Raw genomic sequence first — 53,819 nt, 5'->3', positions numbered from 1 at the left:
CGGGTGACCAGATAGAGCAGGGCGATGCCGCAGGGCATCAGGATCAGCACCACTGGCATGCCGAACTTCATCCAGTCGGTGAAGCTGATCCCCATCTGGGCGGCGGCGATGGCATTGGGCGGGCTGCCGACCAGGGTACCTATGCCGCCGATGCTGGCGCTGTAGGCGATGCCCAGCAGCACGAACACGAAGGTGCGGCGATCCCGCTGGCTGTCGAGCTGGGCCAGCAGACCTATGCCCAGGGGCAGCATCATGGCGGCGGTGGCCGTGTTGCTGATCCACATGGACATGGCCGCCGTGATGGTGAACAGCAAGATGGCGCCCCAGATCAGATGACCTCTGGCCAGCTGCATCACCTTGGCGGCCATCAGCCGATCCAGCCCCTGCTTGGAGAGGGCGGCGGCCAGGGCAAACCCGCCGAAGAAGAGGAAGAGGATGGGGTTGGCAAAATCGGTGAGGGACTTGGCCATGTCAAACACCCCGAGCAGGGTGGCGAGCAGGGGGATGAGCAGGGCCGTGACGGTGACATGGAGCGCCTCGGTCAGCCAGAGAATGGCGATGAAGACCAGGATGCCGAGCCCCTTGTTGACCATGGGATCGAACGGGAGCCAGGCGAGCATGGCTGCCAGCAGCACTATGTTGGCGATGACGATGCCGGATTTGATATCGAACCAGCGTGGCGAGGGGGAGTGCCCGGGGGTGATCTCGGGGACGACATTGGGTTGCATAGGGTAGTCTCGGTTAATTTATGGTTGTTGTTGTGTTGCCGAGGTTACGACTGTTATGGCGTTTCAAACAGGGGCAGATCCGCAAATTTTGGGGAGGCTCACAGAGCTGTTTGCCTCCCTCACCAAAATGAAACATTTATGAAACAAGCTGTTATCAACTCGGCGCGCCATGCTGGGCCAACCACTGCCTGAATACCATCTTGGGCAGGGACCCGGATTGGCGGGCGACAAGCTCACCACGGCGAAACAGCAGCAGGGTCGGGATGCTGCGGATGCCGTAACGGGCGGCGATCTCGGGGGCCTGCTCGGTATCGAGCTTGATGAAGCGCACACCAGGCTCGAGTTCCCGGGCCACCTCGGCAAAGATGGGGGCGAACTGCTGGCAGGGGCCGCACCAGCTGGCCCAGCAGTCGACCACCACCGGTAGATCGGACTGGATCAGGCGCTCGAACCGGGCCGCATCGCCCTCTACGGGGGTAATGGCGAACAGGGCCTGGCCACAACGGCCGCATTTGGCGTCGGCCTGCAATTTCTCACTGGGCAGCCGATTGCGGGTCAGGCACTGGCTACAATAGGTGGTGATAAGGGTCATTGGGCGCTCTTTCATCGGTTATGCGTTGATTTATCACATCCATTTCACTTTCAGGGCTCGCTGGCGCTAACATGGGCGCACCTTGATACCTTGGGTCTTGCGGGAGTACGTCATAGATGGGAGTGAAAACGGGATGAATAATAACACAGGGTCCAACCGCCTGATCTTGTGTCTGGTCATGGTCACTCTGCTGCTGTTCAGCGGCTATTGCTGGCGCCTGCTCAGCCAGCAGCAACGGGCCTTCGACCTGAGTGTGGCGGCGGAACTCATCCTCAATCGGGTCAATACCGACACCGTCTATCTGCTCGGGCGCGAGCAGGCCAATGACGAACAGGTGCAGCAGCGTCTGGAGCAGCTCTCCGCCAATCTGGACCGGTTCGTGCGCAAGGTGCGTCAGGATCCGGACTCCGCCGCCGACCCCCATGCCCAGACCCTGCTCCATGACATCGAACGCTATCTGCACGACCTGACCCGTCTCTCCTCCATGGAGATGGGGCTCGAATACATAGAAAAACCCTTCCAGCAGCAGCTGAAAACCGTGTTGACGGATCACCAGGCGGATGCCGAGCTGATGGGGCAGGTGCGTACCCTGGCCCAGCGGCTGCACTACCTCAAGCGCAACTGGGATGAGGCGGACGGTCAGGCCGTTGAGCAGCTGTTGCAGCAGTTGAACGGCTCGGTGGCGCGGGTGCCGGCGCTGCGCAGCCTCATTGCGCTCAGCCAGGACGTGAGCGAGCAGGTCGCCAGCTACCATGAGCTGCGCAATCAGGTGATCGACATGCACGAGCTCGACGCCCTGGTGGCCTGGAAACAGAGCAAGATCCAGCAGGCGTCCGAGCTCAAGAGCCGCTTCTTCTTGCTGGTACTGGCCGGCGCCCTGATCTGCTTCTCCCTGGTGGCCCTGACCCTGTGGCGCCGCAACCTGAAACTGAGCGAACTTTCCCGGGAGACCGGCCTGCTGGCCCAGGCCAAGAGCGACTTTCTGGCCAACATGAGCCACGAGATCCGCACCCCCATGAATGCCATCATCGGCTTCAGCACCCTGGCGTTGCAGACCCCCCTCAGCCAGCAGCAACGGGACTACCTCGGCAAGATCAAGTCCTCCTCGGACACCCTGCTGCTGCTCATCAATGACATCCTGGACTTGACCAAGGTCGAGTCCGGCAAGCTCAGCCTTGAGGAGATCGATTTTGACCTGGCCGAGCAGATAGACTCCCTGGCGGGCATGTTTGCCGATCTGGCCGAGCGCAAGCAGGTCGAGGTGATCATCAACAAGTCTCCCGCCGTGCCCGACTTTCTGCGCGGGGATCCCCTGCGCCTCGGTCAGGTGCTGGTCAATCTGGTCAACAATGCCATCAAGTTCACCGAGCGCGGCGAGGTGGAGGTGGCCATCACCCTGGCCAGCGCCGACCCCATGCGGGTGCGGTTCAGCGTGCGGGACACCGGGATCGGCATCGCCGAGGAGAAGCAGGCGCAGCTGTTCCAGCCCTTCACCCAGCTGGAGGCGGGCAACACCCGCAAATATGGCGGCTCCGGGCTTGGGCTTAACATCTCCCAGCGGCTGGTGGAGCTGATGGGGGGCAAGATCTCGGTGCAGAGCAAGCCAGGGGTAGGCTCCCTGTTCCAGTTCGAGATCCCCATGAACAAGGCGGTGTATGGCGTCTCGGGACGGCGGGTCTTCTTCGAGCAGCAACCCCTCATCCTGGTCATGGACGACAACGAGCTGGTGCTGGAGCTCATCGGCGACATGCTGAGTCGCTCCGGCGCCAGGGTGATAGGGGTCAACAGCGTCTCGCGTGCCCGCGAGGTGCTGCGGGAGGAGGGGATCAACCTCAAGCTGGCCATCTTCGACTGGCGCATGGGCCAGGAGGATGGCCTGGATCTGGCGCTGGAGATGAGCCAGCACAGCCAGTGGCGGCTCATCCCCCTTCTGATGACCAGTGCCTGGGCGAAGGAGGGATTGCAGGCGCGCATGGAGAGCATGGGCCTGCACCACTTCCTTGCCAAGCCCATGACGGAGAACGCCCTGCTGGCCAAGGTGGATGAGCTGCTCAATGGCAGCTCCTTCGATGCCCACCTGCGCCAGGCAGAGGCCCAGGGGGATCAGCAGAATTTCCACGAACTGCTGCGGGGCACCCGGGTGCTGCTGGCGGAAGACAACAGGGTCAACCAGCAGCTCATCATCGAATACCTCAAGCGGGTCGAGGTGCAGGTTACCGTGGTCACCAATGGCCGTGAGGCGGTGGAGCGGGTCGCCGAGCAGCCGTTCGACGTCATCCTGATGGACTTGCAGATGCCGGTGCTGGACGGGCTGGATGCCACCCGCCAGATCCGCAAGATGGTGGACAAGCACGACGTGCCCATCATCGCCCTCACCGCCAGCGCCATGCCGGGGGACAGGGAGCGTTGCCTGGGGGTCGGCATGAACGGCTATGTGACCAAGCCGGTCAGCAAGCTGGATCTCTACAACAACCTGCTCCAGTGGCTCAAGCAGGCACCGGGCGAGCAGATGGTGACGGTCAAGCCCCCCGAGGCCATGGATCTGCTGGATCTGGCCGATGCCCTGCACCGGCTCGATCAGGACAGGGAGGCGCTGCATATCCTGTTCAAGCTGTTCATGTCCGAACACAAGGATGACCTGTGGGAGATCCGCAGCGCCCTGCGCCGCCAGGAGCCACAGGCGGCAATACGGCTGCTGCACACCCTCAAGGGCGTCTCGGCCAACCTCTCGGCCCGCCGTCTCCACATGATGGCGGCCGAGCTCGAGTGGCGACTGCATCAGGCAGAGGCACTGAGCGAAGCGGATCTGACCCGGTTGCAGCACATCTTCAACCAGACCCGGGAGCGGGTGTCGCACTGCCTGCTGGTGGCAGATGGCAGGGAGAGGTCGGAAGCGGACGAGGGGCGATCGCCCCGGCCATAATGGCAGTCAATGCCAGGGAGGGGCCGACAGGCCCCTCCCTGTTTTCATCTGGAGACGGTTGCAGGGGGACATCAAATGGCAATTATTCTCATGGTCACCACTTCGCGCTATCATGCTGGCGCTGTGACCATGCCCGTTCGGGCACCTTTTCTGCCCGTCGAGCGGGCCCTTGCCTGTGGCACCGCCTTCATCATCAAGGATCTTGCGTGAGCGTATTTCTTCGTCTGGGTTGGTTTTTCAAGGAGCAGTGGCGGCGTTATCTCATCGCCATCTCCCTGCTGGCGCTGGTGGCCGTGCTGACGGCCATCCCCCCGAAAATCGTGGGCTGGGTGGTCGATGGCATCGGCAGCGGCCGGCTCGATCAGGCCAGCCTGACCACGTATCTGCTCGGCCTGCTCGCCCTTGGCATCACCATCTATCTGCTGCGCTACGTCTGGCGGGTCATGCTGTTTGGGGCCTCCTACCGGCTCGCCTATGTGTTGCGCAACCGCCTGTTCACCCACTTCACCCGCATGAGTCCGGATTTTTACCAGCGCCATCGCACCGGGGATCTGATGGCCCACGCCACCAACGACATCCAGGCGGTGGAGATGACGGCGGGGGAAGGGGTGCTGACCCTGGTGGACTCCATCATGGTGGGGGCCCTGGTGCTCACCATCATGTGCAGCCAGTACTCCTGGCAGCTGACCCTGCTCTCCCTGCTGCCCCTGCCGGTGATGGCCTACTTCATGAACCGCTTCGGCAAGCAGATCTACAAGGCGTTCAAGGCGGCCCAGGGGGCCTTCTCCCGCCTCAACAACAAGACCCAGGAGGCCCTCTCCGGGGTGCGGGTGCTCAAGTCCTATGCGGTGGAGTCCCTGGAAGATCAGGGTTTTGCCGCCCTGACCCGGGAGGCGGGGGAGCGCAACATGGCGGTGGCTCGCATCGATGCCAAGTTCGACCCCGTGATTTACCTGTGCATCGGCTGCTCCTACTTCCTGGCGGTGGCCGGCGGCAGCGCCCTGGTGCTCCAGGATGAGCTGACCCTGGGGCAGCTCACCAGCTTCACCATGTATCTGGGCCAGCTCATCTGGCCCATGTTCGCCATCGCCTGGCTGTTCAACATCATAGAGCGGGGCAGCGCCGCCTATTCGCGCATCGAGCACCTGCTCGGCGAACACGGCGAGATCCGTGAACCCGAGGCTCCCGCCCCCCTCGTCACCCCCTTGCCGCTGCGGGTGCAGGGGCTGGGCTATGGCCAGCAGGGGCGCACCCTGCTGGCGGAGATCGACTTCACCCTGGCCAAGGGGGCCATGCTCGGCATAGTGGGGCGCACCGGCGCCGGCAAGAGCAGCCTGCTCAAGCTGCTGATGCGCCTGGCCAATCCGGGGACAGGGGGTATCTGGATGGGGGAGCAGGCCATCGAGACCCTGGCCCTCGGAGATCTCAGGCGTCAGTTCGCCTACGTGCCCCAGGAGCCGTTTCTGTTTTCCACCTCCATCGCCGCCAACATCGCCCTGGGCAGTCCGCAGGCGAGCCAGCAGGAGATAGAGCGGGTGGCCCGCATCGCCTGCGTGCACGATGACATCGTTCGTTTCCCCAAGGGGTATGAGACCGAGGTGGGGGAGAAGGGAGTGACCCTCTCCGGCGGCCAGAAACAGCGGATCGCCATCGCCCGGGCCCTGCTGCTGGGGGCTCCCATACTGGTGCTTGACGATGCTCTCTCCGCCGTGGATGCCCATACCGAGCAGCAGATACTGCTGGCGCTCAAGGGGCACAGACGGACCCTGATCCTGGTGAGCCACCGCATGACGGCGGTAGAGCAGGCCGACGAGATCCTGGTGCTGGCCCAGGGGCGGATCGCCGAGCGGGGCAATCATCAGACCCTGATGGCTCACCAGGGCTGGTATGCGGACATGGTCCGTTACCAGCGCCTGGAACAAGACGTGGAGGAGAGCCTGTGAACCCGACGTTCAAACGGTTATGGGGTGGCCTGCTGTGCTCCTTGCCTCTGAGTGAAACAGGCAATGAGGTGACTCTGTGAACCCGACTATCAAACGGTTATGGGGTGGCCTGTTGTGCGCCTTGCCTCTGAGTGAAACGGGCAGTGAGGTGAGTCTGTGAACCCGACTATCAAACGACTGCTTGCCTATTGTGCCGACTACCCGGTCTGGCTGGTGCAGGCCGGGGTCTGCCTGCTGCTGGCCACAGGGGCCGAGGTGGCGGGTCCCCTGCTCATCAAGCTCTTCATCGATGACTATCTGGCGCCGCGCCACCTGGACTGGCCGGTGATCGCCGCCCTGGCCGCCGGTTATCTGGGGTTACAGGTGCTCTCTGCCACCGGTTTCTACCTGCAATCCCTGCGTTTCAACCGCATCGCCCAGGCGGTGGTGCAGCGCCTGCGCGAGCAGGTGTTCGCCACCGCCATCCGGCTGCCCGCCCGCTATTTCGACCAGCATCGCTCGGGTTCCCTCATCTCTCGCATCACCAACGACACAGAGGCGATCATGAACCTCTATGTCCAGGTGATAGGGCTCCTGGTGCAAAAGCTGGTGCTCTTGTGCGGCATCCTCGTCTCCATGGCGCTGCTGGATGTGCGGCTGATGCTGGTGTGCGCCGCCCTGATCCCGGCGGTGGGCGCCGTGATGTGGCTCTACCAGAAGCTGAGCGTGCCCGTGGTGCGGGAGACCCGCAGCCTGCTCTCGGACATCAACAGCCGGCTCAACGAATCCCTGCAGGGGATGCCGGTGATCCAGGCCATGGTGCAGGAGGTGCGCTTCGCCAATGCCTTTGCCGAGGTGAACCAGCAGCACTGGCGCGCCCGGCTCAAGAGCCTGAAGATCAACGGCATACTGCTGCGCCCCCTCATCGATCTCTTCTACATGATGGTGCTCATCGGCCTGCTCGCCCTGTTCGCCCACGAGGGGCTGAGCACGGGCGGCGCCATCCAGGTGGGGGTGCTCTACGCCTTCATCAGCTACCTGGGGCGCATGATAGAGCCCCTCATCGAGATGACCAACCAGCTCAACCAGTTGCAGCAGGCCATGGTGGCGGGGGAGCGGGTGTTCGCCCTGCAAGACGAGGCGCGCGAGAGCACCCGGGGCGCCAGTGCCGAGCTGGCCGGCCGGGTCAGCTTCCAGGGAGTGAACTTCTCCTACGACGGGGAGCAGCCGGTGCTGCAAGGGGTGAGCTTCGACGTGGCACCCGGCCAGATGCTGGCCCTGGTGGGCCATACCGGCAGCGGCAAATCCACCATCATCAGTCTGCTGATGGGGTTCTATCCCATCGATGGCGGCGAGATACGCTTCGATGAGCGCCCCCTCTCGACCCTCTCCTTGAGCGCGGTGCGCCGCAGCATAGGTCTGGTGCAGCAGGATCCCTTCATCTTCGTCGGGACCTTGGCGGAAAACCTGCGCCTGGGACGCGAGGGCATCATGGATGCCCAGCTCTGGCAGGCGCTCGACGAGGTGCAGCTGGCCCGGTTTGTACGCTCCCTGCCCGATGGCCTGGATACCCTGATGGAGGAGGGGGGCAAGAACCTCTCCGCCGGCCAGCGCCAGCTGCTTTCGTTTGCCCGCGCCCTGGTGGGGGATCCCCGCATCCTCATCCTGGACGAGGCGACCGCGAGCGTGGACTCCCAGACCGAGCTCGCCCTCTCCCAGGCGCTCTCGGCGGCGCGTCGCGGCCGCACCACCATCGCCATTGCCCACCGCCTCTCCACCATCGTCGATGCGGACGAGATCCTGCTGCTCTCCCGCGGCCAGGTGATCGAACGGGGCTCGCACCAGGGCCTGATGGCCGAGCAGGGGCATTACGCCCAGCTGTTCGAGATGCAGAGCCAGGGGGCCTGGCTGGAGGAGAAGCGGGCCTGAGCCTGAACCCATGACAACAGCCGGCAGATGCCGGCTGTTTTCTTATCGGGATGCGCCTCAGACCGCGGCCTTGCTGCGCGCCTCCAGCTTGGGTTGCTGGGGCGGGAAGTCGTCGTGGAAGAAGGTGTCCGCTTCTTCAATTGGTGCCTTGCGCTGCTTCTGGATGACGGCGCCGAACGCCTGCTTGATGACGGGGTCGTTGAGGGCCTCGTAGTCGAACACGTTGGCGGCGTACGGGGAGTTGAAGTCGATGTCGACGAATTCGGCACTGGCACAGGCGGAGCTGAACTTGCCGTGGTGGCGGTCGACGTCGATTCGCTACTTGGGGCGTGAGTCTGCCATCGGCCTGGGTGATCCCTCATGGCAGGCGGAAAAGAGAGCTTGTCTATTGGGTAGGGGGCTGGCAACATTTCGGCTACATTCACTCATCGGATCAGTTTGCAATGGACCTGCAACGCTTCAAAGCCAATCTGGCACTGCGCCTCTTTGCCTGGCGCCATATCCCCGTCATCGGTTTTTGCGCCCCCGTCATCGAGCAGATGAACGCCAGGGCGCTGCGCATCCGCATTCCGCTGGGCTGGCGCACCCGCAACCACCTGGGCAGCATGTACTTCGGGGCACTCGCCACCGGCGCCGATCTGGTGGGGGGCTTGCTGGTGATGGAGAAGGGGCGGGCGCGGCGCAAGAAGGTGCATTTTGCCTTCAAGGATGTGCAGGGGGAGTTTTTGAAACGCCCGGAGGGGGACGTGCAGTTTGATTGCGAAGCGGGAGAGCTTATCGACGCCATGATAGACGAGTCCCTGGCGACGGGGCAGCGTATCAACCGCCCCATCCAGGTGGTGGCCACCTGTCCGTCGCGCAACGGGGATGAAGCCATGGCCCGCTTCGTGCTGACCCTCTCCATCAAGGCGAGCTGAGAGAGGTGGCAATCAGAGATCCCGGGGATCTTTTTTGTCACGGCATGCCTGGCCCGGTATAGGCGGTATGTCGTGCGCTGGGGCAAACAGAGGGTTGGCCCGCACAGCTCGGTCAGAGGATCTCGGGGGTGGGGGGCCCTTCCTTACTACTCCCTTTATGCCGCTCAAGTTGACCGCCAACCCGGCGACTGTGCTGGGCAGCTTGCAGCTTGGGAGGAAGATCTCGGGCTTAGAGGATCTCGGGGCTGACGCCTTCCTTCACCACGACCTTCATGCCGTTGAAGTTGACCACCTGCTCGGCCACTATCTTGCAGCGCTTGCGGGTCTCGACCTGACCGTCCACTTCCACCAGGCCCTCGGCCACCAGCGCCTTGGCGGCGCCGCCACAATCGGCCCACCCCTGATGCTTGATCAGGTCACACAAGGCAACGAAGGGGTGACCTTCGAGCAAAAACGTCTCCATGGGAAATCCTCTAGCTGGATGAATGCCTACACGGCAGGGCGGTCATTTTAGGCAGTTAGCCAGGGCAGGGAAAGGGCCTGGGCCCAATTGCCCCGAAAAAGGGGCGAGGGGCGCGGGGAAAACATCAGCCCGGCGAGGGCCGGGCTGATTGTGATTGTGCGCCTCCTTGCCTCAGGGCAGCTTGACCACCGCCTCCCCCGTCACGGCGAGGGCGCCGCCCTGGGTGAAGATGCGGGTGGCCAGGGTGGCGATGGGCTTGTCATCTCGCAGGGCAATCACCTCCACCTCCGCCGTCACCTCGTCCCCGACAAAGACCGGCTGCTTGAAGCTGAGGCTCTGGCCCAGGTAGATGCTCCCTTTCCCGGGCAACTGTTGCCCCAGCAGCCCGGAGAAGAGGCTGGCCAACAGCATGCCGTGGACGATGGGGCGCTCGAACACCGTCGTGGCGGCGAAGGCCGGATCCAGGTGCAGGGGGTTGAAATCCTCCGACAGGTCGGCGAAGGCCGCCACCTCGGCCGGGCCGAAGCACTTGGTCAGGCTCGCCTTCTGGCCCACGGCAAGGGGTTGTACGCTCATGCAGGTTCCTCCTCTGTGGCGCGGGCAAACACTGGGTTGAGCCGCACCTTGACATAGTGGCCGGGGGCGGGGGCCAGCCCCTCCTCAGGTACTCGCGCGGGGACGGGGTCCACCCCTTCGTCACTGCTCTGGATAAAGCCCATCATCTCGGGCCACCAGGAGCCGCCCTGGTGGGTCGCCCCAGCCAGCCACTGCTCCGGGCTCTCGGCCCCGGCCTCGCTCTGCCAGAAGCCGTACTTGTTGGCGGCAGGCGGGTTGATGATGCCGGCGATGTGGCCCGATTCCGTCAGGATGAAGCGCCGCTCGCCGCCAAACAGCGTCATGCCCTGCCAGGTGCCCTGCCAGAGGGCGATGTGATCGTCCACGGCGGAGACCAGCAGCACAGGGGTCTTCACCTTGGCGAGATCGATGCGGGTGTTGCGGATCCTGAGCTCCCCCTTCACCAGCTGGTTCTCCAGGTAGAGACGGCGCAGCAGGCTGTTGTGGGTCTTGCCTGCCACATGGGTGCTGTCGCTGTTCCAGTGCAGCAGATCGAAGGCCACCGGGCTTTGGCCCTTGAGGTAGCTGTCGATGTAGTAGTTCCAGTAGAGGCTGTTTTCTCGCAGCAGGCTGAAGGAGACCGCCAGCTGGCGCCCGTCCATGATGCCCTTGGCCTCATTTTGCGCCTCGAGCGCCGCTATGATGGGCTCGTGGATGAAGATGCCAAGCTCTCCGGGCTGGGAGAAATCCAGCAGGGTGGTGAACAGGGTGGCGCTACGCACCCGCTGCTTCTGGCGCCGCGCCGCCAGCCAGCCCATGGCCAAGGAGAGGGCAGTGCCGCCGATGCAGTAGCCGATGCCGTGCACCTCCCGCTCGCCGGTGGCCGCCTCCACGGCGTCCAGGGCGGCGATGACGCCGTCCACCACGTAGTCGTCGAGGTCGATGTTGGCCTGCTCCACCCCCGGGTTGCGCCAGGAGATCATGAATACCGTCTGGCCCTGGGCGACCAGCCAGGCCACCAGGGAGTTCTGGGGCCGCATGTCCATGATGTAGTACTTGTTGATGAAGGGGGGCACGATCAGTACCGGCGTCCTGGCCACCGTCTCCGTGGTCGGGCTGTACTGGATCAGCTCATAGAGCTCGGTGCGCTGCACCACCCGCCCCGGGGTGGTCGCCAGATCCCGGCCGAGCTCGAAGGCGGATTCGTCGGTCAGGCGGATGTTGAGCTGATCGGCGCTGCGCTCCAGATCTTCGGCCAGCAGGGCCAGCCCGCGCACCAGGTTCTGGCCGTCGGACTCCAGGGTCAGCTTGAGCAGCTCAGGGTTGGTCGCCAGGAAGTTGCTGGGGGCCATGGCGTTGACATACTGGCGGGTGAAAAAACGCAGCCTCTCCCGGCTTTTTTCAGGGACGCCCTCCAGGCATCCACCGAGGCCAGCAGGTGCCTGGCGGTGAGCAGGTAGGACTGCTTGAGGTAATCGAAAAGGGGTTGCTCGCTCCAGGCCTCGGCCTTGAAGCGGCGATCGCTGCGCTCCGGGGTGATCACGGGCTCGCTCGGCTGGCCTGCGCTCTTGAGCAGGGTGTGCTGCATCAGCTTGAGCTGATCCTGCCACCAGTTCATCTGGGCCTGGATCAGTTGCCAGGGCTGCTGGCTGCCCTGCTCCAGCACCTGGCCCAGATCGTCCAGATTGGTCTGCAGCAGGGCCTGGGCAGTGCGCTCGGTCTGGGCCTTGGCCATGGCCAGCAGCTTGTCGTTGTAGTGGGCCAGGGCCTCGAACAGCGGGCCGTAAGATGGTTGGCTCATGTGCTCTCCTTCACCCACACCCGGGGCGGGCAGGGGCCCGCGCGCTCGTCGTGGGGAGATGTGGCTGCCCGGACGGGCAGCCAGGGGTTATCAGGCCTTGCCCGTGCTCTTCTTGATGCCGTCTGCGGTCAGGGCATCCAGCTCTTCCTTGAACTGCAGGCCGAGGGCGTTCAGCTGCTGGATGTCATCCAGCATCTGGCGGGAGAGCTGGCTGGCGGTCTCCAGTTGCACCGTGCCGAGGGCAGCCAGGCTCTGGGCATCCTGCACCTTGCTCACGGCCTGCAACTGGTTGAACCCCAGTTCGGCGTAGGCATTGGCAGAAGCCAGTTGCAACCGGGTCAGCTGTTCGATGTTGCTGGCCAGCAGCTGGTTGTAGCGGGTGAGGGGGGCGGCAAAGCCTTGCATCTGCTCGGTAAAGCTCTTGAGGATATCCATGTTCATATGCGTCTCCATGTTGGCGGAACTGTGTCGTTGCGAGCCTGGGCTCTTTGTCGGGTACCGCGAATCATCCCTGTTCACGCGTCATCGGCTCTGTTCAAACGCGTGTTTGAGCATTCTGCAACCAAGGGCGACCAGATGTAAATGACATAAATGTTAATTTCTGTTTGAATTTTTCCGCGCGACAGAGGCCTGCCAGCCGGGAGGGACGGGAGGTGACGCACGGGATCCTGGACGCCCTCGTCTCCCGATCCGTGCACTGGTAGGCTGATATCCTCTCTCAGACCGCCCAAGGAATCCCCCGATGAAACCTCTCGCCCTGCTGCTCGGTTGCTCCGCCCTGGCCCTCGCCGGCATCGCCCACGCCAGCACCCCGATCCAGATCTCCCTGCCCGGGGTCAATCTGCCCTCGTCCAATCAGGTGGAAGGGGCACGGGCCTCCTTCCTCTATGGCCGCACCGGCCAGGTCAAGGGCATCGATCTGCCGGTGTTCGCCCTCTCGGACGTCAACAGTTTCACCGGCCTGCAGCTGGGGATCTTCTTTGGCGCGGGCCGGGTGCGTGATCAGTTCCAGGGGGTTGCCATCAATGCCGTCAACTGGCACGACGGCCAGGACAGAGGGGTGAACCTGGGCTTCGTCAACCTGACCAACAATGTGCAGGGGCTCAACTGGGGGGCGGTCAACATCGCCCGTGGCAATGCCCTGGCCAACGTCGGCTTCGTCAACTATGCCGAGCGCACCAGCTTCCAGATTGGTTTCGTCAATGCCACCAAGCACCTGGATGGCCTGCAGATAGGTCTGGCCAACTACGCCGAGAACGGCATCTTCCCCATACTGCCCCTCATCAACTTCAAGAAATCCTTCTAGGGGTCACCTTGCCCTTGCTTTAGGAGGGGCAGCCAGTACCCTGTGCTCCATCAAGGCTGCACAGAGGTAACAGGAGCATGACAGGGGAACACATGGACGCCATCGGCATCGGCTGGGACGTGAGGGGTTGGCAGGGCAATGCCCAGGCGGTGGCCGTGGTGGGCTGGCAGGCCCGCACGCAACAGTTGCACTGGCTCGGGATCTCCCCCCTGTTTCGGCTGAGCTCCCGGGTGGCGCCGGATCTGGATGCCCTGCTGCGCCCGGCCCTGCAAGACGAGGTTGCGCTGATGCAGGTGCTGGCCTGCCCGCGACTGGCGCTTGGCATCGACGCGCCGCTGGCCTTTCCCCGCGCCCTCGCCGAGTTGCTGGCGGGGCGGGGGAGCGACTTTCCCGTGCCCCAGCGGGAGATAGACAATCCTTATGCCTACCGGGATTGCGAGCGCTGGCTCCATGAGCGTTATGGCAAGAAGCCGCTCTCGGCCACTTTCGATCGGCTCGGCAACAACGCCACCCTGGCCCTCTCCATGCTGCCGCGCCTCGGGGATCTGCAACTGGTGCCAAGGCAGGTGAGGGAGGCCAAACGCGCGGTGCTGGAGGTCTATCCCGCCCTGGCCAAGGTGGGGGGCAAGGCCTCTGCGGTGCGGCCCGCACTGCAGCCCCATCTGCCGGCGTCCCTCATCCCGGGTACGGACCCCTATGATGCCGCTCTGTGCGCCCTGATGGCGCTGCAATATGCGGCCGACGGGGCGGTGGGCGCGCTGCCGCCCCTGCTGGCCCCTCCGGCCGACTTCCCCCGGGACGAGGGGTGGGTCTACCACTTCGCTCCCTGACCGGCTAACCCAGCCGCAGCAGCAAGACGCCGCCAAGCAGGGCGAGGGCAGCCAGCCATTTGCCACGGCCGAGGCGCTCTTGAAAGCAGACCGCGCCAATCAGGAAAGAGATGAGTATGCCGCTCTCGCGCAGGGCGCTGACCTGGGCCAGGGGCGCCTGGGTCATGGCCCACACCACGATGGCGTAAGCCAGGGTCGAGCAGGCGCCCCCCAGCAGGGCGAGGCGCCAGCCCCGCCTCAGTACCGGCCAGAGCGCCACCCCGAGGGCGCGGCGCGCCAGCGCCAGCATCAGGCCTCCCTCCAGCACCACCAACCAGAGCACATAGGCCACCGGCTGATCGCCGCTGGCCCGAGCCCCCATGCCATCGACCAGGGTGTAGCAGGCGATGAGGCCGGCGCACAGCCAGGCGCTGGGATCCTGCCTGTCCATCCCCTTGAGTCCAAGCAGGATGAGTGCGGCGGCGATGAGGGCGATGCCCGCCAGGGCCGTACCCTGCGGCATGCCTTCGAGCAGCAGCGAGGGGATGAACAGCAGCAGGATGGCGCCGCCGCGCATCAGGGTATAGCGCTGGGCCAGGGATCCCGCCCCATAGGCGCGGGCCAGCAGCTGGTAATAACCGACGTGAAGCAGGGCCGAGACCAGCAGAAAGGGCCAGGCGGCCGGGGCGGGCGGGGGCTGCCAGGGCAGCAGGGGCAGGGCGATGAGGGCGCAGCCCTGGCTGACCAGCAGCGTCATGGCGCTTTTGTCGCGGGCGCCCTTGATCAGGGCATTCCAGCCCACGTGGAGCAGGGCCGAGCCGAGCACCAGACTGAAGACGAGGGGGGACATAGGACTCCAATGTACTCAGTGATACGGACAGGGCCAACTGGCCCTGTCTCTTGCTTGCCCTTGATTCAGCGCTGACGCCAGCGCTGGGTGCGCAGCCCAAGGAGGTGGGCCAGCAGGAAATAGACCCCCTTGGCCGCCATGGCGGTGAACAGCAAGAGCACGGCCATGGCGGCGGCGCTGCCGGTCTGGCCCGCATCGTCCAGGTTGAGGATGGCGATGGCGGCAGGCAGGGTATCGGGGGCGTAGAGGAAGACCAGGGCCGAGGTGGTGGTCAGGGCATTGACGAACAGATAGATGGCGACGTCGAGCAGGGCCGGACTGCACACCGGCAGCGTGATGCGCCAGAAGGTGAGGTAGCGGGGCAGCTTGAGGGAGCTGGCCACCGTCTCTATCTCGCTCGGCAGCTGCTTGAGGGCGGCCTGCATCGTCATCTGGCCGACCGTGTAGTAGTGGCACAGGGAGTTGATGACCAGCAGGGTCATGGTGCCGTAGAGCAGGGAGAGGGGATTGCCTGGCTGGTTGAAGAAGAAGATGTAGCCCAGCCCCAGCACCATGCCGGGCACCGCCATGGGCAGCAGCCCCAGCAGGCTGATGAGGCGGCGCAGCCAGCCAAAGCCGTCCACCTTCTCCACCAGGTAACTGCCCAGCATCACCAGGGCACTGCCAAACAGGGCGACCCCGGCCGCCAGGGTGAGGGAGTTGAACCAGGGTTGCCAGCCATAGGGGGTGGTGCTGGCAAAGTCATAATGACGCAGGCTGAGCCCCAGATCCCAGGGCCAGAAGCTGACCAGGGAGCCATAGATGGCGACCCCTATCAGGGTGACGATGAAGAGGGCGATGAGGGAGCAGAACACCAGGCAGCAGCCATCCCGCAGGGCATGGGGGACGGGGCGGTAAATGACGGCGTTGCTGGCCAGCTGCCCCCGCTGGCGACGGGCGAGCCAGCGATCCAGGCCGAAGGCGAGCAGGGCGGGCAGCAGCAGGAAGACGCTGGTGACCGCGCCCATGGTGAAGTTCTGCTGGCCGACCACCTGCTTGAAGATGTCGGTGGCGAGCAGGGAATATTGACCCCCGATCACCTTGGCAACGGCAAAGTCGCACACCGCCAGGGTGAACACCAGTACCAGGGCGCTGAGGATGCCGTAACGGGCATTGGCCAGGGTGATGAGCACGAAACGGCGCCAGCTCGGCAGCTTGAGCACCCGGGCGGCCTCGTAGAGGCGCGCATCCGCTGTGCCGAGGGTGGTGCAGAGCAGCATGAGGGCATGGGGAAAACACCAGAAACCCAGGCCGAGCAGTATGCCGATGGGGCCATAGATGGACTCCCCCATCAGCCAGGATTTAAGCATGCCCTGGTTGCCGAACAGATAGATGAGGCTGATGGCGGGCAGCAGGGAAGGGGCCAGGATCGGCAGGTTGGCCAAGAGGCGAAACCATCGCCGCCCCGGCATGCAGCTGCGGGTCAGGGCGAAGGCGTAGCCGAAGGCGAGCACCACCACCCCGACGCTCACCGCGAGCCCGATCAGCAGGGTGTGACCGGCGGAGGAGCGCAGCTGGGGGGCGGCGAGATAGTGCTGAAAGTTGGCCAGGCCGACGAACTGGCCGCCGGCATCCTGCACGCTCTTTTGCAGCATGGCCAGCAGGGGGGCGGCCAGCCCCAGCAGCAGGAAGAGGCTGACCGCGAGCAAGAGCACCAGGGCCAGCAGGCGATCCGCACGCCACTGGGCGCGCTCGGACAGGAAGAGGGTCGGCATGGGGACTCCGAACAGGCGCAAAGGCTCAGACTGGGGGCGAGGGGAATTCAGGCGTGGCATGTGGGCTCCGGGCGAAAATGGTGCAGCTGATCCCGGGGGATCTCCAGATGCAGGCGGCGACCTGGGGCGAGATCCAGCGCCGCCACCTCCCGCAGAGGCACATTGACCTGCAGCGGCTCGGCCAGGGCCGCGTGGTGGCAGGCGACCCGCACGTGATTGCCCTGGAAGGCGCAATCCGAGATCTCGACCGGCAGTTGTCCTCCTAAAGATGAGAGGCGCAGTGCCTCCGGGCGAATGCCGAGCTCGCCGCCTATCCCTTCCCCCGGGCAGGCGAGCTGGCCTGGCAGGAAGTTCATCTGACCGACGAAGTTGGCGACGAAGCGACTGGCCGGGGCCCGGTAGATCTCCTCCGGGGTGCCGAACTGTTCGATGCGCCCGGCGTTCATCACCAGGATGCGATCGGCCATGGTGAGCGCCTCCTCCTGATCATGGGTCACCATGATGGTGGTGATGCCAAGGCGCCGCTGCAGGCGCTTGATCTCGTCGCGCAGATGGACCCGCACCTTGGCATCCAGGGCCGAGAGGGGCTCGTCGAGCAGCAAGAGGCCGGGAGAGAGGATCAGTGCCCGGGCCAGGGCGACTCGCTGCTGCTGGCCGCCGGAGAGCTGGGCCGGGTACTTCGCCTTGGCCGCCTCCAGATGGACCAGGGCCAGCCACTCGTCGACCCGGGCGGTGATGGTCTGGCTCGGCAGCTTCTGCTGGCGCAGGCCGATGGCGATGTTCTCGGCCACTGTCAGGTTGGGGAACAGGGCATAGGACTGGAAGACAATGCCAAAGTCGCGAGCCTCTGGGGGGAGCAGGGTGACATCCTGGCCTCCCTGGCGGATGCTGCCGCTGCTCGGGGTCTCCAGCCCGGCGATCATCCGCAGCATGGTGGTCTTGCCGCAGCCGGAGGGGCCGAGGAAGCAGACGAACTCCCCCGCCTCGATGGAAAGAGAGAGGGGGTTGACGGCGGTGAAGCCATCGAAGTGTTTGGAGATATGTTCGAGTTGCAGATAGGCGCTCATCAGAGGACTCCTTCTTGGTGTAGACCAGATTGTCCCGTCGCCAGGTTGCAGCTTGATGACAATGAGGTGGCGGGGCGAAAAAGAGCCCGCCGAAATAAAGAGAGCGGCGCCCCTGGGCGCCGCTCTTGCTGTGTCCTGGCTGCGGGCGTTGTGCCGCCCGCAGTCCGGATCACTGGGCCTCGGACTTGCCGTCGAAGCGGCTGCTCCAGTCGGCGAGGATCTGAGTGCGCTCCCTGGCCATCTTGGCGAAATCGAGGGGGATCATCGCCTGCTTCACGTCCGGGTAGTTGGGCACAGGTTTGCTCAGGGCTGCTATGCCCACCACGGGGTAGTTCTGGCTGTAGAGGCGGTTGGCGCTCTCGCCGATGGACCAGTCCACCAGGGTCTTGGCGGCGGCGGATCCTTCGTTGACCAGGGCCACGGATTCGGTGTCCCAGCCGATGCCGCCCTTGGGCAGGATCACGCTGATAGGGGCCCCCTGGGTCTTGAGTTTGGCGCCCCGCAGGCTCATGGAGATGCCCGCCAGCACCTCGCCCTGGGCCGCCTGCACGCAGGGCTTGGAGCCAGAGTGGGTGTACTGGGCTATGTTGCCGTGCAGTTTTTCCATGTAGGCCCAGCCCTTGTCATCCCCCAGGCTCTGCAACCAGGCCGCGACCATCATGAAGCCGGTGCCGGAAGAGGCGGGGTTGGGCATGGCGATCCTCCCCTTGAATTCGGGCTTGAGCAGATCCTCCCAGCTGGTGGGAGCCGGGATGCCGAGGGACTTGCCCATGGCCTCGTTGAAGCAGACGGCGTTGAAGAAGGCGTCGTTGCCATACCAGGCCGGGTTCGCCTGCGGGTCGCGCAGACCCGGATCCAGGGCCTCGGCACCGGCGGGCAGGTAGGGCTTGATCACCCCTTCCTGCTTGAGCAGGGCGAGGGAGGATCCCGCCAGTCCCCATACCACATCGGCCTGGGGCCGCGCCTTCTCGGCCAGCAGCTTGGCGGTGATGACCCCGGTGGAGTCGCGCACCCACTTGATCTCGATGTCGGGGTGGGCCTGTTCGAAGGCCTGCTGATAGGGCCCCATGATGTCGGTCTCAAACGCCGTGTAGACGGTCAACACCTCCTTGGCGTGGGCGGTCGTGGCGAGGGTCATCATGCCCAGCAGGGCGGCGAGCTTGGTCATCTTCATCGAACTTTCCCTATTGCGGTGGAGTGGGGAGACAGGAGCGGGAGACCCGATCCGCCAATCTGGTTCATACCAGATGGTTGGATTGGCATGCTAGGAAGGGAAAATGACGGTTGGATGACGGCATCATGGCAATCCTGTGACCCTTGTCTGTCGCCGAAAAAGGATGGTGTGCGGGCTATGTGAAGCTTTGATGAAGATTGGCGGCGGGTGCTTTACCCCCGCAGATGGGCCCCATACCATGGCGCTAAATGGTATAGACCAGTGTCGATGACCACTCCCCTAGCTGCCGACGATGAGGCCATATGAACAAGGACAACCCCTATCTGCTGCTGACCCCGGGTCCGCTCTCTACCTCCCGCACCGTGCGTGAAGCCATGCTCAAGGATTGGTGTACCTGGGATGACGACTACAACCTGGGGGTGGTGCAGGCCATCCGTGCCCGGCTGGAGGCGCTGACCGGCTACCCGGATCTCTACAGCAGCGTCTTGATGCAGGGGTCGGGCACCGCCAGCGTCGAGGCGTGCCTGGGCAGCGTGATCGGCCAGAACCACAAGCTGCTGATCGTCGACAACGGCGCCTATGGTGCCCGCATGGTGGAGATAGCCCGCAGGCTCAACATACTCCATCGGGTCTACCAGCTGGACGAGTGCCAGCCGGCCGATCCCGAGGAGCTGGCCCGCCTGCTGGCCGAGGATGACACCATCAGCCATGTGGCCATGGTGCACTGCGAGACCACCACAGGCCTGCTCAACCCCCTGGAGGCCGTTGGCCGGGTGGTGCAGCAGGCGGGGCGCTGCTTCATCGTCGATGCCATGTCGAGCTTTGGCGGCATTCCCATCGATTTTCAGCGCGCCGGCATCGACTTTCTGATCAGCTCGGCCAACAAGTGCATCCAGGGTGTGCCCGGTTTTGGTCTGGTGCTGGCCAGGCGCAGCCGCCTGCTGGCCTGCGAGGGGCAGGCCCGCTCCCTCTCCCTGGATCTGTTCGATCAATGGCGGGTGATGGAGCAGGGGGGCGGCAAGTGGCGCTTCACCAGCCCGACCCATGTGGTGCGCGCCTTCCATCAGGCGCTGCTGGAGCTGGAGCAGGAGGGGGGCGTCGCCGCCCGTCATGCCCGCTATTGCGAGAACCAGCGCCGCCTGGTGGCAGGCATGGTGGCCCTGGGCTTTGAGCCCCTGCTCGATGAGGCGCTGATGTCCCCCATCATCACCTCCTTCCTGGCACCGACGGCGCCGGGTTACGACTTCAAGGGCTTCTACGAGCGGCTCAAGGGGGTGGGGTTTGTCATCTATCCGGGCAAGGTCTCCCGGGCCGACTGTTTTCGCATCGGCAACATAGGGGATGTCTATCCCGCTGACATGGACCGCCTGCTGGCTGCCGTGGCCGCCCACAGCGACTGGCAAGCCTGAGCGGGCCGGCGGTTACCATCCCTCGCGTGCCCGCAGCCCGGGCCATCCATCCATGACGACGGCAAGGTCACCCTTGCCAGGAGAGCACAATGAACAAGCAGTCAGTGAACAAGCAAGTGGAAGCCGTGATCCTCGACTGGGCCGGTACCGTGGTCGATTTCGGCTCCTTCGCTCCCACCAGCATCTTTGTCGAGGCATTCGCCCGCGCCTATGAATTCGAGGTGACCCTGGCCGAGGCCAGGGTGCCCATGGGCCTTGGCAAGTGGGACCATATCCAGGCCCTGGGTCGCCTGCCCGAGGTGGATGCGCGCTGGCGCGCCCGCTTCGGCCATTCCATGAGCGAGGCCGAGGTCGATACCCTCTATCACACCTTCATGCCCTTGCAGCGGGCCAAGGTGGCCGAGTTCGCCGAGCCCATCCCGGGGGCCCTGGCCACCATCGCCTGGCTGAGGGGGCGGGGCATCAAGATAGGCTCCTGCTCCGGCTACCCGAGAACCGTGATGGAGGCCCTGTTGCCCGCCGCCAGGGACGCGGGTTACCGCCCGGATCATGTGGTGGCCACCGACGATCTGCCCGCAGGGGGCAGGCCCGGCCCCTGGATGGCGCTGGCCAACGTCAATGCCCTTGGGGTGGGCTCGGTGCAGGCCTGCATCAAGGTGGACGATGCGGCCCCCGGCATAGAGGAGGGGATCAACGCCGGCATGTGGACGGTCGGCCTGACTCTTTCCGGCAACGAGGCGGGCCTCACCCTGGCCGAGTATCAGGCCGCCAGCCCGGCGACCCTGGCGGCTTGCCGCGCCAAGGCGGCTCCCAGGTTGCAACAGGCGGGGGCCCACTATCTGATCGACACCCTGGCCTCCCTGCCCGCCGTGGTGGCCGAGATCAATCGCCGCCTGGAGGCGGGGGAGAAACCCTGAGTCACAGCTCCGTCAGCACGTCACATACGACAAGAGGCCCGCGCAGCGGGCCTCACCGTCTGAGGGACAAACTGGCGGTCTGCGGATGCCGGGCATGCAAGCAGGTTGTGGCGCCCCATGGGTTGGCCCGGTGGGCGCCCGGCTGCGACTCACACTCCTTCATGGGCTTGATGCTCTGTATCCGCTCTATCCGATGTCAGGCGCCTTTCCGTGCTTCTCTTCCCTCGTTCATTCTCTCTTCGCACGCACCATGGGCCTTGGGCGCAGTGCCCTGGTCCCCTATCAGGGGCATCAGCGCCGGGATACGCGGTTGCTGGAGTGAAAAATCATCACATATGCCATCAAACCTAGATCGTCAGTCAAGAGCAGGCCGTCGACAGGGCGGGGCCAGGGCGAAAGGATCGCCGCGTTTATGGCGGGTCAGCGAGGCGCGAGTGGCGCAGAGCAAGAAGAGGGAGCCGCAGTGCTGAGTTGCAGAGGGAGACAAGCAGGTGAGCTGTAGTGACAGGGGTGAAAGGGCGAGCCGGAATGAAAGGGCAAACACTAATCCTGGCTGATGAAAACCAGCAATCCATGGACACCTGAGAGCCGCTTCTCGACCTCATCGTGCTGTTCCCTGCATCCGACATGGGCCCAGGCGCCACCCCGGCAAAGCGGGGGGGCGCCAAGGGGGGAGTGGCGCGAACTCAGCCCTTGTCCGCCTTGCCGGCGGCATCGGCGAGGCGGGCAAGGTGGCGAGCCCAGGAGGGCACGGGGCGCCCCTCGTCCTCGGCCTGTTCCTTGCGAAGGATGGCGCGGCGCACCAGGTTGGCGCCGAGCCAGCGTATTGGCTCCGGTGGGAACTGGCCCCGGGGGCCCCTTGCCAGGGAGCAGTGGCGCCACTCGTTGTCGAGATCCAGCGCCAGGGCGGCGAGGATCTCCCCGCCCATCCAGCTTTGCACCACGCCGTTGCCCGAATACCCGGCGCCATAGAGGACATTGGGGTGATCCTCGAGATGGCCGAAGAAGGGCAGACCGGTGGCGCTGCGATCAGAAGGGCCGGTCCAGCTGGCGGCGATGGGCAGATCCGCGAGGGAGGGAAAGAAGCCGTCGAGGCGGCGGCGCAGATCGGCGGCGAAGGCGCTGGGGCGATCGAACCAGGGATGGAGGCGGTTGGCAAACGCAAAGCGGTTGCCCCCCTTGCCCAGCATGAGGCGACCGGCCGGGGTACGGCGGTAATAGTGCACGAAGGTGCGGCCATCCACCACGCTGATCCCGTCCGTCAGTCCCAGTGCGTCGAGGCGCTCGGGGGCGGGATCCGTGATCACCATGTCGGAGGAGACCAGGATCAGGTTGCGGGAGAACTGGCGGCACTGGCGCGGCAGCCAGGCGTTGATGGCGAGGATCACCTTGTCGGCCCTGACGCTGCCAAGGGGGGTCTCGAGCAGGGGCCTGGCGCCGTACACCAGCCGGGTCATGGGGGTCTGTTCATGGATGACAATGCCGAGGGCCAGGGCGACCCGGCGCAACCCGCGCACCAGCAGGGCGGGTTGCACGCTGCCCGCCGCCGGGCTGAAGTGGCCCGCCAGGTGAGCCTTGGAGCCAGCGCGGGCCTGCACCTCTTCCGGGGGCAGGGATTGCCAGCGGCTGATCCCCGCCTGCTCGAGGGCGGCGAGGGCGGGGGTCATGCCCCCTTGCTGGGCCGGGCTGGTGGCGGTGTAGAGGGTGCCATCGAGGCGCAGCTGCGCCTCGATGCCGTGATGCTGGCAAAAATCGCGGATGGCAAAGACCGCCTGCTCGGACGCCTGCACCAGACGCGTCGCCTCCTGCTCGCCAAACAGGCGGCGCAGGGAGGGGTACTTGGTGGACCAGGTGAGCAGGCAGCCGCCATTGCGCCCGGAGGCGCCACTGCCGCACAGGGCCCGCTCTATGATAACCACTCGCAGGGCCGGATCCTGCTGCTTCAACTTGATGGCGCTCCACAGGCCTGTGTAGCCGCCACCGACGATGGCGATGTCGACCTCGATGTGTTGCCCGAGGGGGATGGGGTCGGCCGGTTGTTCCCGGGCCAGGGCCTCGGCCAGCCAGAAGGGAAGTGTCTCTTGGGTCATGGGTCGCCTGTTGGTCTATACCAAAAGGCGCCAGTATGGGGGCCGTCCATGACGTTGCCATGACGCCAGGGTGACAGCCTGATGGCAAGCGGGAGAGCGGTGGGCTAAGGGGCGGCCCGGCTCAGGGCTGCCGGGCTGGGGGGGCGCTGATGCGCTCCAGCTCGATGACCAGGGCGTCATGGCGCCAGTATTCGTGATCGAGTTCATAGAGGCGGCCAGCCTCATCGAAGTTGAGGCGGCGGATGAAGAGGGCGGAGGAGCCGGGGGTGAGGCCGAGCAGGCTGGCACGCTCCCCTTCCAGGATGACGGGATAGAACTGGATCTGGGTGCGCGCCAGGTGCAGCTGGTAGTGCTCCTCGAACAAGCGGGTCAGGGACTGGCTCAGATCGTGGCGGCCGAGATCCGGGCAGCAGCTGGCGCAGACATGGTTCTCCTCGAGCAGCACGACGCGCCCGTCCAGGCTGCGCAGGCGTTGCAGGTTCCAGCTCTTGGTGAAGGCGGGCAGCCCCATGGTCTGGGCCGCCTCTGGGCTCGGGTAGGCGAGCTGGCTGGCGAGCAGCCGGGTATGACCGAGGCGGCCCTGGGCCGTCACCAGCTCGTTGAAGCTGGCGCGCTCGGTCGGGTTGTAGCGCAACCTGGGGGGGGAGACATACCAGCCGCGGCGATTCTCCCGATAGATGAGCCCCTTGCCCTCGAGCAGTGCCAGCGCCTCGCGCAGGGTGACCCGGGTGGTGGCGAAGGTGTCGGCCAGCTGGCGTTCGGCGGGCAGCTTGCCCTGGGCCTGGATGCGGCCGGCCAGGATCTCCTGCTCGATGGATTGACTGATGATCTGATAATGAAGAGCCGGGCTGTGCATGGCTGATCCTGTGATGAAGGCAAGGGAGACGAAGGCGATGAGCCGAGGGGCTGGTCGGCCCCTGACGGCCCCATTGGATGACATTCAGATGTCAGCCTGATGACAAGGGACAATAAGGGGCCATTCCCGGGGCGTCAAGGCGCCTGGCCCTGGCTGGGACAGGGCACGGGCGGCGGCAGGGGAGTGCGTTCACGGGGAGCGGAAAGCAAAAAATCCCGCACGAGGCGGGATCCTGAATAAATGGTGCGTCCTAGTGGATTCGAACCACCGACCCCCACCATGTCAAGGTGGTGCTCTAACCAGCTGAGCTAAGGACGCATCTTCATCAAAATGTGGTGGGTTTAATTGGATTCGAACCAACGACCCCTACCATGTCAAGGTAGTGCTCTAACCAACTGAGCTATAAACCCACGGCTGCTATCGCAGTAATATGGTGCGTCCTAGTGGATTCGAACCACCGACCCCCACCATGTCAAGGTGGTGCTCTAACCAGCTGAGCTAAGGACGCGAAAACTGTGTGCTGAATGGTGCGTCCTAGTGGATTCGAACCACCGACCCCCACCATGTCAAGGTGGTGCTCTAACCAGCTGAGCTAAGGACGCATCGCATATCAGAAAGTGGTGGGTTTAATTGGATTCGAACCAACGACCCCTACCATGTCAAGGTAGTGCTCTAACCAACTGAGCTATAAACCCACTCGATGAATTGAATTCGAACCGACGACACAATCTTCACCGTGCCAAGGTCACGCTCTGACCAACCGAGCGACAAACCCACTTCACCACGCCAGCTGTGCTGACGTGGACGGCATACTACCCATGGCCCCCAAGGCTGTCAACAAGGGACATGCACAAAGGAGACTGTTTGCCCAGTTCTTGCGCAGCCTGTTGATTTTGCAGGCATGACGGTTCAAAAGCTGCGCTCTGGCCCCCGCCGGTCGGTGTGGCAGCCTCCTCGTCAGGGGGCCGGGTGGCGGGCGGCGCAGGCGGCCAGGATCCGCTGCCAGCCATGGGCGTGGCGCAGGCTGGCGGCGCGAAACGCCAGCCAGGCCTGGCTCTGCAGACCCAGACCATAGCGCTGGCGCCAGGGGGAGAGGGCGGGTTGGGGTGTCAATGGGGTCAGCAGGCGTTCAAGCAGGGGAGCGGTGGCGCGAAACTGGCGATCCAGCCCGGTGAGCCAGGGCTGGATCGCCCCGCCATAGTAGTGACCAAGGGCACCGCGCAGCCGCACCGCCCGGTTCGAGTCCGTGGCCGGGCAGGCGTCATCCAGGCTGGCTTGTTCTATCTGTTGTGCGCTCTGGTTGAGGCGGGCCGTGGCGAGTTCGAGGGAGTAGAGCAGGCGCGCCAGTCCCCGATCCCGGTAGAGACTCTCCAGGGCCGGGGTCAGGGGCGGCAGGGATGGCAGCGCCTTGCTCGACCGTAGCGTCTCGGCCGCCAGCACCCCATCTCGCCACTGCAGCAGGGTGAGCAGGGCCTGCCGGGTCTCGACCAGGCTGGCATCCGGCGCCAGGGGGGTTGGACGGGGGGAGAGGGCGCGGCGCAGCTCCTGGCTGCTCACCAGGGCATTCCAGAATCTGGCGTTGAGCACGGCGCGTTTTTGCCTGGCGAGATCCGCGAGCCAGAGCCGGGTCTGCGGGTCCTCGCTGTGACAGGCATCGAGTCGCTGGATCAGCTGCCACTCGTAATCGAGGCGGCTGAAGTGGTCGGCGCTGCGGCCCAGGGGGCTGTTGCGCTCGGCCACCAGGGCGCCGAGGCCGCATCGGTTGAGGGTCAGCATGTCGAGCAGACCGACCCGCAGGTCCGGGATGGTCAGCTGCAGGTCCCGCTGGGGCGGGAAGGGGATGGGGGTGACGGGCACGGTGGCGGGGGCGGGTCGCTCCAGCACGGAGGCGACCCGGGTCTGATAGGTATCAAACTGCGACTGGGGCCCGGGCTCGCAGCCGGCGAGCAGGGTGGTCGCCAGCACCATGGCCAGGGCAGGGCCTCTGACTGCCATCCGCGCTCTCCTTGCTGGCGCTGCCTGCGCCCGGGTCAATGGATTGCCCGCCCCCCTCAGCGGGTGGCGAAGCGGCCGTAGATCACCCTGAGTCTGGCACCCAGCATCAGGGCGGCGCCGGTCAGGCCGACGATGAAGCCGATCCAGAAGCCCTGGGGCCCCATGCGGGGCACAATCCAGTCGGTCAATCCCAGGATCATGCCGCTTGGCAGCCCCAGTCCCCAGTAGGCGACGATGGTGATGTAGAAGATGGCCTGGGTGTCCTTGTAGCCGCGCAGGGCGGCGGCGGCCACCACCTGCACCGAATCGGAGATCTGGTAGATGGCGGCGAAGAACAGCAAGATGGCCGCGAGGGTGATCACCTGGAGATCATCGGTGTAGATGGCGGCGATCTGCTCGCGCAGCAGCACGGTCAGGGCGGCGGTGCAGGCAGCGACCGCGATGCCCAGCATCAGGCCGGTGCGGGCCGCGACCCTGGCATGATCAGGCAAGCCTTCACCTATGCTGTGGCCGACCCGTATGGTCACGCCGACGCCAATGGACAGCGGCAGCATGAACACCAGGCTGGAGAAGTTGAGGGCTATCTGGTGGCTCGCCACCGTCTCCGCGCCAAACGGCGCCAGCATCAGGGCCACCACGGTGAACAGGGTCACCTCGCAGAAGATGGCCATGGCGATGGGGAACCCCAGGCGAAACAGGCGCCAGATCCGGCTGCCGTTGGGGCGGGCAAGCTGGCTGAACAGCCCGATCTCCTTGAAGTGGGTGGAGACCTTCACATAGAGGATCATCGCCAGCAGCATGGCCCAGAGCACGATGGCGGTGGCCACGCCGCAGCCGACGCCGCCGAGTTTGGGCATGCCGAAGTGGCCATGGATGAAGATGTAGTTCGCCGGGATATTGACCGCCAGCCCCACGAAGCCGATCACCATGGTGGGCATGGTGTGGGAGAGTCCCTCGCTGAAGTTGCGCAGCACCTGGAACAGTACGAAGGCGGGCAGTCCCCACAGGATGGCGTGCAGGTAGCCGGCGGTCTTGTCCGCCATCACGGGATCCACGTCCATGAATTGCAAGGCCAGCGGGCTGACATAGAGGGCCCCCATGGCGATGGGGGTCACCATGAGCGCCAGCCAGAAGCCCTGGTGCACCGCCGGGCGCACCTGGTCCCGTTTGCGGGCCCCGTTGAGCTGGGAGACGATGGGGGTGAGCGCCATGATGATCCCCTGTACCAGCAGGATCACCGGCAGCCAGAAGCTGGAGGCGACCGACACGGCGGCGAGATCGACCGCGCTGACCTGACCGGCCATCACGGTATCGACGAAGTTCATCGCGATCTGTGCGACTTGCGCCACCAGGATAGGGCTGGCAAGACGAATGAGTTGCCTCGCCTCGGACCAATAACGTTGCACTGACACCTCCGGTGGGAACAGCCAGGGTTGGCATGATGACATGGATAAAGAGAAGGTCGGTGCACCAGAACGGGGCACCGAGGGAGTCATTCTAGCCGTAATGGCCAGACAAACGAAATGATAGCGTGCGCCTTGCCCCCCAATGGGGTTGCTTACCCTTTGATCTCGCTGTCCTCGTGGTCGCTGATCAAGAGATTGGCGGCGGCGTAGGCGGCCTGCTCGCGCAGCTCGCTGGGTACCCGCTCGTCCCGGGCCACCGCATCGAGGGCCCGGATGCTGGCGGCGATGGCCTGAGGCACATAGCCCTGCTCCCCGGACCCTATCTGGTTGTAGGCGATGCGAATGGCTTCACAGCATTGATATACCAGCATTTTTATTTCCTCGTTAAGCCAGGTTGGAATGGCGTCACTATAGCGAGCCGGGGTCTCCTTGTCAGCCGCCGCCCTTGTCTTGCAAGGTGGCCGGGGGTAACCTGCCGACAATTTTCACAGCCTGGAGAGACCCATGTTCACCGGTATAGTACAGGGGACCGCCGAACTGGTGGCCATCGAAGATCTGCCCAACTTTCGCACCCATGTGATCCGCATGCCGAGCCCGGCCTGGGGCGAGGGGCTGGCGCTTGGCGCCTCCGTGGCCCACAACGGCTGCTGCCTGACCGTCACCCGGGTGGAGGGGGATAGGGTCAGCTTCGATCTGATGCAGGAGACCCTGCGCCTCACCAACCTCGGGCAACTGGTGGTGGGGGACAAGGTCAACGTGGAGCGGGCCGCCCGCTTTGGCGACGAGATTGGCGGACACGCCATGTCCGGCCACATCATGGGCACGGCCGAGGTGACCTCTGTCATCGACACCCCCAACAACCGCCAGGTGTGGTATCGCCTCGCCCCCGAGCTCATGAAGTACGTGCTGACCAAGGGCTACATCGGCATCGACGGCATCAGCCTCACCGTGGGCGAGGTGCGCGGCAACGAGTTTTGCGTCAACCTCATTCCCGAGACCCTGGCCCGCACCAACCTGGGCTGGGTCAAGGCGGGCTGGCACACCAACATCGAGATCGATCCCCAGACCCAGGCCATCGTCGACACCGTGGAGCGGGTGCTGGCGGCGCGCCAGTAACCACCTGGGCGCTGCCCCCAGGGTACGAAGAGGAGGGCGGCATCACGGGAAAGGCGCCCTCTTGTGGAAGAGGCACCGCCTTTGAGCCTTGGAGACTTCCCTATGTTTGTCGTGACATTGACCTATGTAAAACCACTGGATGAGATCGATGCCCTGATCCCGGCCCACATTGCGTGGCTGGAGCGGCAGTATGCCGCAGGCCATTTTCTGGCGTCCGGGCGTCAGGTACCCCGGGTCGGGGGCGTCATACTGGCGCAGGGAGTGAGCCGAGACACCCTGGAGGCGATACTGGCAGAGGATCCCTTCAAGCAGGCAGAGGCGGCCGACTATCAGGTGGTGGAGTTTGTTCCGACCATGACGTCGGCGAATGCGGCGTGTTTGAGGGAGGGGTGACCCAAGCTGACGATGGCACCATAACAAGCGGGACCCACAGGGTCCCGCTTGTTCTTGTCTGTGTCTGGGCAGGGCGATTCAGAACATCTGCTCGTCGTCGGCATCCACAAACAGCTGCAGACAGTCGCGCACCTCGTCCCGGTGCAATCTCAGATGGATGGGGTTGCAACAGGCCATGCAGTCCTCGTAAAACTCCTGATCCCCCTGGCTCGCATCCAGCTCGACCCGGGTGTGGTGGCCGCAGTGGGGGCAGACGATACGCTTGCTGATGTAGTCGATCATGGTGACCTCCCGAAGGCCAAGGGTACATGGCCATATCCCAGAGTCTAGCCAGTGTGGCGTCATCATACCGGGAGCCAGCGCACCTTTGCGCAGGGCCAGGCCGACAAGGGGCTGAGCTCGCGCCAGGGCGCTGATGGCCAGACGGGGATCGCCTGCCAGGGCGGATTGATGGAGCGAGCGGTGGTTGCTTGTCTATTTGAGCCAGCGGGCCAGCATGTCCGCATCCAGCTCGGCAAGAGAGCGCAGCTGGTGATCGGCGATGGCCAGACGTGGGTCGCCCACCAGCGCCGGGTCCGGCACGATCAGCGCCTGCATGGAGGCCGCCTTGGCCGCCAGCAGGCCGGTGAAGCTGTCCTCGATGGCGAGGCAATGCACAGGCTCGACGCCGAGCTTCTCGGCGGCGTGGATATAGACATCCGGGTGGGGTTTGCCAAAGCGCTCCACCTCGGCGGAGTGCACCGCCATGAAGCGATCCTGGATGCCGAGCTTGCCGAGCACGGCCTCCACCATGGCAAAGGGGGAGGAGGTGGCCAGGCCAATCTTGAGGCCACGGGCCTCGATGAGGTCGAGGGCTTCCAGCACCCCGGCCTTGGCCTGGCCCTCCTGCAGGATGAGCGCTATCACCTGATCCAGAATGCGCTGTACCACCTCTTCCTGGCTGGGGCTGCTCCAGGGGCGGATCCGGTACCAGTGGGCCACCAGCTGATCGATGCGCACCCCTATGGTGGAGTTGCAGTCTTCCTCGGTGTGAAAGTGGCCCAGTTCGGCGAAGACGGCCATCTGTGCCCGTTGCCAGAAGGGTTCCGAGTCGATCAGAACACCATCCATATCGAAGATCACGGCAGTTAACATCTTGTACTCCTGACATAGGTGAAGGGGGAATTATAAGCCCGGCGCTTCCATGGGAAAGGGGCAGTCACCTGCCCCTTGCGCCGGATCACGCGGATAAACGTTTGTTTTTGCGTGGTAAAGCGGATTGCCTAGAAGAGTACCTCGACCCGAGCTGCCACCGCCTTGGCCTGCTCCACGGCTTCCTGGCAATCCTGCCCACGGGCGAGCGCCACCCCGAGGCGACGACGACCGGCGATCTCCGGCTTGCCGAAGAGGCGCAGCTGGGCACCCGGCACCAGGGCCAGTGCCTCGCCAATCCCCTGATAGCGGATATCCTGGCTGTGGCCTTCTTGCAGCACCACGGCGGAGGCGCTCGGGCCGTACTGGGTGATGGTGCCGACGGGCAGCCCCAGGATGGCACGCACGTGCAGGGCGAACTCGGAGAGATCCTGGGAGATCAGGGTCACCATGCCGGTGTCGTGGGGGCGGGGGGAGACTTCGCTGAACCACACCTCGTCACCCCGGATGAAGAGCTCGACCCCGAACAGACCGTAGCCGCCAAGGGCTTCGACCACCTTGGCCGCCACCTCCTTGGCGCGGGCCAGGGCCAGCTCGCTCATGACCTGGGGCTGCCAGGATTCTCGGTAGTCGCCATCCTCCTGGCGATGGCCGATAGGCTCGCAGAAGTGGATGCCATCGACGGCACGCACCGTGAGCAGGGTGATCTCGTACTCGAAGGGCACGAACCCCTCGACAATCACCTTGCCACGGCCGGCACGGCCCCCCTCCTGGGCATAGGTCCAGCTCTCGTCCAGCCTGGCAAGATCGCGCAGCAGGCTCTGCCCCTTGCCCGACGAGCTCATCACCGGTTTTACCACGCAGGGCAGGCCGATGGCCTCGACGGCGGCCATAAACTCCTCCTTGCTCTGGGCGAAGCGGTAGGCAGAGGTGGGAAGGCCCAGGGTTTCGGCGGCGAGGCGGCGGATCCCCTCCCGGTTCATGGTGAGCTGGGTGGCGCGGGCATTGGGCACCACCTTGACACCCTCCTGCTCGAGGGCGGCCAGGGTGTCGGTGGCGATGGCTTCAATCTCGGGGATGATGAGGTCGGGCTTGATCTCGGTCACCAGGGCGCGCAGGGCAGCGCCATCGAGCATGTCCAGCACGCGGGCCTGGTGGGCCACCTGCATGGCGGGAGCATGGGGGTAGCGGTCGGCGGCGATCACCTCGATACCGAGCCGCTGCAGCTCGATGGCGACCTCCTTGCCGAGTTCGCCTGAGCCCAGCAGCAGGGCACGGGTCGCAGTGGGGCGGGTGGCGGTTCCAAACATCTGATCTCTCCTGAGGTCGGTGGTCAGCAGGGCTGATCCGGGTGAACAAAAAAAGAGGCACGCATGGCGTACCTCAGGAAACGGGTTTGTGGGCGCGCTGCTCCAGATGGGTGAGCAGGGTGATGGCGCCTATGATGATGGCGGCCCCCAGCCACAATCGGCCGGGGGGCGCCCAGCCAAATACCAGCCAGCCGGCCAGCACGTTCATGGGCAGCTTGGCAAAATCGAAGGGTTGCACGAAGGAGGCTTCCGCCACGCTGTAGGCGCGGGCGATGGACATCTGGGCCAGGGCCGACAGCACGCCGGAGGCGGCCACCAGCAGCCACTGGGTTTCGCTCGGCCACTGCCATTCGGGGATCGCCAGCATGGCGTTGAACGGGGTGCTGAAGATGAGCAGGTAGACGACGATGGTGTGGGACGACTCGCTCGCCGCCTGATAGCGCACCAGCAGGGAGTAGCCTGCCCAGAACAGGGCGGCCGCCACCGGCAGCAATGAGGCCCAGCTGAAGTCATCGGTCCAGGGGGCCAGGATCAGCATGGCGCCGACAAAGCCCGCCAGGGTGGCGAGGATGCGGGCCCGGCTCACCTGCTCTTTGAGAAAGAGGGCAGAGCCCAGGGTGGCAAACAGGGGGGAGGTCATCAAGAGCGCTATCCCCTGCCAGATGGGGACGGGGACCGCCAGCGCCCAGAGCCAGAACTGGATGCCGATGACCGCCAGGGCGACCCGCAGCAGGTGCAGGCGCAACTGGTTGGTCATCAGGGACTGGCGCAGACCGTGGCGAACGAGCCAGGGCAGCAGGCAGACCAGGGCGATCAGATACTGGTGAAAGGCGACCTGGGTCGAGGGGAGGCCAAGCGTGAAGCTGACATACTGGCTCAGGCTGTTGACGGCGGCGAAGCAGAGGCCTGCCACCATCATCCAGACGGCGCCGGCAAAGGGGGAGTGCCTGCGGGAAGAGGACATGGGATCCGGGTCACGTACAAAAAGTGCGGCGGATCATAACGGCAATCGTTTGTCATGCCAAGGGCGTGGAGTTTGATGAGACCCTTTGTGCCGAGGAAATGCACACACATCAAAATTTTTGAATGACTTGAGCATCTATTTTCGCTATCAGGCCCCAAACGCAGTGTTTATAGTGACCTCCATCGACAGCCTGGCTGTTCAACTAACAAGCAAATGGAGTGTACCATGGCCAATATCCTCGTTCTCAAGTCCAGCATCCTGGGCCAGTATTCCCAATCCAACGCCCTGATCGACGGCTACCTGGCCGAGCGCCAGGGTGACAGCGTCACGGTACGTGACCTGGCGACCCTGAACCTGCCGGTGCTGGACGGCGAGCTGGCCATGGGCCTGCGCGGCGGCGAGAACCTGAACGAGCGTCAGCTGGCCGTGCTGGCCCAGTCCGACGAGCTGATCGCCGAGCTCAAGGGGAGCGACCTGGTGATCATCGCGGCCCCCATGTACAACTTCAACATTCCGACCCAGCTGAAGAACTGGATTGACCTGATTGCCCGTGCCGGTGTCACCTTCCGCTACACCGAGACCGGTCCGGTCGGCCTGGTGGAGAACACCCGCGCCCTGGTGGTCAGCCCCCGTGGCGGCATGCACGTGGGCAATGCCACCGACCTGGTGACCCCCTACATGCGTACCGTGCTCGGCTTCATCGGCATCAAGGAAGTGGACTTCATCTATGCCGAAGGCATGGGCATGGGTCCGGAAGCCCAGGCCAAGGGGATCGAAGAGGCCAGGTCCCAGCTCGAGGCCCTGGCCAGCTGATCAGCCAGCGCCCCGCTCCCATGATGAAAACGCAGCCTTCTGGCTGCGTTTTTTTGTCTGCATGGTGTGGATGTCTGAGCGGGCGGGCTGGCGCGGGCTACTCCAGGATGAAGCGGCGGCACCCTCCCACCACCAGCAGGAGCACCACGGCCAGGGAGCCGATGAGCAGCAGGCTGAGCCACTGCTCCGTGCTGTCGGGGAGAATGGGGGTAAACAGGCTGATCATCAGCAGGGCACAGAGGGTGATCAGGCTCGCCTGTCGGGTCGGGATCATGGGGTACCTCCTTGTGGGACAGGGATGAGGTTAATCGCCGCAGATGACAGTTTGATGCTTCCGTGCATCGAGCCGCATGGCGCCGGTTCGGGCATGGCCTCCAGAAGGCCTGCCCACGAGAGCCTCATCCTAGCAGTTTTTTCGCGCCAGGATCTGCGCTCGTTCAGGGCTGTGATCCCGATCGCCCTGCGGAGCTGGTTTGCCCGCGCGAGCAAGGAGCCTTATCAGCGGAACTGCCTCTGCTGGGGCTGATAGTGAAAATCGCCGCTGGCCAGACGGGCTTCAAGGGCGCCTCTGTCGATATCCTGGGCCCGGCAGAGATCGTCCAGATCATGGTAGTGATCCCGCAGCTGCATGTTGACCAGGCTCAGCAGCATGTTGACGTCCATGGTCTCGAAGCGTTGCAGGTTCATGGCTGTTGCTCCTGATCGAGCTTGTGCAGCTGCTCCATGGCCTCGCTCACGCTCTGCAGATGCTGGCGTATGCTTTGGCGCGCCTCGCTAGGCAGATAGTCGGTCAGGGTATGCTGCCAGCTGCTCGCCTCGCTCTTGAGCTGGGCGAACAGGGCCTCGCCCTGCTCGGTGAGGGAAACCAGGCTGACCCGCTTGTCCTGTTCGCTGCTCTGGGCCTGGAGTATGCCTTTCTCGCTGAGGCGATGGATCTCCCGGGAGATGCGCACCTTGTCCATGCCGCTCGCCTCCACCAGCTCTTTCTGGCTGATGGGGTAGTTGGGCCCCAGCACCATCATCAGGCGCCATTGAGGCACGGTCAGCTGATAGCGGGCCTGATAGAACTGCTCGAAGGTCTCCCGCACCATCTCGGCGGCGTGCACCAGCTGATAGGGGGGGTAGTGTGCAAGCAGACCGATGAGTTTTTGCATATGAACTCCTGCTGTTGTCCTGCATCGGATGCAGTTTCTCTTGATACTTTAACCTGATGATACGTAACTCAAGGAGCTTTGTCTGAACAAGGGCCCGAAAAATGTGCACTGGCGCACGACCGGACAGGCCCGCCTCCCGAGTTAGCGTCTCAAACGGGAATCTTCTCCTGCAAGGTTAGTCCCATCTGCCGACCATGGCGGATCCCGCCATGTCCCCCTTGCGCCACCTGGATCTTCAACGCTTGCGCAGCCAGAGCAGGGCTCCCTCGGCGAGCCAGGCGGCGCGCCCCTGCAGGGCATAGCTGGCAGCCTCGTCCCGGCTGCCGCTCTGCCAGTAGCCGGGGGCCTGCCTTGGCAATTTGCGCTGACCAAGCAGGTAGGACGGGACATGGGCATTGCAGGCCAGGGCCGCCGCGAGGGCCGGCCCGGCCTCTTCAGCCCCCTGGCGGACAAACAGCAGCAGGGCACGGCTGTAGAGCAGGGCGCAGGAGGCTTCGTCGAAGCGGGAGAGGAGCGCCGCGAGGGCATCCCACTCCCGGCAGATGGCGTAAAGACTGGCCAGGGGGTAGCGGCAACCCGGCTCATCCTGGCGGCACAGGGTCAGCAGGGCCTCGTACTCGCGGCGGGCCTGGGGCAGTTGCCCCAGCTCGAACAGGGCATCGGCGCGTCCCGCTCTGGCTGCGAGCAGGGGACGGGCCTCGCTGGCGCTCCAGCCGTGGCCATCCAGTGCTTGCCAGAAGGGGGCATCGAACAGCGGCTCGGCATCCTGGATGATGCGTTCGAACCAGACCAACCGCTCCCCCGGGCTGCGACTGGCGTTGGCCTGTTCGAACCAGCCCCGCCAGCGGGCGGCCTGTTCGCTCTCCTGCTCTCGTGGCGCCTCCCCGGGTGGCGTCCAGCCCTCGATCCGCAGCAGATCATTGAGCGCTCCCTTCATCTGCTGGCGCTGGCGCTTGCAAAAATCGAAGAAGGGCAGCTCGCTCGCCGACGCCTGATGCAGCATGCGCGCCAGGGGCAAGTCCCGAAACAGGCAGAGCTCGGCGGCCAGGCGCAGGCGGCGCTGGGTGAGGGGATCGTTCAAATCCTTCGGCTTGGGCCAGCAGGCCAGCCCCAGGCTGAAACCGTGGCTCCACTGGCCCAGGGGGTGGTGAATGTCGAACACCTGCTCGGGTTGCTCGTTCGGGAGACGGCACTGGCTCGGCAGGGCCAGCCGGGCCTCGTCGGCCTGGGCTTCCAGTTCGGCGATCAGGTGGTGCAGCGCCTGTGCGCTGCGCGGGTCAAGCGCGGGATCCCGGGACAGCAGGCCGGCCAGGGGAGCTTGCCGCCAGTCGGGGTCATCCGGCCCCACCAGTCGGGCGCAGAGGAAGCCGTGCAGGGCCGGGTAGCTGAGCGCCTCGCCACTGTGTTGCTGCAACCAGAGATTGAGTTGGCGGGTGCGGTTGGCTGGGTTCATCACGGCTCCTCTGACGATGGCGAAAGGGCCCGCTGGGCTGCGCGCTTGGGGCCGGTTGCGAGTGAAAATAGCGGCGCAGTCTAACCAAAAAGAGGGGGAAATGCAGCAAGTGCTAGGCTAACGGTCGCCATGTTCGGCAATCTGGCGGCGATACTCATGACGATCCCGGGGGCGCTGAGGGTGTCGCCGGCGAGGCAAGAAAGGCGTCCTGGCGCCGCAAGAGACTAGGCCGGGGGGGCCCCTTTGCGGTAAGATGCGCCCCCAGCCGGACGCGGTCCGGGGACAGACTGTCCGTGAACACGAGAGACAAGAGAGCACCATGATACAGATTGGCAAGATGAACACCCTCACCGTGATCGAACTCGAAGAGAGGGGCGCCTGGCTCGCCGCCGGGGACGAGTATGGCGAGTTGCTGCTGCCCAAGCGTCAACTGCCGGAAGGGGTGGCCGAGGGAGATGAGGTGGCCGTCTTCCTCTATCTGGATGCCGATTGCGAGCCGGTGATCACCACCGACAAGCCGTTTGCCATGGTGGGCCAGCTGGCCGGTCTCAAGGTGGTCAATGCCAACAAGATCGGCGCCTTCCTCGACTGGGGCATGAAGAAAGATCTGTTCGTGCCGACCCGGGAGCAGAACAAGCCGATGCAGGTGGGCCATGTCTACCTGGTCTATCTGATGCTCGACAACGAGGGGCGCATGGTGGGAACCAGCCGCATCGAACGCTTCCTCTCCCAGGAGCGGCCCCCTTTCCAGGTCGGTGATCAGGTGACGGCTCTGCCCGGCGAACACACCCCCCTTGGCATCAAGGTGGTGGTCAACGATCGCTACCCCGGCATGCTGTTCAAGAACGAGGTGTTCGGCCGGGTGATGACGGGCCGTCCCCAGACCGCCTGGGTCAAGCAGGTACGCGACGACGGCAAGCTGGATCTGACCCTGCAAAAGCCGGGGATCACCGAGCGGATGGACGATGCCGGCACCGCCATACTGGCGCGACTGCGCAAGCAGGGCGGCGAGCTGGCCCTGGGGGACAAGAGCGAACCCGAGCTCATCTACAAGCTGCTGGCCATGAGCAAGGGCACCTTCAAGAAGGCGATCGGTGGCCTCTACAAGCAGGGACTGATCGAGATAGAACCCAACTGTATCCGGCTGGTCGGCGGGGCCCAGAGCGGTGAGCCCGCCCCCCAAGGCGAGCAGGACTGAGATGGCCAGCCCCTGCGTGGGACGCTGCAAGCTGGAGGGGGACAGCTGCCTCGGCTGTGGCCGCACCCTCGCTGAGATAGCGAGCTGGTCCACCCTGACCCAGGCGCAGCAGCTGGCCATCATGGCCACCCTGGCGACCCGGCCGACAGGCCAGGCCCTGGGGGTGGTGAGGGTGGTGCCAGAGGCGCAGGGAACAGGCGCGCAAGCGGCATCCAGGGAGGCGGACCTGCCCGCGAGCACCCATCTGTGTCCAGGGTGCGGGGACGCTGCCTATTGCGCCCTGTCGGCGGGTCAGGGGATCGGGGATTGCTGGTGCAGCCAGTTGCCCGCGATCGCCATGAGCGAGGCCCCGGCCTGCTGGTGCCGGGCCTGCCTGGTCCGGGCCATCGAGGCCAGGGACGCTCGCTGAGCGGCGGCTTGCTGTTCCCAGAGCCAAAAAGGGCGCCTTGCGGCGCCCTTTTTCGATCCCGAGGGGAGGAGATCAGGCCTGCTCGTGACGAAACCAGCGCACATGCACCTCATGCTCGTCCTGTTGACGGGGCAGCAGATAGCTGGCGTAGATCACCTCGAACTCCTCCTGGTGATCGAGCAGCCCTATCCACACCTCGGCCCAACGTTCCAGATCCACCGGCACCCCCAGCTCGCGGGACCAGTCGGCATTGGGCAGTGTGGCCTCGACGGCGCCGCGCTTTTCGAACTCCAGGGTAATGTCGACGATCTGTTCGGGGGCCAGCATGTCGGCCGCCTGTTCGAGAAACTGATCATAGGCCCATTCGACCAGCTGATCCGGGGTACGTTGTTCCATGAGATCACTCCAGATGCTTGAGACCCGCTACTGTAACAAGGAATGGCGCTGGCGGCGAGTGCGCCGGGGCTGTGATGGGCGACCCGCCGGGTTGGCGTGAACATCGGCAAGGGGGCCATGATGACGCGGCGAGATGGCGGCGGCCAGCGGTATGCTGGTTGCCGCGTCGCCCTGGCGCTATGGTAATAGCCGGAGAATGTGTCCCTCGGGAGCGACATGATGAAGAGACGAAGTCAGCGGTTGCGTGTCCGACGGCGGCGAGAGACCTGGTGGTGGCACTATCTGCCCCTGCATCGGGATACGGTGGGTGGCCATCTGGGCCCGGCTAGCCCGGCGCAGCCGACCCCGGGGGAAGTCAGTTCGCCTCGTGTACCCGATTCAGGGTGACCTGACCCAGCTGACTCATCTGGCGACGGATCCAGGTTGCCCGCTTGGCCACATAGGGGGAGGGGGGCGAGACCCGATAACGCCAGGGGTTGGGCAGCGCCGCCGCCAGCAGGGAGGCCTCATAGCGGGTGAGGCGTATGGCAGGCTTGCCAAAGTAGTGTCTGGCGGCGGCCTCGGCGCCATAGATGCCGGGGCCGAACTCGACGATGTTGAGATAGACCTCCAGAATGCGGGCCTTGTCCCAACCCAGCTCCATCAACAGGGTGAACCAGGCCTCCAGCCCCTTGCGCACGAAACTGCGATCGTCCCACATGAAGAGGTTCTTGGCGGTCTGCTGGCTGAGGGTGCTGGCGCCGCGCACCCGCCCCCCCTGCTCGTTGTGCTGCCAGGCCGCGCTGATGGCGGCCATGTCAAAGCCGTTGTGATCGGGAAAATGCTGATCTTCGGCCGCCACCACCGCCAGCTGCAGCTGGGGGGAGATGGCGTCCAGGCTGACCCATTGGTGCATCACCTGTTTGATGGGGGCCGGCGGCGAGATGGCGCGCTGGATGCGCCAGCTCCAGGTGGGGGGATCGACCCACCCCAGCAGGGCCACCAGGGCCACCGACAGCAGCAGGGCGCCAAGCAGGATGCGCCACAACCAGCTCAGCATGGCAGGCTCGCGTCAGGGGAGAGAGGGGGCTTCATCCAGGGCTCAGTCAGGCAGCCATTCGATGTGGCAGAACTTCTCATCCACGGCGCGGGCGATCAGCATGCGGGCGAACAGGTGCTCGACCTCCTGCTCGCTGTTCTCCAGACCCACCCAGATCTCGGCGTAGTCGGCGTCCGTCACCTCGAAGCCCACATCCCCGTCCCAGTCGTCGCCGGGCTCGGTCTCGGCCAGCAGGCCGCGCTCGTTGAACGCCTGATTGAACAGGGCTATCTCGTGCTCGGGCAGGTTGTCGGAGGCGAGCTCCATGAAGAGTTCGAGGGCGGTATTGAGCAGGGTTTCGACACTGTGTTGCTGTGTGGACATAAGCGTTCCGATTGATGACGGTAAGGGGGCGCCCGGGGCGCGCGGCGCCATTAAACCACAGAGTCGGGCCCTCATAAATAGTCGCCAGAGACAAGAGCACCTCCTGGCGGGCACGCAGACCCTGGCCGCAGGCACCCTGCATCCGTTATATTGCGCCCTCTTCTTCTCTCTCTTCGAGTCTTGCCATGAAGCGAATTCTCTCTATCCAGTCCCACGTGGTATTTGGCTGTGCCGGCAACAGCGCCGCCGTCTTTCCCATGCGCCGTCTCGGCATGGAGGTCTGGCCCGTCAACACGGTGCAGTTTTCCAATCACACCCAGTACGCGGCGGGCTGGCAGGGGATGGCGATGCCCGCCGGCCATATCAGCGCCCTTTGCCAGGGGCTGATGGATATCGAGGTGCTGGGGCACTGCGATGCGGTACTGAGCGGCTACCTGGGATCGGCGGAGCAGGGGAGCGAGATCCTGGCGGTGGTCGCGGCGGTCAAGGCGGCCAATCCGGCGGCCATCTATTTTTGCGATCCCGTGATGGGCCACCCGGAGAAGGGATGCATCGTCGCCCCCGGCGTGACCCGTTTTCTCACCGAGCAGGCGCTGCCGGTGGCGGACATCCTGGCCCCCAACCTGCTGGAGCTGGAAACCCTGTGCGATTGCCGCCTGACGACCCTGGCCCAGACCCGGGCCGCCGCCCACCAGTTGCTGGACAAGGGGGTGAAGATGGTGCTGGTCAAGCACCTGGGGCGCGCCGCCAGCGATCCAGGCCGTTTCGAGATGCTGCTGGCCACCCCCGAGGGGGATTATCTCATCGCCCGGCCGCTCTACGAGTTTGCCCGCCAGCCGGTGGGGGTGGGGGATCTCATCAGCGCCCTGATGCTGGCCAACCTGCAGGCGGGGTTTGATGGGGTGGCGGCGTTTGAGCGCACCAATGCCGCGGTGGACGCCGTGCTGCGTCACACCTGGCAGGCGGATGCCTACGAGTTGCAGCTGATCGCGGCCCAGGAGGCTTTCACCGACCCCCGGATAGTCCACAGGGCCGAGCGCCTGGCAGGCGAGCTGGCCTGATGCCGCAACCGTGATCTACCAAGCTCATCCTTGGCTGATCAAGGTTCTACCGCCTGAAAATGCTCCACGGTGGGGAAGGGATCGTAGAAGTGATGGAGCAGCGCCTTCCACTCCTGGTACTGGGGGGAGCCGCGAAAGCCCTGGGTATGATCCTCGAGCCGTTGCCAGTTGACCAGCAACAGGTAGCGGTGTGAGTCGGTCAGTGAGCGTTGCAGCTGGTGGCCGGCGTAACCGGGCAGGGTGCTGATGATGCGCTGGGCCTGCGCGAATGCCTGCTCGAAGGCGGCAGCCTGGCCCGGGATGATCTGCAGCGGGGCGACTTCCAATATCATGAGGGCTCCTTGTCGTCTTCGGATGAAGGGGCCATTTGAGCAGTGAGTGCGCCAATAAACAAGGCCAGCCTCGGGGCTGGCCTTGTTGCGTCGGGCCTTTGGGCTTCTCGCCCCTCAGAGCGGCTTGTAGAAGAACTGGGTCGCCGCCAGGCTGCCATCGTCATTGATTGCAAAATCCGGGATCTGTCCCGCCGCCAGGTAGCCCAGCTTGCGGTAGAGGGTGGAGGCGATGTCGCCGACCCGGGTGTCCAGCACCAGCAGGGTGCGCCCGGCCTCCCGGGCCCCTTGTTCCATGGCGGCCATCAGGGCGCGGCCTGTCCCCAGCCCCCGGGCCGTGGGGGAGACCATGAGCTTCTCCACCTCGGCCCTGTGGCGGCCGTTGGCCTTGGTGCACAGGGAGAGCTGCACCGTGCCGAGCACGGCGCCTCCCTGCTCGGCTGCTGCCAGGGCCAGCCAGAGCCGACGCCCCCCTTGCAGATCCTGCTCGACCCCTTGCCAATAGCGCCTGGCTGCTTGCTCGGACAGGGGCGGCAGAAAGCCGATGGAGGCGCCATCGGCGACCACCTCCTGCAGCAGCCGGATCAGGGCGGGCTCGTATTCGGTCAGGGTGGTCAGGGGCACGCAGCGGCAGGGGGCGGCCGGGTGGCTATGCTGGGCAGGTATCGTCCTGGTTGAGGAGGGGTCGGGCATCCATGCTCTCCTTGGCTGTGGTGGCTGGGGGCGCACAATGGCGCGCCGCGTCGCGTCGGGAAACGCCAGTTATAACAAGCCACTCTTCCCCTTGTCGAGGGAGGCGCGCCCTTGCCCAGGATGGGCGGTCAAGGTCAGTCGATCAGATCCTGCTGCCGCAACCAGGCCATCACCAGGGCGGCGGAGGGGGAGAGGCGATGGCTATCCTGGCTCGTGAGCCAGGCCAGCTCGGCAATCTCGGCGGCCGGGGTGGGCGTGCCCTCTCCCTCGCCAAAGAAGCAGCGCAGCCGCACCCTGACGCCCGCCTGCTTGCCATCGGCCTGGGCTTCGAAATCCCCCGCCAGGCGCAGGGAGGCGGGGGAGAGGCGCACGGTCAGCTCCTCGGTGATTTCCCGCAGCAGCGCCGCCTGATCGCTCTCGCCGGGGTCGCGCTTGCCGCCCGGGATATAAAAGAGCGTCTTGCCGTGGGAGCGCACGCACAGCAAGCGGCGATCCCGGATTGCCAACCAGGCGAGCTTGTCTATCTGGGTCATGGCCTTTTCCTCTTGAGTCATGATGCCCATGGGGGCAGGGGATGAGGGGCAGCCTAACAAAGTTGGCGCACCGGCCCAAGGGGAAGACGGGGGCCGGCTGGAAACAGTGTGTTTCCGGGCAGGGGGCGCCGCCGGAGAGTGCTCAAAGTTCGCCCTGGCGCACAGGATGGGGTCCCCGCACTGGGCGGGGCCCGGCTGCTGTGGTTTAATTCCTGCCACTTTAGCGGTAGTTGCCCGGCGTCATGGTCGTGAATTTCCCGGGTGCGACAAGAGAGGATGTAGAGAGATGCGAGTCACAGCACAGAGCAAGTTCATCGGACTCGGGGTGGCGGGCAACTTCGCCGGCCATCTGGAGCAGGCCGGCGAGGCGGCGGACTTCGTCGCCGTCAAGGTTGACGACAAGGTCGCCCCCAAGGCGCTGTTCCCCTTCTATGTGCCGAACCATCCGGGCCAGCTCGGGGTCTTTCCCTTGAGCGGCGAGGCCATCTTGCTGCCGGAGGCGGCGGTGAGCGGGGACGAGAAGGTGCAGATTGAACCCGAGGTGGCACTCTGGTGCGAGCTGGAGTACGCGGGGGAGCAGGTGGTGGCCATCCATCCCAGGGCGTTTGGCGCCTACAATGACTGCTCCATCCGTCGCCCCAATGCCAAAAAGATCAGCGAGAAGAAGAACTGGGGGGAGCAGAGCAAGGGGCTGGCCGCGAACCTGCTGCCCCTGACCCACTTTGCCCCGGGTTGCGAGCTTGATGACTACCGCATCGCCTGCTATCTGGAGCGGGACGGGGAGCTGCACCCCTATGGCGTCGACAGCGCGGCGGTGGACTACAGCTACTTCCACGGTCAGTTGCTGGCGTGGGCCATCGACAAGTTCAACCATCAGCAGGACGAAGGCCCGGCCGAGCATATCCAGGGGCTGCTGGCCCAGGCGGGGCGCCCGGCCCACGCCCTCATAAGCATAGGCGCCACCCGTTATACCCCCTTTGGCGAGACTCACTTCCTCATGCCCGGCGACACCGCCTGCGTGCTGGTCTACCCCGCCAGCCGTTACGACGAAGCGGATATTCGCGAGGCCATTGGCAGCCGAACCTTTGGCCCGGATGTCTCTGCCCTGCTGCAGGCGGTCAGGGTCCGTTGACGCCTCCCTTCCCCCGCGCCCGTGGGGGAAGGCTCTCCTTCCTCCTGGCCTGCGCCGTCGCAGTGCTGACATACCCCAATGGGTTGTTTTAACATTCAGCCCTTGTCGCCCCCTTGTTAGAGACCCATGATGCTGGAGTTCAAAACGATCGGCTTGTTTCTGATCACAGCAGTGGCCGAGATCGTCGGCTGCTATCTGCCCTATCTGTGGCTGACCCAGGGGCGCAGCGTCTGGCTGCTGCTGCCGGCGGGATTGAGCCTGGCCCTCTTTTCCTGGCTGCTCTCCCTGCATCCCACCGCCGCCGGCCGTGTCTATGCCGCCTATGGCGGCGTCTATGTCTTCGTCGCCATCCTCTGGCTCTGGGCGGTGGATGGCATCAGACCCACCCTCTGGGACTGGGTCGGTTCCGGGGTGGCCTTGCTCGGCATGGCCATCATCATGTTTGCCCCCAGATCCGCATAGGGCGAGGGGCCAGAAGATCAGGAGGATTGCCATGGTGGTGATCAGAGAGTGCAGGGAGCAGGATCTGGCGGGCTTGCTCACCCTTTACGCCGAGCTCAGGCCCCGGGATCCCGTGTTGACGGCATCGGTGGCGAGGACGGCGCTCAGTCAGCTGCTGGCCGCGCCCGGGGTGCGGATCCTGGTGGCCGAGGTGGCGGGCCAGCTCGCCGCCACCTGCCAGCTCGGGGTGATCCCGACCCTGACCAACGGCGGCAGGCCCTTTGCCATCATAGAGCATGTGGTGACGGCCTCTGCGTTTCGGCGCCAGGGGTTGAGCCAGAAGGTGCTTGAACAGGCGCTCTCCCTGGCCTGGGAGCTGGATTGTTACAAGGTGATGCTGCTGTCGGGGGAGGGGCGAGACGAGGCCCACCGCCTCTATGAAAAGCTGGGCTTCAAGGCGGGCATCGAGAAGGGTTTTGTCATCAAGCAGGCCGACGCCATGGCGGCTGGACAGGCTCGGCACCATGGAGCTATAGAGTGAACAGACGATGAGACTGGAACAGGCAGGGCGCGGGGATTATCCGACCCTGATCGCGCTTTGGGAGGCGTCGGTGCGCGGCACTCACCATTTCTTGCCAGAGGAGGAGATAGCGAGCCTGCGCGAGCTCATCCTGGCCCACTACTTCGATGCGGTGACCCTCACCTGCGCCCGTGACAGGGAGGGGATAACCGGTTTTTGCGGGGTACACGAGGGCAATATCGAGATGCTCTTTGTCGACCCCGAGGCGCACGGGCGCGGGATTGGTCGCCTGCTGGTGGCCGATGCCGTCCACCGTCTGGGGGCGAGCCGGGTGGACGTCAACGAGCAAAATGAGCCGGCCCTCGGCTTTTATCGCCGCCTGGGCTTCGAGGTGGTGGGCCGCTCGGCGCAAGACGGGCAGGGCAAGCCTTATCCGTTGCTGCATATGGCACTGACAGGCCAGTGACACAGGCCCAGTAAAAAACCGCCCTCGGGCGGTTTTTTGTTGTTCAGGACGCAGGGCTCGCGCAGTCTCACTCCTCGTTGGAGTTGTCCTGAAAGTCGCCACGCTGGGCCTTGGGCAGGCGGCGCATGGGGGTGAAGCCGATGTCTTCGCCCACCACTTCCCGCTTGCGGGCTGGGGCTGGCTTCTTGCTGCCTTCGCTCTTGCCCTTGCCGGCGGCGGGTTTGCCCTTGCCCCCTTTGGCGTTGGCATGGCCGCGAGCGCGGGGCGGGTTTTGCACCGGCTTGCTGCCGGGCAGGGTCTGACGGCTCGGCTTGCCGCTCGGCTCGTACCCGTCCAGGATCTCCACCTGCAGGGATTGGCCGATCAGCGCCTCGATATCCTTGAGCTGGCCCAGCTCGTCCTGGCTCACCAGGGAGATGGCCTCGCCACCACGGCCGGCACGGCCGGTGCGGCCGATGCGGTGGATGTAATCCTCCGCCATCTGGGGCAGCTCGAAGTTGATCACATGGGGCAGTTGATCGATGTCCAGGCCGCGAGCGGCGATGTCGGTGGCGACCAGCACCCGCACCTTGCCCTCACGAAAATCCGCCAGCGCCCGGTTGCGGGCACCCTGGCTCTTGTCACCGTGAATGGCCACCGTATTGAGACCATCCTTCTGCATCTGCTGGGCGAGGCGGTCGGCAATCTGCTTGGTGCGCACGAACACCAGCACCCGCTGCCAGTTGCCGCGGCCAATCATGTGGGAGAGCAGCTCGCGGCGACGTTCCCGATCGACCTGGATGATGCGCTGGGTCACCTGATCGGCGGCCGTGTTGCTGGGATCCACCTCGATGAGGGTGGGCTCCCTGAGCAGATCGTCCGCCAGCGCCTTGATGTCGCTTGAGAAGGTGGCGGAGAAGAGCAGGGTCTGGCGGGTGTCCGGCAGCGCCTTCATGATGCGGCGAATGTCGGTGATAAAGCCCATGTCGAGCATGCGATCCGCTTCGTCCAGCACCAGCACTTCCAGCTGGGTCAGGGTCAGGGCCCCCTGGGTCAGCAGATCCAGCAAACGGCCCGGGGTGGCGACCAGGATGTCGACGCCGAGCTTGATGGCGTCCAGGTTCGGCTTGATGCTGACACCGCCGTAGGCGATCAGGGTGCGAAACGGCAGGTGGTGGGCATATTTGATGATGCTCTCGCCCACCTGGGCGGCCAGCTCCCGGGTCGGGGTCAGCACCAGGGCGCGCACCTGGCGGCGACCGCCGCGGCCGTGGTTGGCCAGCAGCCGATGGAGCATGGGCAGGGTGAAACCGGCCGTCTTGCCTGTGCCTGTCTGGGCGCCGCCCAGCACATCCTGACCGGCCAGGATGGCCGGGATGGCTTGCTGCTGGATGGGGGTGGGCTGTTCGTAACCCAGCTCCTTGACGGCCCGCAGTATGTGCGGTGACAGACCCAGTTCATTGAATGACATGTTCGAGAGAAACTCCTGGCATTGAGCCTTGGCTCAAGGGGTGCGATCGGCGCGGCGCGCCATCCACCCCGAAGAAACGGCAATGACGGTGACGCCGTGAGATGAGCCACCGAGAAACACAAAGGGCCGGAGCCTGGGGGCTCGGGCCTGTGTGGGCGCACAATATAGCAGAAATCACGGCCAAGGGCAGCCGCCATCACGGCGCCCGGCCGACAAGGTGTCGTCAGGGGCCGGGGCAAGGGGAGGCGCTGGGCTCAGAGCAGGGCCTGGATGTCGGCTGCCAGGGCCTGGGGCCGGGTCTGGGGGGCGTAGCGGGCCACCACCTGCCCCTGACGGTTGATGAGAAACTTGGTGAAGTTCCACTTGATGGCCTCGGAGCCGAGCAAGCCTGGCTGCTCGGCCTTGAGCCAGCGGTAGAGGGGGTGGGCCTGGGGACCGTTGACCTCGCACTTGGCCATGATGGGGAAGCTGACCGGGTAGTCCAGGGAGCAGAAGCGGGCTATCTCCTGGGCGTCCCCGGGCTCCTGGGCGCCAAACTGGTTGCAGGGGAAGCCGAGGATGGTGAGTCCCCTGGGGCCAAATTCGCGATGGAGCGCCTCAAGGCCGGTGTATTGGGGCGTAAAGCCGCAGCGACTGGCGACGTTGACCACCAGAATGACCCTGTCTTGCAGCAGGTCATGGGGGTACTCGGTGCCGTCGAGGCGGGTGAGGCGCAGTGTGGTCAGGGTCATGGGGCTCGCTCTTGGTGGGGCATGGATGATGAGTGACAAGTGACAGGCGATGCACGGCAGGGCCTTGAGGCAACGCTAGCCGAGTCGGCAGGGCAGGGCAAGGGGAGGGGGTGGCAATATCGATGCTGGGGCTCGTATCGAGTTGCAATCCGGTTTGTGGGCCCTCTTGAAAGCAGATAAAAAGCGCCACCACCCTTTTTCGAGCCACTTCCTTGGATCACAACGCCGTCATGGATGCCATCTACGCCCGGGGTTGGGCGATAGTGGATGATTTTCTCTCCCCCGCTGAGGTGGCGGCCCTGCGGGCCTGCCTGCCGGAGGCATGGCAACCGGCCGGGATCGGTCGTGAGGGGCTGCATCAGGGCAATGCCGACATTCGCCGGGATCAGATCCATTGGCTCGATGCCGAGCTGGGGGCGCCGGTGGCGGATTATCTGGCGCGCATGGAGTCCCTGCGTATCGCCGCCAATCGCCTGTTGATGCTGGGGCTGTTCGACTATGAGGCCCATTTTGCCCGCTACCGGCCCGGGGATTTCTACGCCACCCACAGGGATGCCTTCGCCGGGCGATCCAACCGTCGCCTCACCTCAGTCTTCTACCTCAACCAGGATTGGCAGCCCGCCGATGGCGGCCTGCTGCGGGTCTATGACGACGGTGAGCAGCACCTGATGGATGTCTCGCCGATGGGGGGGCGCCTGGTGCTGTTTCTGTCTGAGGAGTTCCCCCACGAGGTGCTCCCCGCCCGGGAGGAGCGCTACAGCATCGCCGGCTGGTTTCGGGTCAATGGCACCGGCCTGGGTCGGGTCGATCCCCCTCGCTGAGGTCTTTGTTCAAAGATCTGTCACAGGGGACCCTTTTTTCGGGTCCCAGTGGGGGGAGGGGCCTGCCATCAGCTGACAAGGCGGGATCCCCCTTGCTACACTGGCCGCACTTGGCTTACGTCCGGTGGCTGGTTTCCTGTTCGCCACCGAGGATGACGGGGCCGCTTCTCCCAAGGGATCCCAATCAATGAAGAAGATGCATGTCTTGCTGCTGTGCGGCGGCGGTGGCGCCGAGCACGAAGTCTCTCTGCGCAGTGCCAATTTCCTCGAACAACAGCTTGGTCTCTTGCCTGGGGTCGAGGTGACCCGGGTCGAGATGTTTGCCGACCGCTGGCTCAGTGCCGACGGCCGCGAGTGCAAGCTGGGGCTGGACAAGCTGCTCTCGTTCGACAGCGTGGCGCGGCCGGTGGATTACGTGGTGCCCTGCATCCACGGTTACCCGGGCGAGACCGGCGATCTGCAATCCTTCCTCGAGCTGGCGGGGCTGCCTTATCTTGGCTGCGACGCCGAGGCGAGCAAGATCTGCTTCAACAAGATCAGCACCAAGCTGTGGCTCTCCGCCATCGGCATCCCCAATACCCCCTATCTGTTCCTGACCGAGCAGGGCGAGGCAGCCATGAGCGAGGCGAGAGCCGCGCTGGCCAAGTGGGGCAAGGTCTTCATCAAGGCGGCCTGCCAGGGCTCGTCGGTGGGTTGCTATGCCGCCAGCAACGACGCCGAGCTGGAGCAGGGGATCAAGGATGCCTTCGGTTACTCCGAGCAGGTATTGATCGAAAAGGCGGTCAGGCCCCGCGAGCTGGAAGTGGCGGTCTACCAGTATGGCGACGAGCTGGTGGCCACCTATCCCGGGGAGATCTGCGTGCCCCAGGACAAGTTCTACACCTATGAGGAGAAATACAGCGCCGCCAGCCATACCGAGACTGCGCTGCGTGCCGAGGGGCTGACCCAGGCCCAGGCCGATGCCATCCAGGCATACTCCCTCAAGGCGTTCCGCCAGCTGAAACTGACCCATCTGTCGCGCATCGACTTCTTCCTGACCGAAGAGGGCGAGATATTGCTCAACGAGATCAACACCTTCCCGGGCATGACCTCCATCTCCATGTTCCCGAAACTGCTGGCCCATCACGGTCACAGCTTCGCGACCTTCCTCGAGCAGAATCTGCGCCCCGTCTGAGGAGTGCCAACCCGGCACATCGACAAGCGAGGGGCCCTGTGGGCCCCTCTGTCGTTTTCAGGCTTGCTGGCACTTCCCGGAAAAGGGAGTGAACAGCCAGAGGTGGGCTCCCTGCGGGTCGGCGATGAGTGCCATGCGCCCGACGGTGGGGATGTCCATGGCGGGCACCACTATGCTGCCGCCGTGCTCCGTCACCCTGGCGAGCCTGGCATCCACGTCATCCACGGCGACATAGATGGCCCAGTGGGGCGGCACGCCAGCCATCTGGAGGTTGTCCCGGGTGGCTTGCACCCCGGCGATGGGGCGGCCATTGGCCACCAGCATGGGGTAGCTGTCCCCTTCCATCTCCAGGTGCTGGCTCTCCCAGTCGAGCACCTGGGCGTAAAAGCGCACGGCGGCCTCGCCGTCGGCCACATAGAGCTCGTGCCAGGTGAAGGTGGATCCTTCGGCCAGGGCGTGGGCCCTGGCCTCCTCATTGCGTTGTTCGGTCATCTCCTGCTCCTGTCCAGGGGCCGCCGGGGGGCGGCCGCGTCCCTGAGTATAGAGAGGCTTTCGGGGCGCCCGGGAGCCCTTGCCGCCTTGCGGCCCCCTCGCTACAATCTCGGCCCCCAATGCGCCTAACCGTCCCGAGTCCCCATGAAGCCAATCCCCGATCACGCCGTCAATCGCCTGCGGGTGTGGCGCAAGAGCGTCTCCACTCGCCCCTTCCTCGCCCGCGGCGGCAGCGTGCCCCGCTGCGAGGCCTGCCAGCTGCGCCGGGACTGGTGCGCCTGTGACTGGCGCCCCGAGCTCAAGGCCGAGGCGGGGTTCTGCCTGCTGATGTATGACAGCGAGCCCATGAAGCCCTCCAACACAGGGCGCCTCATCGCCGACGTGCTGCCCCGCAACACCTGGGCCTATCTCTGGTCCCGCACCGAACCCCATGCCGAGTTGCTGGGGCTCCTGGCCGATCCCGCCTGGCAGCCCTATGTGGTCTTCCCCGCCTGCGAGAAGGCGCCGGCGCGCCTGACCGAGCAGCTCCTGCCCGCGCCGGGCAAGCGCCCCCTCTTCATCCTGCTGGACGGTACCTGGCCCGAGGCGCGCAAGATGTTCAACAAGAGCCCTTATCTCGATGGCCTGCCCGTGCTGGCGGTGCGCCCCGAAAGCCTCTCCACCTACGGCATGCGGGTGGCCCCCAGGGAGCATCAGCTCTGCACCGCCGAGGTGGCGGCCTGCGTACTGGAGGTGGCGGGAGAGGCCCGGGCTGGCCTGGGGCTGCAGCTCTGGTTCAACCTGTTCAGCAGCCGTTACATGGCCGGGCGAGTCAATCGCTGGCCGGGGGAGGAGGATGCCGCCCTGCAAGGGGCGCTGCTGCCCTTCCTCTGTCGTGGTACGGAAAATGATGAAAAGGAGGAATCAACCCAGGCGGAGCCGTCGGCGCAGACAGGCTGATGGCTGCCGGGGTGGCCCATGGCGAAGCTGGCTATGGCAGAAACGGGAATGATGAAAATCGGGAATTGATTGACTGCCATTGTTTCGTTATGCGAATGAGTGACGCCCCCTTAGGATAGCTGCATCCGGCTCCTGCCTTCCCTTCGCGGGGGGCAGGGGCACAGCACTTTTCTGTCTGCCCGAGGTACAAATGGAGTTTGAGCTCACCACCCTGATCCTGCTGTTTGGCGTCGCCCTGATCGCCGGTTTCATCGATGCCATCGCCGGTGGCGGCGGCCTGCTGACGGTACCGGCCCTGCTGGCCACCGGCATGCCCCCCGCCCTGGTGCTCGGCACCAACAAGTTGCAGAGCAGTTTCGGCTCCTTCTCCGCCACCTGGTTCTACGCCCGTCGCGGGCTCATCGAGTGGCCCATCATCTGGCCCGCGGTGATCTGTACCTTCATCGGGGCGGCGATCGGCTCCCTGGCGGTGCAGACCATAGACGCCGCCATCCTGGAGCGGCTGCTCCCCTTCCTGCTGATGGCCTTTGCCTGCTACTTCTATTTCTCCCCCAGGGTGAGCGATGCCGAGAGCCAGCGCAGACTATCTGCTCTGCCATTTGCCCTGCTGGTGGGGGGCGGGGTCGGCTTCTATGACGGCTTCTTCGGCCCGGGTACCGGCTCGTTTTTCGCCATCGGCTTCGTCGCCCTGGCCGGGTTTGGCATGGCGCGGGCCACGGCCCACACCAAGCTGCTCAACTTCACCTCCAACATCGCCTCCCTGCTGTTCTTCGCCCTCGGCGGCAAGGTGGTGTGGAGCGTCGGCCTGTCCATGGCCCTGGGCCAGTTCATCGGCGCCCGGGTCGGCTCCCGGCTGGTGCTGGCCAAGGGGGTCAAGCTGATCAAGCCCCTGCTGGTCACCGTCTCCCTGCTGATGTCCGCCAAGCTGGTGTGGAGCCAGTACCCCGCGCTGTTTGCCTGGCTGCCCTGAGGGTGTTCCTGCCCTTAGGCCCGTCTCCTGTGCTGGGTGGTCAGAAGCCGGCTCATGGGCTGGGCGGGGCCAGGGCGGCGAAGTGATGGAGCAGGGCCTGCACCAGCCGGGTGGCCCGCTCCCGTTTCAGACTGCTGGGGCGATAGATAAGGTGAAGGGGGCGGCTCATGGGCTGGGCGGGGCCATGGCGGCGAAGTGATGGAGCAGGGCCTGCACCAGCCGAGTGGCCCGCTCCCGTTTCAGACTGCTGGGGCGATAGATAAGGTGAAGGGGGCGGCTCATGGGCTGGGCGGGGCCAGGGCGGCGAAGTGATGGAGCAGGGCCTGCACCAGCCGGGTGGCCCGCTCCCGTTTCAGGCTGCTGGGGCGATAGATAAGGTGAAGGGGGCGGCTGATGCCGGGTAGTGGCTTGGCCCGCCGGCCCTGCTCGCCGACCAGGGCCAGCAGCCCCTGGGGCAGCATCACAGGCCCCATGCCCGCCCTGGCCAGCTCGATCAGGGCCAGGTAGGAGTCGAGCTGCATGCGGGGCGTCAGGCCGAGTTCGGCCAGAGGCGCCACCAGGTAGCGGTTGACCGGGTTCTCCAGATCCATGGTGAGCAGGCTGGCCCCGGGCCCGGCCGGCGCCTCATCCCCCACCAGATAGAAGGGTTCGTCCCGCAGCAGCTCGGCGCACAGGCCATGACCGGGGGGCAGGCGTCCGGCGCAGATGCCGAGCAGGGCCTCACCGGCCCGTACCCGGGCCAGGATCACCGGGGTGTGGTGGGTGGAGATCTGCAGATAGGGATCCTGGCGCAGATAGGCGGCCATGAAGGGAGCCAGATAACCGGCCAGCAGCGTCTCCGAGCAGGCGATGGGCAGGGGATGGGCATCGGTCAGGGTCTGGCTGTCCGCCAGCAGCCCCTTCATCTCGGCCAGGGTGGGGCCCAGACGCGCCAGCAACTCGTGGGCCTGGGGGGTGAGCCGTGTCTGGCGGCCATCGGGTTCGATCAGCTTCTTGCCAAGGCGCAGCTCCAGCTGATGGATGCGCTTGCTCACCGCCGACTGACTGATATAGAGGCGGCTGGCCACCTTGCCCATGGTGCCCTCGCTCGCCAGCAGAAACAGGGTATCCAGCCCTTCCAGTAACATGATGTGGTGCCTCCCGAAGATCCGTGGCCCCCACCTTAGGGACTCGCGGCGCGGGAGGCAAGGACCTCAGGCCGCTTGTGGCCCAAGGCGTCTGGGGAGGCCGAAGATCACCAGGTTGCCCAGCAGGCAGACCGCCATGCCGACCATGGAGACGGGTTGCCAGACAAATCCCTCGAACAGGGTGGAGAGCCCCAGGGCCACCAGGGGGAAGAGCACGGTGGCATAGGCCGCCTTGCTGGCCCCAATGCGTCCCACCAGGGTCAGATAGGCGGTGAAGGCGATGACGGAACCAAACAGTGCCAGATAGAGGAGGGCGCCCCAGTAGCGGCCATCCTGGGGCCACACCAGCTCCTGCCCCAGCAGCTGCACCCAGCCCAGCAGCAGCACGACCCCGTACACCATGCCCCAGGGCACCATCTGCAGCACGGTGAAGCCGCGGCGCTGGCCCCGGGCCGAGACCAGGTTGCCGAGGGAAAAGCAGAGGGTACCGGCGCAGGCCAAGGCGAGCCCCTTCCAGGCCTGGGCCCCCAGCTCGCTCGAGGCCAGGGAGGGCCAGAACAGCAGCAGGGTGCCGACCAGCCCCATCAGGGAGCCGTGCAGCCATTGACGGCTCGGCTTTTGCCCCTCGAACAGCCAGAGATTGAGGCCGTTGAAGATGCTGGCGCAGGCGAATACCACGGCCGAGAGGCCGCTCGGGATATATTGGGTGGCATGATAAAAACAGAGGAAGTTGGTGGAAAAGAGCAGGGCCCCCAGCAGGGCGGCGTAACCCTGTCCCTGCCTCGGCAGGCGGGGAAACTTGCCGCTCACCGTGAGCAGGGCAAACAGGGCCAGCGCCGCCAGGGCGAAGCGGTAGAGCACAGAGACCTCGATGGGGACGGGGCCGAGCTGCCAGGCGATGGCGATCCAGGTGCTGCCCCAGATGAGCACGGTGGCGAGGTAGAGCGTCAGATTCATCATGTGTTCCTCGAAGCGACAAAGAGAAGCGGGTGCTCGGGGCGACTCGGCACCCGATGGTCCTAGCATGACCGCCTCCCTCGGCTCTGGGGTTACAGGATCTTGCGGTTTTTTTGTCTGGGGGCGGCGTGGTTGCTGCCATCTGGCCCGGGCCGGGGGTAGACTGGGACAGCGGGACAAGGGCTGCACCTAGGCCCCCGGCAGGGAAGAGGCAACATGGAGGAGGCGAGATGACGGCAGGGGTATTCGAGGCACTGGTGAGCACGGGGGCGCGGCTCGAGGCGAGCCGCTGGCTCGAACCCGGACTCGGGTTGGCGAGCTGGCGCAACTGTTTCGATCAGACCCGTTATCACAGGCCAGGCCACCACACCCTGAGCGTCTACCTGGAGGGGGGCGAGCAGACCGAGCGCCTCGACGGCCCTGGCGGCCACGGCGGGGCGGGCAAGATCTGCCTGATGCCGGATCATCACGGCTCGGAGTGGCTGGTGCGCGAGGAGTTTCGCTTCTTCCACCTCTACTTCAGTCCGGCTCACCTGACGCGCATCGCCGAGGAGGGGTGTGACAGGGAGGGGCGCCACCTCGCCCTCGACGACAAGACCTTCATCGACGACGCCGTGCTGATGACCCTGGCCAACCGACTGGCGCGCCTCGACTGGCAGGAGGAGGGCAACCGGCTGGCCCTGGGGGAGCTGTGCAACGCCCTGCTGTTGCACACCTTCGCCCGCCACACCCGGGAGGCCCCCGCCCTGGTGCTGCCCAAGGGGGGACTGGCGCCGGCGGT

The 53,819-nt window shown here is 65.1% G+C and carries 57 protein-coding genes, 5 tRNA genes and 2 pseudogenes (1 of these 64 running past the window's edge); 24 read left to right on the top strand and 40 right to left on the bottom strand.

Features of this window, described 5'->3' with window-relative positions:
• Window positions 1-728: the 5' portion of an SLC13 family permease gene (locus BN1119_RS13160; RefSeq protein WP_041998639.1), read on the bottom strand. The gene continues 673 nt to the left of window position 1, outside the view; 728 of the gene's 1,401 nt are visible here — the first part of the coding sequence; the start codon lies at window positions 726-728; the stop codon falls past the left edge of the window.
• Between the two features lie 154 nt (window positions 729-882).
• Window positions 883-1,320: a thioredoxin TrxC gene (trxC, locus tag BN1119_RS13155; protein WP_041998636.1), complete on the bottom strand. Its 438-nt coding sequence runs from the start codon at window positions 1,318-1,320 to the stop codon at window positions 883-885.
• Between the two features lie 133 nt (window positions 1,321-1,453).
• On the opposite strand from trxC, the gene BN1119_RS13150 reads away from it, so the two are divergent.
• From BN1119_RS13150 to BN1119_RS13140, 4 genes are all read left to right on the top strand, one after another.
• The gene (locus tag BN1119_RS13150) at window positions 1,454-4,243 is read left to right on the top strand and encodes a hybrid sensor histidine kinase/response regulator (protein ID WP_041998633.1); all 2,790 of its coding nucleotides are present in this window, start codon (window positions 1,454-1,456) and stop codon (window positions 4,241-4,243) included.
• Between the two features lie 75 nt (window positions 4,244-4,318).
• Window positions 4,319-4,453 carry a hypothetical protein gene (locus tag BN1119_RS21045; RefSeq protein WP_258955564.1) on the top strand — a complete coding sequence of 45 codons (135 nt, stop codon included), beginning with the start codon at window positions 4,319-4,321 and terminating at the stop codon, window positions 4,451-4,453.
• Window positions 4,450-6,186 carry an ABC transporter transmembrane domain-containing protein gene (locus BN1119_RS13145; protein ID WP_041998630.1) on the top strand — a complete coding sequence of 579 codons (1,737 nt, stop codon included), beginning with the start codon at window positions 4,450-4,452 and terminating at the stop codon, window positions 6,184-6,186. The genes BN1119_RS21045 and BN1119_RS13145 overlap by 4 nt, the downstream gene beginning before the upstream one ends.
• Before the next feature lie 156 nt (window positions 6,187-6,342).
• Entirely contained in the window at window positions 6,343-8,094 is a 1,752-nt protein-coding gene (locus BN1119_RS13140) for an ABC transporter transmembrane domain-containing protein (protein WP_041998628.1), read from the top strand.
• Between the two features lie 57 nt (window positions 8,095-8,151).
• Here the strand turns inward: BN1119_RS13140 and BN1119_RS20120 are convergent, their stop codons facing one another.
• Window positions 8,152-8,409, bottom strand: coding sequence for a hypothetical protein (locus BN1119_RS20120; protein WP_244463743.1), 258 nt, complete (start codon window positions 8,407-8,409; stop codon window positions 8,152-8,154).
• A gap of 128 nt (window positions 8,410-8,537) precedes the next feature.
• On the opposite strand from BN1119_RS20120, the gene BN1119_RS13135 reads away from it, so the two are divergent.
• Window positions 8,538-9,011 (top strand): DUF4442 domain-containing protein, encoded by a 474-nt coding sequence (locus BN1119_RS13135; RefSeq protein WP_041998626.1) that lies wholly within the window; start codon window positions 8,538-8,540, stop codon window positions 9,009-9,011.
• A 229-nt stretch (window positions 9,012-9,240) separates the two neighbouring features.
• Here BN1119_RS13135 and ybcJ read toward each other — a convergent pair whose 3' ends face one another.
• From ybcJ to BN1119_RS13115, 4 genes and pseudogenes are all read right to left on the bottom strand, one after another.
• Window positions 9,241-9,474 (bottom strand): ribosome-associated protein YbcJ, encoded by a 234-nt coding sequence (gene ybcJ / locus BN1119_RS13130; protein ID WP_010674882.1) that lies wholly within the window; start codon window positions 9,472-9,474, stop codon window positions 9,241-9,243.
• Window positions 9,475-9,645: 171 nt separating this feature from the next.
• Window positions 9,646-10,050: a MaoC family dehydratase gene (locus tag BN1119_RS13125; RefSeq protein ID WP_041998622.1), complete on the bottom strand. Its 405-nt coding sequence runs from the start codon at window positions 10,048-10,050 to the stop codon at window positions 9,646-9,648.
• Window positions 10,047-11,830 (bottom strand): annotated as a pseudogene (locus BN1119_RS13120) (class I poly(R)-hydroxyalkanoic acid synthase). The gene BN1119_RS13125 and the pseudogene BN1119_RS13120 overlap by 4 nt, the downstream one beginning before the upstream one ends.
• Window positions 11,831-11,920: 90 nt before the next feature.
• Entirely contained in the window at window positions 11,921-12,271 is a 351-nt protein-coding gene (locus BN1119_RS13115) for a phasin family protein (RefSeq protein WP_041998620.1), read from the bottom strand.
• 301 nt (window positions 12,272-12,572) lie between these two features.
• On the opposite strand from BN1119_RS13115, the gene BN1119_RS13110 reads away from it, so the two are divergent.
• Both BN1119_RS13110 and BN1119_RS13105 read left to right on the top strand, forming a co-directional pair.
• On the top strand, window positions 12,573-13,136 hold the full coding sequence (locus tag BN1119_RS13110) for a VC2662 family protein (protein ID WP_041998618.1): 564 nt from the start codon (window positions 12,573-12,575) through the stop codon (window positions 13,134-13,136).
• Window positions 13,137-13,213: 77 nt separating this feature from the next.
• Window positions 13,214-13,966 (top strand): DUF429 domain-containing protein, encoded by a 753-nt coding sequence (locus BN1119_RS13105; protein WP_041998615.1) that lies wholly within the window; start codon window positions 13,214-13,216, stop codon window positions 13,964-13,966.
• A gap of 4 nt (window positions 13,967-13,970) precedes the next feature.
• Here the strand turns inward: BN1119_RS13105 and BN1119_RS20945 are convergent, their stop codons facing one another.
• From BN1119_RS20945 to BN1119_RS13085, 4 genes are all read right to left on the bottom strand, one after another.
• Window positions 13,971-14,795 carry an EamA family transporter gene (locus BN1119_RS20945; protein WP_041998612.1) on the bottom strand — a complete coding sequence of 275 codons (825 nt, stop codon included), beginning with the start codon at window positions 14,793-14,795 and terminating at the stop codon, window positions 13,971-13,973.
• 65 nt (window positions 14,796-14,860) lie between these two features.
• Complete coding sequence (locus BN1119_RS13095; protein ID WP_041998609.1) at window positions 14,861-16,549, bottom strand: putative 2-aminoethylphosphonate ABC transporter permease subunit; 1,689 nt, start codon at window positions 16,547-16,549, stop codon at window positions 14,861-14,863.
• A 47-nt stretch (window positions 16,550-16,596) separates the two neighbouring features.
• Window positions 16,597-17,616, bottom strand: coding sequence for a putative 2-aminoethylphosphonate ABC transporter ATP-binding protein (locus BN1119_RS13090; protein WP_052448063.1), 1,020 nt, complete (start codon window positions 17,614-17,616; stop codon window positions 16,597-16,599).
• 169 nt (window positions 17,617-17,785) lie between these two features.
• Window positions 17,786-18,790, bottom strand: coding sequence for a putative 2-aminoethylphosphonate ABC transporter substrate-binding protein (locus tag BN1119_RS13085; RefSeq protein WP_041998604.1), 1,005 nt, complete (start codon window positions 18,788-18,790; stop codon window positions 17,786-17,788).
• Window positions 18,791-19,092: 302 nt separating this feature from the next.
• On the opposite strand from BN1119_RS13085, the gene phnW reads away from it, so the two are divergent.
• Together phnW and phnX are read left to right on the top strand one after the other, a co-directional pair.
• Window positions 19,093-20,199 (top strand): 2-aminoethylphosphonate--pyruvate transaminase, encoded by a 1,107-nt coding sequence (gene phnW / locus BN1119_RS13080; protein ID WP_041998602.1) that lies wholly within the window; start codon window positions 19,093-19,095, stop codon window positions 20,197-20,199.
• A gap of 89 nt (window positions 20,200-20,288) precedes the next feature.
• The gene (phnX, locus tag BN1119_RS13075; RefSeq protein ID WP_041998598.1) at window positions 20,289-21,116 is read left to right on the top strand and encodes a phosphonoacetaldehyde hydrolase; all 828 of its coding nucleotides are present in this window, start codon (window positions 20,289-20,291) and stop codon (window positions 21,114-21,116) included.
• A 686-nt stretch (window positions 21,117-21,802) separates the two neighbouring features.
• On the opposite strand, the gene BN1119_RS13070 is transcribed toward phnX, so the two are convergent.
• The 10 genes from BN1119_RS13070 to BN1119_RS13025 form a co-directional block, all read right to left on the bottom strand.
• On the bottom strand, window positions 21,803-23,206 hold the full coding sequence (locus BN1119_RS13070) for an FAD-dependent oxidoreductase (RefSeq protein WP_041998595.1): 1,404 nt from the start codon (window positions 23,204-23,206) through the stop codon (window positions 21,803-21,805).
• 121 nt (window positions 23,207-23,327) lie between these two features.
• Window positions 23,328-24,062, bottom strand: a complete 735-nt coding sequence (locus tag BN1119_RS13065) for a UTRA domain-containing protein (protein ID WP_041998593.1) — start codon at window positions 24,060-24,062, stop codon at window positions 23,328-23,330.
• A 241-nt stretch (window positions 24,063-24,303) separates the two neighbouring features.
• Window positions 24,304-24,380 (bottom strand) — tRNA-Val (locus BN1119_RS13060).
• A gap of 15 nt (window positions 24,381-24,395) precedes the next feature.
• Window positions 24,396-24,472, bottom strand: a tRNA-Val gene (locus BN1119_RS13055).
• A gap of 21 nt (window positions 24,473-24,493) precedes the next feature.
• A tRNA-Val gene (locus tag BN1119_RS13050) sits at window positions 24,494-24,570 on the bottom strand.
• A gap of 17 nt (window positions 24,571-24,587) precedes the next feature.
• Window positions 24,588-24,664: transfer RNA gene (locus BN1119_RS13045), tRNA-Val, on the bottom strand.
• Between the two features lie 16 nt (window positions 24,665-24,680).
• Window positions 24,681-24,757: transfer RNA gene (locus BN1119_RS13040), tRNA-Val, on the bottom strand.
• A gap of 262 nt (window positions 24,758-25,019) precedes the next feature.
• Complete coding sequence (locus BN1119_RS13035; RefSeq protein WP_244463742.1) at window positions 25,020-26,057, bottom strand: DUF3080 family protein; 1,038 nt, start codon at window positions 26,055-26,057, stop codon at window positions 25,020-25,022.
• A 56-nt stretch (window positions 26,058-26,113) separates the two neighbouring features.
• Window positions 26,114-27,463, bottom strand: a complete 1,350-nt coding sequence (locus BN1119_RS13030; RefSeq protein ID WP_041998590.1) for an MATE family efflux transporter — start codon at window positions 27,461-27,463, stop codon at window positions 26,114-26,116.
• A gap of 152 nt (window positions 27,464-27,615) precedes the next feature.
• A complete protein-coding gene (locus BN1119_RS13025) occupies window positions 27,616-27,834 on the bottom strand; it encodes a YaeP family protein (protein WP_041998587.1) in 219 nt (72 codons plus the stop codon).
• 133 nt (window positions 27,835-27,967) lie between these two features.
• Between BN1119_RS13025 and BN1119_RS13020 the strand changes: the two genes are divergently transcribed.
• Entirely contained in the window at window positions 27,968-28,579 is a 612-nt protein-coding gene (locus BN1119_RS13020; protein WP_041998585.1) for a riboflavin synthase, read from the top strand.
• A 102-nt stretch (window positions 28,580-28,681) separates the two neighbouring features.
• Window positions 28,682-28,972, top strand: coding sequence for a YciI family protein (locus BN1119_RS13015; RefSeq protein ID WP_041998583.1), 291 nt, complete (start codon window positions 28,682-28,684; stop codon window positions 28,970-28,972).
• A 78-nt stretch (window positions 28,973-29,050) separates the two neighbouring features.
• Here BN1119_RS13015 and BN1119_RS13010 read toward each other — a convergent pair whose 3' ends face one another.
• The 4 genes from BN1119_RS13010 to BN1119_RS12995 all read right to left on the bottom strand — a co-directional run bounded on the left by BN1119_RS13010 (window position 29,051) and on the right by BN1119_RS12995 (window position 32,377).
• Window positions 29,051-29,254, bottom strand: a complete 204-nt coding sequence (locus tag BN1119_RS13010) for a CPXCG motif-containing cysteine-rich protein (protein WP_041998580.1) — start codon at window positions 29,252-29,254, stop codon at window positions 29,051-29,053.
• A 192-nt stretch (window positions 29,255-29,446) separates the two neighbouring features.
• A complete protein-coding gene (hxpB, locus tag BN1119_RS13005) occupies window positions 29,447-30,106 on the bottom strand; it encodes a hexitol phosphatase HxpB (protein WP_041998577.1) in 660 nt (219 codons plus the stop codon).
• 128 nt (window positions 30,107-30,234) lie between these two features.
• Window positions 30,235-31,413, bottom strand: coding sequence for a formate-dependent phosphoribosylglycinamide formyltransferase (gene purT / locus BN1119_RS13000; protein WP_041998574.1), 1,179 nt, complete (start codon window positions 31,411-31,413; stop codon window positions 30,235-30,237).
• 73 nt (window positions 31,414-31,486) lie between these two features.
• Window positions 31,487-32,377, bottom strand: a complete 891-nt coding sequence (locus BN1119_RS12995; protein WP_041998572.1) for a DMT family transporter — start codon at window positions 32,375-32,377, stop codon at window positions 31,487-31,489.
• A 225-nt stretch (window positions 32,378-32,602) separates the two neighbouring features.
• Between BN1119_RS12995 and BN1119_RS12990 the strand changes: the two genes are divergently transcribed.
• The gene (locus BN1119_RS12990; RefSeq protein ID WP_041998569.1) at window positions 32,603-33,190 is read left to right on the top strand and encodes an FMN-dependent NADH-azoreductase; all 588 of its coding nucleotides are present in this window, start codon (window positions 32,603-32,605) and stop codon (window positions 33,188-33,190) included.
• A gap of 97 nt (window positions 33,191-33,287) precedes the next feature.
• Here the strand turns inward: BN1119_RS12990 and BN1119_RS20720 are convergent, their stop codons facing one another.
• From BN1119_RS20720 to BN1119_RS12975, 4 genes are all read right to left on the bottom strand, one after another.
• Window positions 33,288-33,464, bottom strand: a complete 177-nt coding sequence (locus tag BN1119_RS20720; protein WP_084205461.1) for a hypothetical protein — start codon at window positions 33,462-33,464, stop codon at window positions 33,288-33,290.
• A 224-nt stretch (window positions 33,465-33,688) separates the two neighbouring features.
• Entirely contained in the window at window positions 33,689-33,877 is a 189-nt protein-coding gene (locus BN1119_RS12985) for a DUF4250 domain-containing protein (protein WP_041998566.1), read from the bottom strand.
• Entirely contained in the window at window positions 33,874-34,344 is a 471-nt protein-coding gene (locus tag BN1119_RS12980; protein WP_041998563.1) for a MarR family winged helix-turn-helix transcriptional regulator, read from the bottom strand. Before BN1119_RS12980 ends, BN1119_RS12985 begins: the two co-directional genes overlap by 4 nt.
• A 235-nt stretch (window positions 34,345-34,579) precedes the next feature.
• A complete protein-coding gene (locus BN1119_RS12975; RefSeq protein ID WP_041998560.1) occupies window positions 34,580-35,797 on the bottom strand; it encodes a UPF0149 family protein in 1,218 nt (405 codons plus the stop codon).
• A 253-nt stretch (window positions 35,798-36,050) separates the two neighbouring features.
• Here BN1119_RS12975 and BN1119_RS12970 point away from each other — a divergent pair, with 253 nt between their 5' ends.
• Both BN1119_RS12970 and BN1119_RS12965 read left to right on the top strand, forming a co-directional pair.
• Window positions 36,051-36,995: a CvfB family protein gene (locus BN1119_RS12970; protein ID WP_342027776.1), complete on the top strand. Its 945-nt coding sequence runs from the start codon at window positions 36,051-36,053 to the stop codon at window positions 36,993-36,995.
• A gap of 1 nt (window position 36,996) precedes the next feature.
• Complete coding sequence (locus BN1119_RS12965) at window positions 36,997-37,404, top strand: DUF1289 domain-containing protein (RefSeq protein ID WP_041998555.1); 408 nt, start codon at window positions 36,997-36,999, stop codon at window positions 37,402-37,404.
• A gap of 72 nt (window positions 37,405-37,476) precedes the next feature.
• Here the strand turns inward: BN1119_RS12965 and BN1119_RS12960 are convergent, their stop codons facing one another.
• The 3 genes from BN1119_RS12960 to BN1119_RS12950 all read right to left on the bottom strand — a co-directional run bounded on the left by BN1119_RS12960 (window position 37,477) and on the right by BN1119_RS12950 (window position 39,202).
• Complete coding sequence (locus BN1119_RS12960; protein ID WP_041998552.1) at window positions 37,477-37,800, bottom strand: HI1450 family dsDNA-mimic protein; 324 nt, start codon at window positions 37,798-37,800, stop codon at window positions 37,477-37,479.
• A 355-nt stretch (window positions 37,801-38,155) separates the two neighbouring features.
• Complete coding sequence (gene mtgA / locus BN1119_RS12955) at window positions 38,156-38,839, bottom strand: monofunctional biosynthetic peptidoglycan transglycosylase (RefSeq protein ID WP_041998549.1); 684 nt, start codon at window positions 38,837-38,839, stop codon at window positions 38,156-38,158.
• 42 nt (window positions 38,840-38,881) lie between these two features.
• A complete protein-coding gene (locus BN1119_RS12950) occupies window positions 38,882-39,202 on the bottom strand; it encodes an HI1450 family dsDNA-mimic protein (protein WP_041998547.1) in 321 nt (106 codons plus the stop codon).
• A 185-nt stretch (window positions 39,203-39,387) separates the two neighbouring features.
• Between BN1119_RS12950 and pdxY the strand changes: the two genes are divergently transcribed.
• Window positions 39,388-40,263, top strand: a complete 876-nt coding sequence (gene pdxY, locus BN1119_RS12945) for a pyridoxal kinase PdxY (protein ID WP_041998544.1) — start codon at window positions 39,388-39,390, stop codon at window positions 40,261-40,263.
• Window positions 40,264-40,301: 38 nt separating this feature from the next.
• Here the strand turns inward: pdxY and BN1119_RS12940 are convergent, their stop codons facing one another.
• From BN1119_RS12940 to BN1119_RS12930, 3 genes are all read right to left on the bottom strand, one after another.
• On the bottom strand, window positions 40,302-40,595 hold the full coding sequence (locus BN1119_RS12940; protein ID WP_041998542.1) for an antibiotic biosynthesis monooxygenase family protein: 294 nt from the start codon (window positions 40,593-40,595) through the stop codon (window positions 40,302-40,304).
• A gap of 114 nt (window positions 40,596-40,709) precedes the next feature.
• Complete coding sequence (locus tag BN1119_RS12935; protein WP_084205459.1) at window positions 40,710-41,285, bottom strand: GNAT family N-acetyltransferase; 576 nt, start codon at window positions 41,283-41,285, stop codon at window positions 40,710-40,712.
• A gap of 134 nt (window positions 41,286-41,419) precedes the next feature.
• Window positions 41,420-41,818 (bottom strand): NUDIX hydrolase, encoded by a 399-nt coding sequence (locus tag BN1119_RS12930; RefSeq protein WP_041998539.1) that lies wholly within the window; start codon window positions 41,816-41,818, stop codon window positions 41,420-41,422.
• A gap of 286 nt (window positions 41,819-42,104) precedes the next feature.
• Between BN1119_RS12930 and BN1119_RS12925 the strand changes: the two genes are divergently transcribed.
• From BN1119_RS12925 to BN1119_RS12910, 4 genes are all read left to right on the top strand, one after another.
• Window positions 42,105-42,950, top strand: coding sequence for a DUF5718 family protein (locus BN1119_RS12925; RefSeq protein WP_041998536.1), 846 nt, complete (start codon window positions 42,105-42,107; stop codon window positions 42,948-42,950).
• Window positions 42,951-43,079: 129 nt separating this feature from the next.
• Window positions 43,080-43,412, top strand: coding sequence for a YnfA family protein (locus BN1119_RS12920; protein ID WP_041998533.1), 333 nt, complete (start codon window positions 43,080-43,082; stop codon window positions 43,410-43,412).
• A gap of 31 nt (window positions 43,413-43,443) precedes the next feature.
• Complete coding sequence (locus tag BN1119_RS12915; protein WP_041998530.1) at window positions 43,444-43,932, top strand: GNAT family N-acetyltransferase; 489 nt, start codon at window positions 43,444-43,446, stop codon at window positions 43,930-43,932.
• A 7-nt stretch (window positions 43,933-43,939) separates the two neighbouring features.
• Complete coding sequence (locus tag BN1119_RS12910; protein ID WP_041998528.1) at window positions 43,940-44,377, top strand: GNAT family N-acetyltransferase; 438 nt, start codon at window positions 43,940-43,942, stop codon at window positions 44,375-44,377.
• Window positions 44,378-44,444: 67 nt separating this feature from the next.
• On the opposite strand, the gene BN1119_RS12905 is transcribed toward BN1119_RS12910, so the two are convergent.
• The gene (locus BN1119_RS12905; protein ID WP_041998524.1) at window positions 44,445-45,827 is read right to left on the bottom strand and encodes a DEAD/DEAH box helicase; all 1,383 of its coding nucleotides are present in this window, start codon (window positions 45,825-45,827) and stop codon (window positions 44,445-44,447) included.
• Window positions 45,828-46,081: 254 nt separating this feature from the next.
• Entirely contained in the window at window positions 46,082-46,558 is a 477-nt protein-coding gene (locus tag BN1119_RS12900) for a glutathione peroxidase (protein ID WP_041998521.1), read from the bottom strand.
• Between the two features lie 212 nt (window positions 46,559-46,770).
• On the opposite strand from BN1119_RS12900, the gene BN1119_RS12895 reads away from it, so the two are divergent.
• Together BN1119_RS12895 and BN1119_RS12890 are read left to right on the top strand one after the other, a co-directional pair.
• Window positions 46,771-47,379, top strand: coding sequence for a 2OG-Fe(II) oxygenase (locus BN1119_RS12895; protein WP_209434916.1), 609 nt, complete (start codon window positions 46,771-46,773; stop codon window positions 47,377-47,379).
• Between the two features lie 187 nt (window positions 47,380-47,566).
• On the top strand, window positions 47,567-48,553 hold the full coding sequence (locus BN1119_RS12890; RefSeq protein ID WP_041998519.1) for a D-alanine--D-alanine ligase: 987 nt from the start codon (window positions 47,567-47,569) through the stop codon (window positions 48,551-48,553).
• A gap of 57 nt (window positions 48,554-48,610) precedes the next feature.
• Here BN1119_RS12890 and BN1119_RS12885 read toward each other — a convergent pair whose 3' ends face one another.
• Window positions 48,611-49,045 (bottom strand): VOC family protein, encoded by a 435-nt coding sequence (locus BN1119_RS12885; RefSeq protein WP_041998517.1) that lies wholly within the window; start codon window positions 49,043-49,045, stop codon window positions 48,611-48,613.
• A gap of 144 nt (window positions 49,046-49,189) precedes the next feature.
• Here BN1119_RS12885 and BN1119_RS12880 point away from each other — a divergent pair, with 144 nt between their 5' ends.
• Complete coding sequence (locus tag BN1119_RS12880; RefSeq protein ID WP_041998515.1) at window positions 49,190-49,984, top strand: tRNA-uridine aminocarboxypropyltransferase; 795 nt, start codon at window positions 49,190-49,192, stop codon at window positions 49,982-49,984.
• Window positions 49,985-50,174: 190 nt separating this feature from the next.
• Window positions 50,175-50,954, top strand: a complete 780-nt coding sequence (locus BN1119_RS12875) for a TSUP family transporter (protein WP_041998512.1) — start codon at window positions 50,175-50,177, stop codon at window positions 50,952-50,954.
• A gap of 278 nt (window positions 50,955-51,232) precedes the next feature.
• On the opposite strand, the gene BN1119_RS12870 is transcribed toward BN1119_RS12875, so the two are convergent.
• Complete coding sequence (locus BN1119_RS12870) at window positions 51,233-52,081, bottom strand: LysR family transcriptional regulator (protein ID WP_041998510.1); 849 nt, start codon at window positions 52,079-52,081, stop codon at window positions 51,233-51,235.
• Window positions 52,082-52,147: 66 nt separating this feature from the next.
• Window positions 52,148-53,038, bottom strand: coding sequence for a DMT family transporter (locus tag BN1119_RS12865; protein ID WP_041998508.1), 891 nt, complete (start codon window positions 53,036-53,038; stop codon window positions 52,148-52,150).
• 230 nt (window positions 53,039-53,268) lie between these two features.
• On the opposite strand from BN1119_RS12865, the pseudogene BN1119_RS20110 reads away from it, so the two are divergent.
• Window positions 53,269-53,819: pseudogene (locus BN1119_RS20110) on the top strand (helix-turn-helix domain-containing protein); the annotation flags it as partial.

Source organism: Aeromonas bivalvium, assembly GCF_000819765.1.
Lineage (GTDB): Bacteria > Pseudomonadota > Gammaproteobacteria > Enterobacterales > Aeromonadaceae > Aeromonas > Aeromonas bivalvium.
Note: the sequence above shows the minus strand (reverse complement) of the source record. Positions and strands in the feature narration are given on the sequence as shown.

Excerpts from the sequence above, each read along its gene's own strand:
- pdxY (WP_041998544.1), top strand. The coding sequence starts at position 39,388 with ATGAAGCGAATTCTCTCTATCCAGTCCCACGTGGTATTTGGCTGTGCC.
- BN1119_RS13095 (WP_041998609.1), bottom strand. The coding sequence starts at position 16,549 with ATGCCGACCCTCTTCCTGTCCGAGCGCGCCCAGTGGCGTGCGGATCGC.
- BN1119_RS12995 (WP_041998572.1), bottom strand. The coding sequence starts at position 32,377 with ATGTCCTCTTCCCGCAGGCACTCCCCCTTTGCCGGCGCCGTCTGGATG.
- BN1119_RS13025 (WP_041998587.1), bottom strand. The coding sequence starts at position 27,834 with ATGCTGGTATATCAATGCTGTGAAGCCATTCGCATCGCCTACAACCAG.
- BN1119_RS12925 (WP_041998536.1), top strand. The coding sequence starts at position 42,105 with ATGCGAGTCACAGCACAGAGCAAGTTCATCGGACTCGGGGTGGCGGGC.
- BN1119_RS12935 (WP_084205459.1), bottom strand. The coding sequence starts at position 41,285 with ATGCCCGACCCCTCCTCAACCAGGACGATACCTGCCCAGCATAGCCAC.
- BN1119_RS12930 (WP_041998539.1), bottom strand. The coding sequence starts at position 41,818 with ATGACCCAGATAGACAAGCTCGCCTGGTTGGCAATCCGGGATCGCCGC.
- mtgA (WP_041998549.1), bottom strand. The coding sequence starts at position 38,839 with ATGCTGAGCTGGTTGTGGCGCATCCTGCTTGGCGCCCTGCTGCTGTCG.
- BN1119_RS12870 (WP_041998510.1), bottom strand. The coding sequence starts at position 52,081 with ATGTTACTGGAAGGGCTGGATACCCTGTTTCTGCTGGCGAGCGAGGGC.
- hxpB (WP_041998577.1), bottom strand. The coding sequence starts at position 30,106 with ATGTTAACTGCCGTGATCTTCGATATGGATGGTGTTCTGATCGACTCG.
- BN1119_RS21045 (WP_258955564.1), top strand. The coding sequence starts at position 4,319 with ATGGCAATTATTCTCATGGTCACCACTTCGCGCTATCATGCTGGCGCT.
- BN1119_RS12915 (WP_041998530.1), top strand. The coding sequence starts at position 43,444 with ATGGTGGTGATCAGAGAGTGCAGGGAGCAGGATCTGGCGGGCTTGCTC.
- BN1119_RS20720 (WP_084205461.1), bottom strand. The coding sequence starts at position 33,464 with ATGATCCCGACCCGACAGGCGAGCCTGATCACCCTCTGTGCCCTGCTG.
- BN1119_RS12975 (WP_041998560.1), bottom strand. The coding sequence starts at position 35,797 with ATGAACCCAGCCAACCGCACCCGCCAACTCAATCTCTGGTTGCAGCAA.
- BN1119_RS12865 (WP_041998508.1), bottom strand. The coding sequence starts at position 53,038 with ATGAATCTGACGCTCTACCTCGCCACCGTGCTCATCTGGGGCAGCACC.
- BN1119_RS12900 (WP_041998521.1), bottom strand. The coding sequence starts at position 46,558 with ATGACCCTGACCACACTGCGCCTCACCCGCCTCGACGGCACCGAGTAC.
- BN1119_RS12910 (WP_041998528.1), top strand. The coding sequence starts at position 43,940 with ATGAGACTGGAACAGGCAGGGCGCGGGGATTATCCGACCCTGATCGCG.
- phnW (WP_041998602.1), top strand. The coding sequence starts at position 19,093 with ATGAACAAGGACAACCCCTATCTGCTGCTGACCCCGGGTCCGCTCTCT.
- BN1119_RS13085 (WP_041998604.1), bottom strand. The coding sequence starts at position 18,790 with ATGAAGATGACCAAGCTCGCCGCCCTGCTGGGCATGATGACCCTCGCC.
- BN1119_RS12890 (WP_041998519.1), top strand. The coding sequence starts at position 47,567 with ATGAAGAAGATGCATGTCTTGCTGCTGTGCGGCGGCGGTGGCGCCGAG.
- BN1119_RS13070 (WP_041998595.1), bottom strand. The coding sequence starts at position 23,206 with ATGACCCAAGAGACACTTCCCTTCTGGCTGGCCGAGGCCCTGGCCCGG.
- BN1119_RS13125 (WP_041998622.1), bottom strand. The coding sequence starts at position 10,050 with ATGAGCGTACAACCCCTTGCCGTGGGCCAGAAGGCGAGCCTGACCAAG.
- BN1119_RS12960 (WP_041998552.1), bottom strand. The coding sequence starts at position 37,800 with ATGGAACAACGTACCCCGGATCAGCTGGTCGAATGGGCCTATGATCAG.
- BN1119_RS13015 (WP_041998583.1), top strand. The coding sequence starts at position 28,682 with ATGTTTGTCGTGACATTGACCTATGTAAAACCACTGGATGAGATCGAT.
- BN1119_RS13135 (WP_041998626.1), top strand. The coding sequence starts at position 8,538 with ATGGACCTGCAACGCTTCAAAGCCAATCTGGCACTGCGCCTCTTTGCC.
- BN1119_RS12905 (WP_041998524.1), bottom strand. The coding sequence starts at position 45,827 with ATGTCATTCAATGAACTGGGTCTGTCACCGCACATACTGCGGGCCGTC.
- BN1119_RS13010 (WP_041998580.1), bottom strand. The coding sequence starts at position 29,254 with ATGATCGACTACATCAGCAAGCGTATCGTCTGCCCCCACTGCGGCCAC.
- trxC (WP_041998636.1), bottom strand. The coding sequence starts at position 1,320 with ATGACCCTTATCACCACCTATTGTAGCCAGTGCCTGACCCGCAATCGG.
- BN1119_RS13110 (WP_041998618.1), top strand. The coding sequence starts at position 12,573 with ATGAAACCTCTCGCCCTGCTGCTCGGTTGCTCCGCCCTGGCCCTCGCC.
- BN1119_RS13065 (WP_041998593.1), bottom strand. The coding sequence starts at position 24,062 with ATGCACAGCCCGGCTCTTCATTATCAGATCATCAGTCAATCCATCGAG.
- BN1119_RS12885 (WP_041998517.1), bottom strand. The coding sequence starts at position 49,045 with ATGACCGAACAACGCAATGAGGAGGCCAGGGCCCACGCCCTGGCCGAA.
- BN1119_RS12920 (WP_041998533.1), top strand. The coding sequence starts at position 43,080 with ATGCTGGAGTTCAAAACGATCGGCTTGTTTCTGATCACAGCAGTGGCC.
- BN1119_RS12940 (WP_041998542.1), bottom strand. The coding sequence starts at position 40,595 with ATGATATTGGAAGTCGCCCCGCTGCAGATCATCCCGGGCCAGGCTGCC.
- phnX (WP_041998598.1), top strand. The coding sequence starts at position 20,289 with ATGAACAAGCAGTCAGTGAACAAGCAAGTGGAAGCCGTGATCCTCGAC.
- BN1119_RS13020 (WP_041998585.1), top strand. The coding sequence starts at position 27,968 with ATGTTCACCGGTATAGTACAGGGGACCGCCGAACTGGTGGCCATCGAA.
- BN1119_RS12965 (WP_041998555.1), top strand. The coding sequence starts at position 36,997 with ATGGCCAGCCCCTGCGTGGGACGCTGCAAGCTGGAGGGGGACAGCTGC.
- BN1119_RS13090 (WP_052448063.1), bottom strand. The coding sequence starts at position 17,616 with ATGAGCGCCTATCTGCAACTCGAACATATCTCCAAACACTTCGATGGC.
- BN1119_RS20945 (WP_041998612.1), bottom strand. The coding sequence starts at position 14,795 with ATGTCCCCCCTCGTCTTCAGTCTGGTGCTCGGCTCGGCCCTGCTCCAC.
- BN1119_RS12980 (WP_041998563.1), bottom strand. The coding sequence starts at position 34,344 with ATGCAAAAACTCATCGGTCTGCTTGCACACTACCCCCCCTATCAGCTG.
- BN1119_RS12950 (WP_041998547.1), bottom strand. The coding sequence starts at position 39,202 with ATGTCCACACAGCAACACAGTGTCGAAACCCTGCTCAATACCGCCCTC.
- BN1119_RS13115 (WP_041998620.1), bottom strand. The coding sequence starts at position 12,271 with ATGAACATGGATATCCTCAAGAGCTTTACCGAGCAGATGCAAGGCTTT.
- BN1119_RS12970 (WP_342027776.1), top strand. The coding sequence starts at position 36,051 with ATGCGCCCCCAGCCGGACGCGGTCCGGGGACAGACTGTCCGTGAACAC.
- BN1119_RS13035 (WP_244463742.1), bottom strand. The coding sequence starts at position 26,057 with ATGGCAGTCAGAGGCCCTGCCCTGGCCATGGTGCTGGCGACCACCCTG.
- BN1119_RS12880 (WP_041998515.1), top strand. The coding sequence starts at position 49,190 with ATGAAGCCAATCCCCGATCACGCCGTCAATCGCCTGCGGGTGTGGCGC.
- BN1119_RS12875 (WP_041998512.1), top strand. The coding sequence starts at position 50,175 with ATGGAGTTTGAGCTCACCACCCTGATCCTGCTGTTTGGCGTCGCCCTG.
- purT (WP_041998574.1), bottom strand. The coding sequence starts at position 31,413 with ATGTTTGGAACCGCCACCCGCCCCACTGCGACCCGTGCCCTGCTGCTG.
- BN1119_RS12985 (WP_041998566.1), bottom strand. The coding sequence starts at position 33,877 with ATGAACCTGCAACGCTTCGAGACCATGGACGTCAACATGCTGCTGAGC.
- BN1119_RS13150 (WP_041998633.1), top strand. The coding sequence starts at position 1,454 with ATGAATAATAACACAGGGTCCAACCGCCTGATCTTGTGTCTGGTCATG.
- BN1119_RS12990 (WP_041998569.1), top strand. The coding sequence starts at position 32,603 with ATGGCCAATATCCTCGTTCTCAAGTCCAGCATCCTGGGCCAGTATTCC.
- ybcJ (WP_010674882.1), bottom strand. The coding sequence starts at position 9,474 with ATGGAGACGTTTTTGCTCGAAGGTCACCCCTTCGTTGCCTTGTGTGAC.
- BN1119_RS13105 (WP_041998615.1), top strand. The coding sequence starts at position 13,214 with ATGACAGGGGAACACATGGACGCCATCGGCATCGGCTGGGACGTGAGG.